This is a genomic window from Staphylococcus sp. 231237_7MaSpsaltlick (assembly GCF_043107035.1).
The window spans coordinates 115,344-173,014 of record NZ_JBICNX010000006.1 but is presented as its reverse complement, the minus strand read 5'-3'; the positions used below and the strand labels follow the sequence as shown (position 1 = coordinate 173,014).

The 57,671-nt window shown below is 34.6% G+C and carries 49 protein-coding genes and 1 pseudogene (2 of these 50 cut by a window edge); 32 read left to right on the top strand and 18 right to left on the bottom strand.

Features of this window, described 5'->3' with window-relative positions:
• The 13 genes from ACF91D_RS13600 to glcP all read left to right on the top strand — a co-directional run.
• On the top strand, positions 1 to 711 hold the 3' portion of the coding sequence (locus tag ACF91D_RS13600; RefSeq protein ID WP_107526532.1) for a ParB/RepB/Spo0J family partition protein. 129 nt of this gene lie to the left of the window's left edge; the window shows 711 of its 840 coding nt (coding positions 130-840); its start codon lies off the left edge, out of view; the stop codon is at positions 709 to 711.
• 502 nt (positions 712 to 1,213) lie between these two features.
• Complete coding sequence (locus ACF91D_RS13595) at positions 1,214 to 1,939, top strand: phosphoadenylyl-sulfate reductase (protein ID WP_107511883.1); 726 nt, start codon at positions 1,214 to 1,216, stop codon at positions 1,937 to 1,939.
• Between the two features lie 193 nt (positions 1,940 to 2,132).
• On the top strand, positions 2,133 to 3,956 hold the full coding sequence (locus ACF91D_RS13590; protein ID WP_042737670.1) for an assimilatory sulfite reductase (NADPH) flavoprotein subunit: 1,824 nt from the start codon (positions 2,133 to 2,135) through the stop codon (positions 3,954 to 3,956).
• 17 nt (positions 3,957 to 3,973) lie between these two features.
• On the top strand, positions 3,974 to 5,680 hold the full coding sequence (locus ACF91D_RS13585) for an NADPH-dependent assimilatory sulfite reductase hemoprotein subunit (protein ID WP_042737669.1): 1,707 nt from the start codon (positions 3,974 to 3,976) through the stop codon (positions 5,678 to 5,680).
• Positions 5,681 to 5,703: 23 nt separating this feature from the next.
• On the top strand, positions 5,704 to 6,477 hold the full coding sequence (gene cobA, locus ACF91D_RS13580; protein WP_042737668.1) for a uroporphyrinogen-III C-methyltransferase: 774 nt from the start codon (positions 5,704 to 5,706) through the stop codon (positions 6,475 to 6,477).
• A gap of 14 nt (positions 6,478 to 6,491) precedes the next feature.
• Positions 6,492 to 7,232 (top strand): sirohydrochlorin chelatase, encoded by a 741-nt coding sequence (locus ACF91D_RS13575; protein ID WP_107589751.1) that lies wholly within the window; start codon positions 6,492 to 6,494, stop codon positions 7,230 to 7,232.
• A gap of 30 nt (positions 7,233 to 7,262) precedes the next feature.
• Entirely contained in the window at positions 7,263 to 7,874 is a 612-nt protein-coding gene (locus ACF91D_RS13570; RefSeq protein WP_042737666.1) for an NAD(P)-binding protein, read from the top strand.
• A gap of 22 nt (positions 7,875 to 7,896) precedes the next feature.
• On the top strand, positions 7,897 to 8,808 hold the full coding sequence (locus ACF91D_RS13565; RefSeq protein WP_042737665.1) for a sulfite exporter TauE/SafE family protein: 912 nt from the start codon (positions 7,897 to 7,899) through the stop codon (positions 8,806 to 8,808).
• 22 nt (positions 8,809 to 8,830) lie between these two features.
• Entirely contained in the window at positions 8,831 to 10,009 is a 1,179-nt protein-coding gene (sat, locus tag ACF91D_RS13560) for a sulfate adenylyltransferase (protein ID WP_042737664.1), read from the top strand.
• Positions 10,010 to 10,028: 19 nt separating this feature from the next.
• Complete coding sequence (gene cysC / locus ACF91D_RS13555; RefSeq protein ID WP_042737663.1) at positions 10,029 to 10,637, top strand: adenylyl-sulfate kinase; 609 nt, start codon at positions 10,029 to 10,031, stop codon at positions 10,635 to 10,637.
• A gap of 417 nt (positions 10,638 to 11,054) precedes the next feature.
• The gene (gene add / locus ACF91D_RS13550; RefSeq protein WP_107589750.1) at positions 11,055 to 12,035 is read left to right on the top strand and encodes an adenosine deaminase; all 981 of its coding nucleotides are present in this window, start codon (positions 11,055 to 11,057) and stop codon (positions 12,033 to 12,035) included.
• Between the two features lie 379 nt (positions 12,036 to 12,414).
• A complete protein-coding gene (locus ACF91D_RS13545; protein WP_107526528.1) occupies positions 12,415 to 13,032 on the top strand; it encodes a phosphatase PAP2 family protein in 618 nt (205 codons plus the stop codon).
• A gap of 491 nt (positions 13,033 to 13,523) precedes the next feature.
• The gene (gene glcP / locus ACF91D_RS13540) at positions 13,524 to 14,876 is read left to right on the top strand and encodes a glucose transporter GlcP (RefSeq protein ID WP_042737659.1); all 1,353 of its coding nucleotides are present in this window, start codon (positions 13,524 to 13,526) and stop codon (positions 14,874 to 14,876) included.
• 357 nt (positions 14,877 to 15,233) lie between these two features.
• On the opposite strand, the gene ACF91D_RS13535 is transcribed toward glcP, so the two are convergent.
• Positions 15,234 to 16,631 carry an amino acid permease gene (locus tag ACF91D_RS13535; protein ID WP_392437185.1) on the bottom strand — a complete coding sequence of 466 codons (1,398 nt, stop codon included), beginning with the start codon at positions 16,629 to 16,631 and terminating at the stop codon, positions 15,234 to 15,236.
• A 387-nt stretch (positions 16,632 to 17,018) separates the two neighbouring features.
• Here ACF91D_RS13535 and ACF91D_RS13530 point away from each other — a divergent pair, with 387 nt between their 5' ends.
• Together ACF91D_RS13530 and ACF91D_RS13525 are read left to right on the top strand one after the other, a co-directional pair.
• Positions 17,019 to 18,578 (top strand): BCCT family transporter, encoded by a 1,560-nt coding sequence (locus ACF91D_RS13530; protein ID WP_107589749.1) that lies wholly within the window; start codon positions 17,019 to 17,021, stop codon positions 18,576 to 18,578.
• A gap of 96 nt (positions 18,579 to 18,674) precedes the next feature.
• Positions 18,675 to 20,048, top strand: a complete 1,374-nt coding sequence (locus ACF91D_RS13525) for an LLM class flavin-dependent oxidoreductase (protein WP_107589748.1) — start codon at positions 18,675 to 18,677, stop codon at positions 20,046 to 20,048.
• 459 nt (positions 20,049 to 20,507) lie between these two features.
• Here ACF91D_RS13525 and ACF91D_RS13520 read toward each other — a convergent pair whose 3' ends face one another.
• Genes ACF91D_RS13520 through bioD form a run of 4 tightly spaced genes read right to left on the bottom strand, consistent with a single transcriptional unit; the run spans position 20,508 to position 24,378 of the window.
• Positions 20,508 to 21,188, bottom strand: coding sequence for a 6-carboxyhexanoate--CoA ligase (locus ACF91D_RS13520; protein WP_107589747.1), 681 nt, complete (start codon positions 21,186 to 21,188; stop codon positions 20,508 to 20,510).
• Positions 21,189 to 21,191: 3 nt separating this feature from the next.
• Positions 21,192 to 22,358, bottom strand: coding sequence for an aminotransferase class I/II-fold pyridoxal phosphate-dependent enzyme (locus tag ACF91D_RS13515; RefSeq protein ID WP_182476698.1), 1,167 nt, complete (start codon positions 22,356 to 22,358; stop codon positions 21,192 to 21,194).
• A 6-nt stretch (positions 22,359 to 22,364) separates the two neighbouring features.
• Positions 22,365 to 23,714, bottom strand: coding sequence for an adenosylmethionine--8-amino-7-oxononanoate transaminase (bioA, locus tag ACF91D_RS13510; RefSeq protein WP_107589746.1), 1,350 nt, complete (start codon positions 23,712 to 23,714; stop codon positions 22,365 to 22,367).
• Positions 23,701 to 24,378 carry a dethiobiotin synthase gene (bioD, locus tag ACF91D_RS13505; protein ID WP_107511866.1) on the bottom strand — a complete coding sequence of 226 codons (678 nt, stop codon included), beginning with the start codon at positions 24,376 to 24,378 and terminating at the stop codon, positions 23,701 to 23,703. The genes bioA and bioD overlap by 14 nt, the downstream gene beginning before the upstream one ends.
• A gap of 197 nt (positions 24,379 to 24,575) precedes the next feature.
• Between bioD and ACF91D_RS13500 the strand changes: the two genes are divergently transcribed.
• Positions 24,576 to 25,352: a PhzF family phenazine biosynthesis protein gene (locus tag ACF91D_RS13500; RefSeq protein ID WP_107589745.1), complete on the top strand. Its 777-nt coding sequence runs from the start codon at positions 24,576 to 24,578 to the stop codon at positions 25,350 to 25,352.
• Positions 25,353 to 25,450: 98 nt separating this feature from the next.
• Here ACF91D_RS13500 and ACF91D_RS13495 read toward each other — a convergent pair whose 3' ends face one another.
• Positions 25,451 to 25,825 (bottom strand): winged helix-turn-helix transcriptional regulator, encoded by a 375-nt coding sequence (locus tag ACF91D_RS13495; protein ID WP_042737650.1) that lies wholly within the window; start codon positions 25,823 to 25,825, stop codon positions 25,451 to 25,453.
• Between the two features lie 120 nt (positions 25,826 to 25,945).
• On the opposite strand from ACF91D_RS13495, the gene ACF91D_RS13490 reads away from it, so the two are divergent.
• The gene (locus ACF91D_RS13490; protein WP_107526520.1) at positions 25,946 to 27,142 is read left to right on the top strand and encodes an MFS transporter; all 1,197 of its coding nucleotides are present in this window, start codon (positions 25,946 to 25,948) and stop codon (positions 27,140 to 27,142) included.
• A gap of 171 nt (positions 27,143 to 27,313) precedes the next feature.
• On the top strand, positions 27,314 to 28,507 hold the full coding sequence (locus ACF91D_RS13485; RefSeq protein WP_107526519.1) for an amidohydrolase: 1,194 nt from the start codon (positions 27,314 to 27,316) through the stop codon (positions 28,505 to 28,507).
• A gap of 110 nt (positions 28,508 to 28,617) precedes the next feature.
• Here the strand turns inward: ACF91D_RS13485 and ACF91D_RS13480 are convergent, their stop codons facing one another.
• Both ACF91D_RS13480 and ACF91D_RS13475 read right to left on the bottom strand, forming a co-directional pair.
• Positions 28,618 to 29,613, bottom strand: a complete 996-nt coding sequence (locus ACF91D_RS13480) for an NAD(P)-dependent oxidoreductase (RefSeq protein WP_107589743.1) — start codon at positions 29,611 to 29,613, stop codon at positions 28,618 to 28,620.
• A 28-nt stretch (positions 29,614 to 29,641) separates the two neighbouring features.
• Entirely contained in the window at positions 29,642 to 30,700 is a 1,059-nt protein-coding gene (locus ACF91D_RS13475) for an AEC family transporter (protein WP_042737646.1), read from the bottom strand.
• 324 nt (positions 30,701 to 31,024) lie between these two features.
• Between ACF91D_RS13475 and ACF91D_RS13470 the strand changes: the two are divergent.
• Positions 31,025 to 31,120 (top strand): annotated as a pseudogene (locus ACF91D_RS13470) (hypothetical protein); the annotation flags it as partial.
• Positions 31,121 to 31,331: 211 nt separating this feature from the next.
• Here the strand turns inward: ACF91D_RS13470 and ACF91D_RS13465 are convergent.
• Positions 31,332 to 32,735 (bottom strand): MDR family MFS transporter, encoded by a 1,404-nt coding sequence (locus tag ACF91D_RS13465; protein ID WP_042737642.1) that lies wholly within the window; start codon positions 32,733 to 32,735, stop codon positions 31,332 to 31,334.
• 308 nt (positions 32,736 to 33,043) lie between these two features.
• Between ACF91D_RS13465 and mbcS the strand changes: the two genes are divergently transcribed.
• Entirely contained in the window at positions 33,044 to 34,621 is a 1,578-nt protein-coding gene (mbcS, locus tag ACF91D_RS13460) for an acyl-CoA synthetase MbcS (RefSeq protein ID WP_107589742.1), read from the top strand.
• A gap of 62 nt (positions 34,622 to 34,683) precedes the next feature.
• Here the strand turns inward: mbcS and ACF91D_RS13455 are convergent, their stop codons facing one another.
• Genes ACF91D_RS13455 through ACF91D_RS13445 form a run of 3 tightly spaced genes read right to left on the bottom strand, consistent with a single transcriptional unit; the run spans position 34,684 to position 36,632 of the window.
• Entirely contained in the window at positions 34,684 to 35,439 is a 756-nt protein-coding gene (locus tag ACF91D_RS13455; RefSeq protein ID WP_107589741.1) for a hypothetical protein, read from the bottom strand.
• Positions 35,432 to 36,322, bottom strand: a complete 891-nt coding sequence (locus ACF91D_RS13450) for an ABC transporter ATP-binding protein (RefSeq protein WP_107527363.1) — start codon at positions 36,320 to 36,322, stop codon at positions 35,432 to 35,434. The genes ACF91D_RS13455 and ACF91D_RS13450 overlap by 8 nt, the downstream gene beginning before the upstream one ends.
• Positions 36,309 to 36,632, bottom strand: a complete 324-nt coding sequence (locus ACF91D_RS13445) for an Msa family membrane protein (protein ID WP_206748518.1) — start codon at positions 36,630 to 36,632, stop codon at positions 36,309 to 36,311. The genes ACF91D_RS13450 and ACF91D_RS13445 overlap by 14 nt, the downstream gene beginning before the upstream one ends.
• Positions 36,633 to 37,139: 507 nt before the next feature.
• Between ACF91D_RS13445 and ACF91D_RS13440 the strand changes: the two genes are divergently transcribed.
• Both ACF91D_RS13440 and ACF91D_RS13435 read left to right on the top strand, forming a co-directional pair.
• The gene (locus tag ACF91D_RS13440) at positions 37,140 to 38,288 is read left to right on the top strand and encodes an FtsW/RodA/SpoVE family cell cycle protein (RefSeq protein WP_107527364.1); all 1,149 of its coding nucleotides are present in this window, start codon (positions 37,140 to 37,142) and stop codon (positions 38,286 to 38,288) included.
• A 20-nt stretch (positions 38,289 to 38,308) separates the two neighbouring features.
• Positions 38,309 to 39,232: an LCP family protein gene (locus tag ACF91D_RS13435; protein ID WP_107511888.1), complete on the top strand. Its 924-nt coding sequence runs from the start codon at positions 38,309 to 38,311 to the stop codon at positions 39,230 to 39,232.
• A gap of 71 nt (positions 39,233 to 39,303) precedes the next feature.
• On the opposite strand, the gene ACF91D_RS13430 is transcribed toward ACF91D_RS13435, so the two are convergent.
• From ACF91D_RS13430 to ACF91D_RS13410, 5 genes are all read right to left on the bottom strand, one after another.
• Complete coding sequence (locus tag ACF91D_RS13430; protein ID WP_107589740.1) at positions 39,304 to 39,579, bottom strand: FmdB family zinc ribbon protein; 276 nt, start codon at positions 39,577 to 39,579, stop codon at positions 39,304 to 39,306.
• The gene (gene fmdA, locus ACF91D_RS13425) at positions 39,579 to 40,772 is read right to left on the bottom strand and encodes a formamidase (protein WP_107511889.1); all 1,194 of its coding nucleotides are present in this window, start codon (positions 40,770 to 40,772) and stop codon (positions 39,579 to 39,581) included. The genes ACF91D_RS13430 and fmdA overlap by 1 nt, the downstream gene beginning before the upstream one ends.
• Positions 40,773 to 41,099: 327 nt before the next feature.
• Complete coding sequence (gene melB / locus ACF91D_RS13420) at positions 41,100 to 42,470, bottom strand: melibiose:sodium transporter MelB (RefSeq protein ID WP_042737633.1); 1,371 nt, start codon at positions 42,468 to 42,470, stop codon at positions 41,100 to 41,102.
• 230 nt (positions 42,471 to 42,700) lie between these two features.
• Positions 42,701 to 43,999, bottom strand: coding sequence for an alpha-glucosidase/alpha-galactosidase (melA, locus tag ACF91D_RS13415; protein WP_107511891.1), 1,299 nt, complete (start codon positions 43,997 to 43,999; stop codon positions 42,701 to 42,703).
• A gap of 169 nt (positions 44,000 to 44,168) precedes the next feature.
• Positions 44,169 to 45,053, bottom strand: coding sequence for an AraC family transcriptional regulator (locus ACF91D_RS13410; protein WP_107511892.1), 885 nt, complete (start codon positions 45,051 to 45,053; stop codon positions 44,169 to 44,171).
• Positions 45,054 to 45,272: 219 nt separating this feature from the next.
• On the opposite strand from ACF91D_RS13410, the gene ACF91D_RS13405 reads away from it, so the two are divergent.
• The 8 genes from ACF91D_RS13405 to ychF all read left to right on the top strand — a co-directional run bounded on the left by ACF91D_RS13405 (position 45,273) and on the right by ychF (position 55,721).
• Positions 45,273 to 46,256 (top strand): choloylglycine hydrolase family protein, encoded by a 984-nt coding sequence (locus ACF91D_RS13405; RefSeq protein WP_107527368.1) that lies wholly within the window; start codon positions 45,273 to 45,275, stop codon positions 46,254 to 46,256.
• Between the two features lie 100 nt (positions 46,257 to 46,356).
• On the top strand, positions 46,357 to 47,454 hold the full coding sequence (locus ACF91D_RS13400) for a low temperature requirement protein A (RefSeq protein ID WP_107591318.1): 1,098 nt from the start codon (positions 46,357 to 46,359) through the stop codon (positions 47,452 to 47,454).
• Between the two features lie 434 nt (positions 47,455 to 47,888).
• Positions 47,889 to 49,436: an NADH dehydrogenase subunit 5 gene (locus ACF91D_RS13395; protein WP_107589739.1), complete on the top strand. Its 1,548-nt coding sequence runs from the start codon at positions 47,889 to 47,891 to the stop codon at positions 49,434 to 49,436.
• Positions 49,420 to 52,035, top strand: a complete 2,616-nt coding sequence (locus tag ACF91D_RS13390; protein ID WP_107589738.1) for a DUF2309 domain-containing protein — start codon at positions 49,420 to 49,422, stop codon at positions 52,033 to 52,035. Before ACF91D_RS13395 ends, ACF91D_RS13390 begins: the two co-directional genes overlap by 17 nt.
• A gap of 200 nt (positions 52,036 to 52,235) precedes the next feature.
• Positions 52,236 to 52,613: a Na-translocating system protein MpsC family protein gene (locus tag ACF91D_RS13385; protein ID WP_042737626.1), complete on the top strand. Its 378-nt coding sequence runs from the start codon at positions 52,236 to 52,238 to the stop codon at positions 52,611 to 52,613.
• Positions 52,614 to 53,501: 888 nt separating this feature from the next.
• Positions 53,502 to 54,386, top strand: a complete 885-nt coding sequence (locus tag ACF91D_RS13380) for a mechanosensitive ion channel family protein (protein WP_042737625.1) — start codon at positions 53,502 to 53,504, stop codon at positions 54,384 to 54,386.
• 21 nt (positions 54,387 to 54,407) lie between these two features.
• Positions 54,408 to 54,623, top strand: coding sequence for a DUF951 domain-containing protein (locus tag ACF91D_RS13375; RefSeq protein ID WP_042737624.1), 216 nt, complete (start codon positions 54,408 to 54,410; stop codon positions 54,621 to 54,623).
• The gene (gene ychF, locus ACF91D_RS13370) at positions 54,624 to 55,721 is read left to right on the top strand and encodes a redox-regulated ATPase YchF (RefSeq protein ID WP_042737623.1); all 1,098 of its coding nucleotides are present in this window, start codon (positions 54,624 to 54,626) and stop codon (positions 55,719 to 55,721) included.
• 292 nt (positions 55,722 to 56,013) lie between these two features.
• Here ychF and ACF91D_RS13365 read toward each other — a convergent pair whose 3' ends face one another.
• Positions 56,014 to 56,805 (bottom strand): GH25 family lysozyme, encoded by a 792-nt coding sequence (locus ACF91D_RS13365; protein WP_107589737.1) that lies wholly within the window; start codon positions 56,803 to 56,805, stop codon positions 56,014 to 56,016.
• Between the two features lie 410 nt (positions 56,806 to 57,215).
• Here ACF91D_RS13365 and rpsF point away from each other — a divergent pair, with 410 nt between their 5' ends.
• Positions 57,216 to 57,521, top strand: coding sequence for a 30S ribosomal protein S6 (rpsF, locus tag ACF91D_RS13360; protein ID WP_107511898.1), 306 nt, complete (start codon positions 57,216 to 57,218; stop codon positions 57,519 to 57,521).
• Positions 57,522 to 57,539: 18 nt separating this feature from the next.
• A protein-coding gene (gene ssb / locus ACF91D_RS13355; RefSeq protein WP_042737620.1) for a single-stranded DNA-binding protein crosses the window boundary here: on the top strand, positions 57,540 to 57,671 show its 5' end (the start). 384 nt of this gene lie beyond the right edge of the window; 132 of the gene's 516 nt are visible here — the first part of the coding sequence; the start codon lies at positions 57,540 to 57,542; its stop codon lies off the right edge, out of view.

The window sequence follows — 57,671 nt, the reverse complement described above, 5'->3', positions numbered from 1 at the left end:
GCTGGGTCGATTAAGAATCATGGCGTCTTGCAGCCTATTGTAGTTAGGAAGGCGATAACCGGTTATACAATTGTAGTTGGGGAAAGACGATTTCGTGCTTCTCAACGAGCGGGGATGTCTCATATACCTGCAATCGTTAAATCTTTAACTGATGAAGATATGATGGAACTTGCCATAATAGAAAATTTGCAACGAGAAGACTTAAATGCAATAGAAGAGGCAGAAAGTTATAAGAAATTAATGACTGATTTGAAATTAACACAACAACAAGTGGCAGCCCGTTTGAGTAAATCGCGCCCATATATTGCTAATATGCTACGTTTACTACACTTACCTAATGAAATAGCTCAAATGGTTAAAGCAGGAAAGCTTTCGGGTGCACATGGTAGAACGTTGTTAATCGTGAAAGAACCAACAAGGATGAAGCAAATTGCCAACCAAGCAATCAAAGAATCATGGAGTGTCCGTGAATTAGAATCCTATGTACAAACGTTAACGACTAATAATCAAATGGCTGAACCTACACAAAGTGACTCAATTACGAAACCGAAATTTATTCGACAACAAGAACGTCAATTACAGGAACAATATGGTGCCAAAGTAGCCATTTCTACGCGTAATAGAAAGGGACATATCACATTTGAATTTAAGTCAGAAGAAGAATTTAGAAACTTAATACGTCAATTAAATGATAAATACAATCTTGATTAATAATGTGATATACGCTGCCGTTTAATTCCAAATATGTAAAATTGGGCGCCCCTTAATCAATATGAGTGCGCTATAAGAAATTATCATTTATAAATACACTTTGAATGTTGCCGATATATCCCGACATCCAAAGTGTATTTTTGTGTTATCAATGTAAATAGAGTTGGTTTACAAATTAGAATCATTATAAAAAATAAAAATTTTCAAAAAACTAAAATCATTAATAAAGTCAATACTGACAAGGTTTGTAGGGATTTCAGATTATTGTAATTATCTTTTTAAAATAATTATAAAATCGGTTTATAAACGTTGATTTTAAAGGGTTTGCAGCGTTATTCTCAATTGAATTGAACGCTTGATTATACTGGTGAAATAGACTTGACATAAAAAATGACAGTGAGTAAAGTGATTAACATAAATTATTTTCGAATAATTCTAAATACGAAAATGTAGCGCGGAGTTTTACGGAGCACATTAAAGAAAAAAGGGGATGAACCCATTAATGTCAGTAGAAAAAATTACTTATGATAACTTTTATGATGACGCGTTTGACAATGTTGATATTACAGACGAGACAAAAGGTGCACGTGAAGTAATCTCTTGGGCTTATGAAACGTATGGTGACTCTATTATTTATTCATGTAGTTTTGGTGCAGAAGGCATGATTCTAATTGACTTGATCTATAGCGTGAAAAAAGATGCTGAGATTGTCTTTTTAGATACTGACCTCCATTTCCAAGAAACTTATGATTTGATAGACAGAGTTAAAGCACGTTATCCAGAACTCAATATAAAACTAAAGAAACCAGATTTAACATTAGAAGAGCAATCTGCGGAATATAAACCAGCATTATGGAAGAGTGACCCTAATATGTGTTGTTATATTCGCAAGATTAAACCTTTAGAAGAAGTATTATCAGGTGCGACAGCATGGGTTTCAGGTTTGCGTCGATCACAGGGACCTTCAAGAGCGAACACGAATTTTATCAACAAAGATGAACGCTTCCAATCTGTTAAGGTATGTCCTTTAATTCATTGGACTTGGGACGATGTATGGGATTACATCAAGAAATACGATTTACATTATAACGAATTGCATGATTTTAACTATCCTAGTATTGGTTGCATTCCTTGTACATCAGCTGTCAGTGGTTCAGGTGATTCAAGAGCAGGAAGATGGACGAATTCAACTAAGACTGAATGTGGTTTGCATACAACACGACCTTAACGACGATATACACATATTTTTTTACTTTTAAACCTTAGTAAACTAATCAGTTATATAATCAATCGAGTATTATATTGTGTGCATTTTGCACGCAATATAAGGTTGGTTATCCTGTAACTTAATCAAATGTGTATAAAATGAAAGTATTTTAAAACAAGAGAAATGAAAATAGACTATATGAGGTGAACTTGCTGTGAATTTATCTGTAACAAACAGTCCATTCAACGAAGAACAAGCAACACAACTGAATCAAATCATTCAAAACCTTACGCCTGAGCAACAGACATGGTTAAGTGGTTACTTGACTGCTAATCAACAAGCTGTAGCAAATGGTTCGGCACCAACGCCACAAGTGGCAGAATACGTCCTAAACAATGAACCCCAAGCAAACAGTGATCGACATATTACGATTTTATATGGTTCTGAGACTGGAAATGCACAAGGGTTAGGTGAAATCTTTGCGGATCGTTTAGTAGAACATAACTATACAGTTAAATTAAGTTCGATGGATGATTTTAAACCTAAAGATTTGAAAAAAGTAGAGGATTTATTTGTTATTTCATCTACTCATGGTGAAGGAGATCCACCTGATAATGCGTTAAGTTTCCATGAGTTTTTACATGGTAGAAAGGCACCGAAATTAGAAGGAGTTAGATTCTCTGTATTAGCTTTAGGTGATGAATCTTATGAATTCTTCTGCCAAACGGGTAAAGATTTCGATAAACGCTTAGAAGAATTAGGCGGCGAACGTATCATTGACCGTCAAGACTGTGATATAGACTATGATGATCTAGCTGAAAAATGGATGAACGCTAATATTGAAAAGCTTAATAGTAGTTCTGGTATTCAACAGCAGACGGTAACTTCTACAGAAACAGTAGCTTCTGCAAAAGAGAAACGCTATTCAAAAGCAAATCCATATCGCGCAGAAGTATTAGAAAATATCAATTTAAATGGTAGAGGCTCAAACAAAGAAGTAAGACATGTCGAGTTATTGCTTGATAATTATGGTGAAGAATACGAGCCAGGTGATTGTTTAGTAGTCATCCCAGAAAATGATCCGGAAATCGTAACACTATTGATTGATACCTTGAAATTTGATGAGACAGAAGAAATTGCAATTAATGAAGATGGCGATACACTACCATTGCGTAAAGCATTGACTGAACATTTTGAAATTACTAAATTGACGAAGCCATTATTACAAAAAGCAGCTGATCTGATTGGTAATACACAATTATCAGAAAAGGTGCAAGATGCAGATTGGGTACACACATACATAGATGGTAGAGATTTAGTCGATTTGTTTACTGATTTCCCATCTGAGACATTTAAAGCTGAGAATCTACATCAATTATTAAGAAAATTGCCACCAAGAGAATACTCTATTGCAAGTAGTTATAAAGCGAATCCAGATGAAGTACACATTACGGTTGGCGCAGTGAGATACCACGCACATGGTCGAGATCGTTCAGGCGTTTGTTCTGTACAACTCGCAGAAAGAGTTCAACCAGGTGATACGATTCCAATTTATTTGAAGAAGAATCCAAATTTCAAATTCCCAACAGATGAAACGCCTGTGATTATGATTGGGCCGGGAACGGGTGTTGCACCATTTAGAGCATACATGCAAGAACGTGAAGAATTAGGGTTAGAAAGTAAGACGTGGTTATTCTTTGGAGAACAACATTTTACAACGGACTTCCTATATCAAACTGAATGGCAAGAATGGCTTAAGGATGATGTATTAACTAAGTTAGATTTAGCATTCTCAAGAGACACAGATGAGAAAGTTTATGTTCAACATAGAATTGCGGAGCATAGTGCTACTTTCTATGAATGGTTAATGAATGGCGCTGCATTGTACGTTTGTGGAGATGAGAAACAAATGGCGAAGGATGTTCATCAAACTATTCGCTACGTATTAGAGCAAGAAGGCGGTATGTCAGAAACGGAAGCTGAAGCTTATCTAACGGAAATGAAAAAAGAAAAACGTTATCAACGTGACGTTTATTAAGAGAAAGGGATGATAGTATGGCTGATTCGAATTTAAACTTTTCAGAGAAACTTGATGAAATGGAACGAATCAAAACAGAAAGTAACTATCTTCGCGGTACGATTGAGGAAGGTTTAGCAGATAGAATTACAGGTGCAATAGCTGAAGAAGATACTAAACTTTTAAAATTCCATGGTAGTTACATGCAAGACGACAGAGATCTTCGAGATGAACGTCGTAAACAAAAATTAGAACCTGCTTATAGTTTCATGATTAGAGTTCGTGCGCCAGGCGGTGCGTCAACACCAGAGCAGTGGATTGCAATGGATGATATTGCAAATGAATATGCAAATCACACGATTAAATTGACAACACGCCAAGCATTCCAATTTCACGGTATCTTAAAGAGAAATCTCAAACAAACAATGTTTGATATAAACCAATCATTATTAGATACGTTAGCGGCATGTGGTGATGTTAACCGAAACGTTATGAGCAACCCGAACCCTTATCAATCAGATGTCCATGCAGAAGTTAACCAAATTGCTAGTGATATCAGTGCGCATCTATCACCAAGAACACAAGCCTATCATGAGATTTGGTTAGATGGTGAAAAAGTGATGGACACAAGTGTTGAGGAAGAACCACTTTACGGTAAAACATATTTACCACGTAAATTTAAAATTGGTATTGCTGTTCCACCATCAAACGATATCGACGTATACTCGCAAGATATTGGTTTAATTTCTATTATTGAAGATGGCAAGCTTGTTGGATTTAATGTCACAGTTGGTGGCGGTATGGGTATGACACATGGTAATACCAAAACATATCCACAACTTGGGCGTTTAATAGGTTATTTCCCTAAAGAACATGCTTTAGATGTTTGTGAAAAGATCTTAACGATTCAACGTGATTATGGTAATAGACAAGAACGTAAAAATGCGCGTTTCAAATATACAGTAGACCGTTACGGTGCTGATTGGGTACTTAGTGAGTTGAATAACCGTTTAGGTTGGAGTTTAGAATCACCTCGTGAATTCCACTTCGATCATAATGGTGACAGATATGGTTGGACTGAAGGTAGTGGCAAGTGGCATTTCACGTTATTTATACAAAATGGTCGTGTTAAAGATACAGAAGATTACAAATTGAAAACAGCGTTACGTAAAATCGCTGAAATTCATACAGGTGATTTCAGATTAACACCAAACCAAAACTTGGTAATTGCTAATGTAGACGCACAGAAAAAACCAGAAATTGAAGCTTTAATTGATGAGTATGGATTAACTGATGGTAAACATTACACAGGTTTACGACGCAATTCAATGGCATGTGTTGCTTTCCCAACTTGTGGTTTAGCAATGGCAGAGTCTGAGAGATACCTACCTTCTTTAATTACTAAAATTGAAGATTTATTGGATGAAGCAGGCTTGAGTGAAGAAGAAATTACAATTCGTATGACAGGTTGCCCAAATGGTTGTGCGAGACCAGCATTGGCAGAAATAGCCTTTATAGGTAAAGCGCCAGGTAAATACAATATGTATTTAGGAGCCAGCTTTACGGGCGATCGATTAAATAAAATGTATAAAGAAAATATTGGGGAAGCAGAAATATTAGAAAGTTTAAGACCAATATTATTGCAATATGCAAAAGAAAGAACTGAGGGAGAACATTTTGGAGACTTCGTTGTACGTGCAGGTATTGTTGACGCAGTAAATGATGGTCAAGTGTTCCACAGTTAAAAAATAGAGAAAGTGGTGACAGGATGGGCAAAGTATATTTAGTAGGCGCAGGTCCAGGAGATCCTGATTTGATAACAGTAAAAGGTTTAAAAGCAATAGAACAAGCGGATGTTATTTTATATGATCGTTTGGTAAATAAAGAACTATTAAATCATGCTTCACCTTTAGCCAAATTTATGTATTGTGGTAAAGATCCAAACCATCATTCATTGCCACAAGAAGATACTAATAAAATGTTAGTGAGTTTGGCCAAAAAAGGGCTTACTGTCACTCGCTTAAAAGGTGGAGACCCCTTTATTTTTGGTAGAGGGGGAGAAGAAGCAGAGGTATTAGCAGAGCAGCATATTCCATTTGAAGTTGTACCTGGTATAACTTCAGGAATAGCTGCCCCAGCTTATGCTGGTATACCTGTGACACACCGTGATTATAGTTCGTCTGTAGCGTTTGTTACAGGTGTTATCAATAAAGGTATTGATAAAGATGAATATTGGAAACATTTAGCATTAGGACCAGAAACATTATGTATTTATATGGGTGTGAAAAAATTACCGGAAATTTGTGAATTACTAACGACAAATGGTCGTTCAGTAGACACACCGGTCGCACTCGTACATCTAGGTACATCTGAACATCAAAAAACGGTTGTCGGTACATTGGACAATATTGTTGAGATAGCTAAAGATATTGAAAATCCAGCGATGATTGTTGTCGGTGAAGTAGTTCGTTTAAGAGATCAGATAAGTTGGTTTGAGACATTACCTGTGGATGAAGCAGTTGCTAAGTTGACTTATCAGTAATAGGAGGGGTTAGTGTGCGAGGTGTCTTATATGTCAGTCATGGCAGTAGAGTTGCTGAGGCTGTTGAAGAAGCGAAATCATTTATCGAAAAAGTAAAAGTACAAATAGATATCCCGCTACAGGAAATTTGCTTTTTAGAATTAACAAGCCCTAACTTATCTCAAGGATTTGAAAAGTTAGTTGCACAAGGTGCGACTCAAATTTCAATTGTACCGGTGTTATTGTTAAGTGCTGGGCATTACTTTAAAGATATTCCGGCAGAAATTGAAGAAAATCAGTTGAAATTTCCTAATGTAGAAGTGTCATATGGCCAACCTTTAGGGGTACAAAGACGATTAACGTCAGTGTTGAAAGAGCGAATTGCTGAGACAGGTATTAAACCTAATGATGATGCAAAAGTGTTGGTTATAGGAAGAGGTAGTTATAATCCACAGACACAAAAAGACATTACAGCTATACGAGATCAATTATATGATCTCACAGAATTGAACGATATTGATGTTTGTTATTTAGCAGCTTGTGGCCCTAAATTTGAGGAAGCACTGCAGCAAGCAGTTGAAGCTAAACATTCTCAAATATTTGTTGTGCCTTATCTATGGTTTACAGGCATATTGGAACAACACATTGATAGTACTGTGAATAGTTATGATGTAGATAGCGACATTATACTCTGTCATAGACTAGGGCATCATAAGTATTTACAGCATGCATTAAGAGATAGAGTGTTAGAAACATTTGAATTAGTGAATCAGTAGATAATGAAATGTATAGAGAGAAGTGAGGACATGCCTTTGATTCCACTTATGTTTGATATATCAGATAAACAAGTTGTAGTGATTGGTGGTGGCAAGGTGGCTGAACGTAGAGTGCAAACATTAGCACAATATACTAAGCATATACTTGTCATCAGTCCAACACTTACGGATGTATTGCAAAAGTTATTTGAAAATTCTGTGATTAAATGGTGTAAAAGAGAATTTCAAGTAGCAGATGTTCAAACAGCATCGTTGATTATAGTGGCAACAAATGATTCTGCTACAAATAAACAGGTGTTGGAGGCGAAACCCCATCATGCATTAGTAAATTATGCAGAAGATGTTACTGCTGGAGATATTGCATTTCCAAGTATACTGCAAAGAGGGAAATTGACGCTAAGTGTATCAACACAAGGTGCTAGTCCCGGACTCACTTCTCAAATACTACAAGAATTTCGTGATCGTTATGATGAACACTATGAAGCCTATGTGGATTTTTTATATGAGTGTAGACAACGTATTAAACAGAGCCAATTAACAGCATCTGAAAGAAAGCAATTTCTTAAGGACATTCTGTCTTCAGACTATTTAAACAAACATAAACAATATGAAGTTAGAACATGGTTAGATTCAATAACCTAATAAATCGAAAGGGGTACGACGCATGCATAAATTATTTATCTTTGCACTTGCTGGTTTTCTTGCACAATTGATAGATGGGTCATTAGGAATGGGCTTCGGTGCATCCTCATCATCTATATTATTAACATTTGGTGTGGCGCCAGCTATTGCTTCCGCAACGATTCATTTTTCAGAGATTGCGACAACAGCAGCATCCGGTACATCACACTTGAAATTCGAGAACGTGCATAAACCTACATTAATTAAGTTGGCGATTCCAGGTGCAATTACTGCATTTATAGGCGCCGCATTCCTAAGTAATATTCATAGCGACTTAATTAAACCGTTTATCGCCGTGTTCTTACTAAGTATGGGGTTATACATCTTATACCAGTTTCTATTTAAAAGAAATCAACAGCTTTCTGACGAAATAAATCCCGACAAAGGCAGTCGTTTTTCTATGATACCACAAGGCTTAGTAGCAGGCTTTCTAGATGCAGTAGGCGGTGGTGGCTGGGGTCCGGTCAATACGCCATTATTACTAGCTTCGAAAAAATTAGAACCGCGCTATGCAATCGGTACGGTATCTGCAAGTGAATTTTTTGTAACTATTTCAGCATCGTTAGGTTTTATTATATTCCTTGGTTGGGATCAAATTAATTGGGCACTTGTAATTTCATTAAGTGTCGGTGGTATGTTAGCAGCACCTATCGCAGCATGGTTTGTCAAAATTCTACCTATGAATATATTGGCAGTTTGTGTTAGTGGATTAATTATCTTTACAAATAGTAGTTCGCTATTAAGTGTATTTAACCCAGGAACGACAGTAGCATTGACTATAAAAATAGCATTAATTGTCGTTTGGATAGGATTGGTTATTTTTGCATTATCACAAAATAAAAAATTACCTTTTTCAGTATCTAAAAAAAAGGCCAACGTAAATGAACTAGATTAATAATTAAAGGGAGTGTATGACAATGACAGTAACAAATAAACCTGTAAATAATACAATACAACCACATGGTGGCACATTAATTAATAGACAAGTAGAAGGTGCAGAAAGAGAGCAATTAATTCAAGAAGCGCAAAATTTTCCTGCTATAACACTAAATCCGTGGAGTTTATCTGATTTAGAACTTATTTCGATTGGTGGTTTCAGTCCGTTAGAAGGCTTTATGGGCGAGGCAGATTATACAGAAGTAGTCGAGAATGTGCATTTAAGTAATGGATTGGTATGGAGTATTCCTATTACATTACCAGTGGATGAAGCTCAAGCAAACGAATTAAATATTGGAGATAGAGTTGCTTTATATGGTGAGGATAATCATCTTTATGGTGTGTTAGATTTAGAAGAAAAATACACTTATGATAAAGAAAAAGAAGCGAAATTAGTATATGGTACAACAGATGTTGACCACCCAGGTGTGAAAAAAGTCTACGAAAAAGGCAGCGTATACTTAGCCGGTCCAGTTCATTTAGTGGATAGACCAAAGCATGACGAATTTGTAGATTTTCATCTAGATCCTGTTGAAACAAGACAATTATTTAGTGACTTAGGATGGAAGACGGTTGTTGGTTTTCAGACTAGAAATCCAGTGCATAGAGCACATGAATATATTCAAAAAGCAGCGCTAGAATCAGTTGATGGTTTACTATTAAATCCTTTAGTGGGAGAGACTAAATCTGACGATATACCTGCGGCAGTTAGAATGGAAAGTTATCAGGCGATATTAAAACATTATTATCCTGCTGACCGCACGCGTTTAGTTATCTATCCAGCTGCAATGAGATATGCAGGACCACGAGAAGCAATTTTACATGCGACAGTACGTAAAAACTATGGCTGTACACACTTTATTGTCGGTCGTGATCATGCTGGAGTCGGTGATTACTATGGCACATATGAAGCGCAAGAACTTATCTCGCAATATGAAGCTGAGTTAGGGATTCACATCTTAAAATTTGAACATGCTTTTTACTGTAAAAAATGTGAAAACATGGCAACTGCAAAAACATGCCCACACGATGCATCTGATCACTTACATTTAAGTGGAACAAAAGTAAGAGAAAAATTGAGAAATGGCGAATCATTACCTAAAGAATTCTCAAGACCGGAAGTAGCTGAAGTATTAATTAGAGGTTTACAAGAGAAATAACAGTCAAAGGAGTTTAGTGATGAGTACATCTAAAAATATTACATGGCACGATTCAGAAGTGAAAAAAGTAGAAAGACAACATCGAAATAAACACAAAAGTGTAGTGATTTGGTTTACAGGTTTATCCGGGTCTGGTAAATCTACAGTTTCTGTGGCACTTGAACAAGAACTGTTTAAACAACAAGTACAAACTTATCGTTTAGACGGTGACAATATTCGTCATGGTTTAAATAATAATCTAGGCTTTAGTCCGGAAGATCGTAAGGAAAATATTCGCCGTATTGGTGAAGTTGGCAAACTTATGGTAGATGCAGGATTAGTTACAGTGACGGCATTTATTTCTCCATACAGAGAAGATAGAGATGCTGTACGTGACTTGCTAGAAGATGATGAATTTATTGAAGTTTACACAAAATGTAGTTTAGATGAGTGTGAAGCGAGAGACCCGAAAGGCCTTTATCAAAAAGCACGAAATGGTGAAATTCAAGGCTTTACTGGTATCAATGCACCGTATGAAGAACCGATTGATCCTGAAATTGTTATTGATACGGAACAAAATAGTGTTGAGGAATCTGTACGTTATATCATTTCTTATTTAAAATCACATGCTTATATTAAAAATAAATAAATGTGATGATAATAAGAAATCAATGTATGACATAAAAAATGATTTGAATCGTGAATGGAGCGTTGACTGATATGGCAATGTTAAATCTTGTCGCAGTTATTTTTCTTGTGATTTTGGTTGTCAGTGCGATAGTGGGTATAGTCCTTGTGAATAAAGGACAACACCGTAAACACTTTTTAAAAGAGTTAAAGATAAGCGTCGTATTATGCATAAGCGCATTGGTGGCACTTTGTGTGCTAATTGCGACTACGCAAGCTTTAGGATGAGGTTAAATTTGCACAAAATTATAATGAATTATCATTTGTATAGAAATAATTTATTCAAAATGTTATAGTATATCAATAAATTTTGAATAAGTTATACCATTTGTGATAAATGATTATAGATGATGACTTTCAAGTAAGGAAGGTTATGACGATGAAAAAGTGCATTCAAGACATTTCTAAAGTAGAATTGCATTGCCATTTAGATGGGTCGGTAAGTAGTGACTTGATTAAACAATTAGCTGCTGAACAGCAAATACCACTAATCGAAGACAATTTGATAGTTAGTGAAGCTTGTGAAAGTCTAGATGAGTATCTGCAATGTTTTGATGAAATACTAAAAGTATTGCAAACGACAGATAGCTTGAAACGAGCAGTAGTTGATGTTGTAAACCAAGCTGATCGTGACAATGTAAAATATATAGAGATTCGCTTTGCACCAATGTTACATATGGAAAAAGGACTTGGGTTGCCAGAGATATTTGAAGCGGTAGAAGCAGGTGTAGAGACGGCTGTTGCCTCGACGGGTATCAAAGTGAATCTGTTGGTTTGTGCGATGCGCCAGCAAGACGCAACAGTAAATACAGCGCTATTTGATTATTTACAACAACGAAATAGTCAATTTGTCTGTGGGATTGACTTTGCAGGGCCAGAAGCACCATTTCCACCAAATACAATTGAAACACAGATTGAATACGGTGTGAATAAAGGCTTTAATTTAACTTTACATGCAGGTGAATGTGGTTGTATGCATAATGTGATGGAATCGATTAGATTAGGCGCAAAACGTATTGGCCATGGTGTAGCAATAAATCAAGATGAGGTAGCATTACAAGAAGTAAAAGCGCAAAATATTCTTTTAGAAATGTGTCCCAAAAGTAATATTCAAACCAAAGCGATACAAGACTTAAGTGACTTGAATTTGCCTTACTTATTACAAGAGGAAATCCCATTCTTGATCAATACAGATAATCGTACCGTGACGCAGACGAGTTTAAATGAAGAATACCAATTATTGTTGGAGCATCATTTGATTACGTTAGATCAAATCGAAACAATTAATCAAAACGCAATTAATTTCGCCTTTTTACCTGAAAATGAACGTCAACATATAAAAAGTAAATTAATGAGCTAATCGTACGTAAGTTAATCTGATATAAATGCCCCCTTGTTTCGCTGTTGTAGCGTAAAGAAGGGGGCGTTTTATATACAGCAGGCAGAATAATAATACAAAAAGACAAAGATTTGACAGTGTATAAATTTTGTATGTATATGCGTTTTATGCATAGATATGCACTTTTTATTTAGGTAGTCCTAAAGTACGATTGAGGTTGTAGTAATATTCTGTTTTACTAGAATTTAAGTGCAATATTATATAAGCTGTTTTATCTTATGAATCATATTCATGTTATCTAAAGATAAGCAGTGTACTGTTTCATTTTAACGTTTGCTATGCAAAGGTGTAGCGTATCTCTAAAATGACAACTTAAGAGTAGGAAAGGAATTAGAAATACATGCAAAATTATTGGAAGATACTACCGCCTAGCTTATGTTTATTAGTATTAATGATTTGTATTCATCTCAATTTAACGAATAATTTAGATGGATTTGTGTATCGCTGGTTACATCACACATTCACTAGTGATGTTGTGGAACGTTATTTACACATTATTTCGGATGTTTTTTCACCATTAAATTGTTTGATACTCATATTATTGATTTTAGCTGTGTTGTTTTTTGTAAATAAATTTAAATTTTGGTGGTATGGATTTTGGTGCTTCTGTGTCTTGTTAATTGGCACATTCTTAAAAAATATCATCCAACGTCCGAGACCGAGCGTTTCGATAGATGGCTATAGCTTTCCAAGTATGCACGTGTTAAGTGTTTGCTTGTTAGTGACATTGGTTCTATTGTTGAAACGTAATAGCATTTTATATGTCATCGGCACAGTTCTTATTATCTCAATCATGATTTCTAGAATTTATTTACAAGCGCATTATTTTACGGATACGATTGGCAGTTTGTTTGTATTATGGGCGATGATCCAAGCTTTACAAATTGCGCGTCAGAGCGATGAACGTTTTAACCAGTCATTTCTAAATAAATCAGCACAAGCACATAACATTTATTAGCTCATAGTAATAACATATAAGAACTGCGTATTGTTTCTGAGACACCTGAGAGGGTAGGATGAGTGTCGATACCGAGTCTCGCCCCAGCCGCCTAGGTAAACGAATAATAACAATACGCAGTATTGATATCAATAACAAGCCCATCAAAGATTAAAAATCTTTGATGGGCTTAATGCTGGGTATTTATGGTTCAGATTCTTTATTTTTACAAGCATTCATATTATTTGAGTGTGTTTTCGTGATACATCTTTAACGCAGTCTTTGGCTGTCAATGCTTCTTCAAATTCTTCAGAAGGCTAATCTAAATTTAATTGTTAGATATTTTTTAATAGTAACTCATGCAAATAGGAACAATTACATTAAACTATATTAGTTACTAATGTATATATAGTTAAAAATCGAATTAAAATGAAAGAAAAGTAAATTTCTATTTGAAACGCTTTCAAAATAAGATTATAATTAAATAATAAATTTGAAGGGGTTGTAATAAAGTGAAAGTAAATAAAAGTTTAATATTTATTTTGGGAGCGCTAGGTGGCTTGTTATACGGTTATGATAACGGTGTCATATCTGGGGCGTTATTATTTATACATGATGATATTCCATTGAATAGCTTTACTGAGGGGCTCGTTGTAGCATCTATGTTAGTGGGTGCAATTATTGGTGCAGGGAGCAGTGGACCGCTATCAGATAAAATTGGTAGACGACGACTGGTGTTAATGATTGCTATCGTTTATATTGTTGGTTCTTTAATTATGGCATTTACGCCTAATATGCCTATCTTAGTATTGGGTAGATTAATTATTGGTTTGGCTGTTGGTGGTTCAATGGCAACAGTACCTGTATATCTATCGGAGATGGCGCCAACGGAATACCGTGGTTCATTAGGCTCATTAAACCAGTTAATGATTACGATTGGTATATTAGCAGCTTATCTCGTTAATTTTGCTTTTTCAGATATGGAAGGGTGGAGATGGATGCTTGGTTTAGCTGTAGTGCCTTCTGTCATCTTATTGGTAGGAATTGCATTTATGCCAGAGAGTCCGAGATGGTTATTGGAACATCGTAGCGAACAAGCAGCGCGTGATGTGATGAAGATTACGTTTAATGATGAAGAAGAAATCAATACAGAAATCAAAGAGATGAGAGAAATTTCAGCAGTATCTGAGTCAACATGGGCAATTTTAAAATCGCCATGGCTTAGACCAACGTTAATTATTGGTTGTGTATTTGCACTATTTCAACAAATTGTCGGTATCAATGCGATTATCTTCTATGCACCTACAATATTTAGTAAGGCAGGATTAGGTGAAGCAACGTCTATTCTAGGAACTGTCGGTATTGGTACAGTCAATGTGATTGTGACGATTATAGCTGTATTTATCGCTGATAAAATTGACCGTAAGAAATTATTAGTTACAGGTAATATAGGAATGATTGCTTCATTATTAATAATGGCCATCTTAATATGGACGATTGGGATTGAATCGTCTGCAATTATCATTATTATTTGTTTATCACTGTTTATCGTATTCTTTGGATTAACTTGGGGACCTATTCTTTGGGTTATGTTACCAGAAATGTTCCCAATGCGAGCGCGAGGTGCAGCGACAGGTATGGCTGCTTTAGTGCTTAACTTTGGTACATTATTAGTTGCACAACTTTTCCCAGTATTAAATGGAGCATTAAGTACAGAATGGGTATTCTTGATTTTTGCAATTATTGGTGTGTTAGCAATGATCTTTGTAATTAAATACTTACCGGAAACACGTGGACGTAGTTTAGAAGAAATTGAATATGATTTACGTAAAAAGACTTCAGGAGCTAATCCTTCAGAAATTTGATAAATAAGGTATTTGTTCCATAGTTGTTTTTGATAGTTTTAGAGAGCCTATAGGCTTAATTCTAGAAATATAGCACTCAGATCAATTGAATTCAATCATCTGAGTGCTTCTTTGTATTCAAATATATGGTATTGTTGGCTCGCTTTCCTAGGGGCCAGCTTCAGCCTGTAGTCTTCCGCTTGTCCTGTTCCCTCAGGAGTCTCGCCAAAATACTGTGCAAAAGTAATGATAATTGTATTAAAATACCCAAAAATAAGGCACCTCGTTCATTTAGTTTAGTAAATGAACGAGGTGCCTTATGTATAAAGGTTATACCATGACTCTGTTTATATTGAGTGTAGATGTTATTTTTAAATGCTATTTATCTGTTAAAGCTGTTTCTTTATTTAAGTTTTCTTGGTTGCTTTGTTCTTTTTTACGTTTAATTTTCAGGTACATTAGTGCTGTTGCGAGTAGCCATATAGGCAAGAAGTATACAGCGCGTCTAGTATCATCAGAAAAGAATAATAATACGAATACAAAAAAGAAAAATGCAAGTACGGCATAACCCGATAAAAAGCCGCCTTTTAATTTAAAAACATTCTGTTTATGTTCTTCTTTATGCGTATAAGCGTACTTTATATAAGAAACAATAATGAGAATCCATACGAGTAAATACAACACTGTCGAAATCGTTGTAATATAAATGAACAGTTGTATCGTATTTGGGAAAATATAGTTTAACATCACTGCAACAAGCAATATTGATGTTGAAATAAACATTGCAATATGAGGTACGCCGTGTTTATTTGTCTTACCCATAATTGCAGGTGCTTGTTTATCTTGGGCTAATCCGAATAACATTCTACTATCAGAAAAGATACCACTGTTTGTAGCAGATGCAGCAGCAGTTAATACTACAAAGTTAATCGCACTTGCTGCAAATGGTATACCGATGAGTGCAAATACTTGTACGAATGGACTTTTATCAGCTGAAATATGGTCCCAAAGTGTAATAGACATGATAACAATCAGAGATCCAATATAAAATAATAAGATTCTAATAGGCACGCTATTGACGGCACGTGGTATAGAGACGTTAGGATTCTTCGTTTCTCCAGCTGTAACCCCAATTAATTCAATACCAATGAATGAATAAACCGCCATTTGGAATGACATCAAGAAACCGTATGCGCCATGTGTAAAGACACCGTTGTCATATAAGTTCGTAAAGCTTGCAGTTGAATGGTTTGTTTTAAATCCTAAGATAATAAAAGCTAATCCGACGACGATTAATACAATAATCGTAATTATTTTAATCATAGAGAACCAAAATTCGATTTCTCCAAATAAATTAGAGCCTAAAGAGTTGAAAGCCATTAATAACAGCACAATAAATAAAATAGTAAGCCAGTTTGGTATATTAGAAGACCAATAACTGACATAGGAACCCATAGCAGTTAAATCTGACATACTTGAAGTGATCCAACTCATCCAGTAAGTCCAACCAATTAGGAAACCAGCGTATGGACCTAACTGATCATTGGCAATATCTACGAATGATTTATATCTTGAATTGCTCAGTAATAATTCTCCCAGTCCCCGCATAAACATGAATAGAACTACACCGATTATTAAATATGTAAAAATAATAGATGATCCAGTTAATGATATAGTCTGACCTGATCCTAAGAATAGACCGGTGCCGATTGCACCACCAATTGCAATTAACTGAATGTGTCTATTACTTAAACCCCTTTGAAGGTGATCTGACATTAACATGACTCCTTTGTGTTCAAAGACGTAAGTAATTATCATCTATAATATTTCAAAAATAACTTTATTGCAAATTTTAACTAATTAAATAATATAATTTTAATTTATTATCAATTAATAATAATTAAAAGCTAATAAAGATTATTATTATGTAGAGATAGGTGCTGAGAAAGCTTGAAATGTGGGTGTGTGCCGCTAATTATCAATGGGGAATCATATCTTGTTAATTATATAAAAAGCATAAATTCGATTGACAGCCTATTGAGAGTAGTGTATCGTACATTAAAACATAGTAAACCAATCGGAATAAAAGGGTAGATTTATTATGTTGTTATATAGCTGAACTTAGTAATTTAGATTTAGGTTTAAAAGGCCGAAGGAGGTATTATGAAAGTAAAATATAACATTGTTTTTCTTAGCTCTATTACGATATGTGCGGCATTTATTTTATATGGAGCAATTTTTACGAAACAATTTGAAACGTTTACCACTGCTTTGACTCAATATATTGCGGTTCAATTTAGTTGGTATTATCTTATTTTGGTCGTTATTTTTCTAGCGTTGTGTTTATATTTATTATTTTCAAAATATAGGGAGATTAAATTGGGCAAGGCAGATGAACAACCAGAATTTTCGTTAGTATCTTGGTTTTCAATGTTATTTTGTGCAGGTATGGGCATGGGTTTAGTATTTTGGACGACTTCTGAACCAATCAGTGATGCGTTTATTCTTTCTCCAGAACACAAAGAAGGTTCCAAAGGGGCTATAGCATCTGCGTTACAATACTCATTTTTTCATTGGGGTATACATGCCTGGGCAGTTTATTGCATCGTGGCGCTCGTATTTGCGTACTTTAGTTTCTATAAAGGTTACCCTGGATTAGTTAGTGCGATGTTAAGACCGTTGTTAGGTGAGGGGCGTATACAACGTTATGTCGGTAATGTGAGTGATATATTGGCAGTCATTGCAACAGTTACAGGTGTGGCAGCAACATTAGGCTTTGGTACTGCACAAATCAATGATGGGCTAAATTTTCTCTTTGATGTACCGTCTAACCTCTTTGTCCAGACCTTTATTATCATTATGGCTACAGTGATTTTCACTATTTCGGCTTGGTCTGGCATTAGTAAAGGTATAAAACATTTGAGCAATATCAATATGATTCTTGCTGTTGTTATCTTGATTGCTGTATTTATCGTTGGACCTACCTTATACATACTTAATATGTTTACCAATACATTAGGAAATTATATGGCGGATTTCTTGAAAATGAGTTTAACTTTACCACTAGATTCACAGGATAAACGATTTTCTTGGATGAAAAATTGGACGTTGTTTTATTGGGCGTGGTGGATTGCCTGGTCGCCATTTGTTGGTATATTTATCGCACGTATTTCAAGAGGGCGTACGATTAAAGAATTTATATTAGGTGTGTTGTTTGTGCCTGCATTGATATGCTTTGTATTTTTTGCAGTATTTGGAGGTGCCTCACTATACTTACAATCCAATCATATTGCTAAAATATCATCATTTAATACTGAAACAGCAACATTTGCAGTGTTAGAACACTTTCCATTTGGATTTACGTTAAGTATTTTGACGATTATTGTGGTAGCAATCTTTTTTATTACTTCAGCAGATTCAGCCACATATGTATTAGGTATGTTGACATCAAGAGGTTCGCTTAATCCAACGGGATTCATGAAGGTGAGTTGGGGTGTCATATTGGCATTATTTGCAATTATTATGTTCTATACTGGTGGGATGCAATCAATACAAAATCTCATGATTATTACAGCGTTGCCATTTTCACTCATTATAATACTTATGATTATTTCATTTTTTAAAGTACTTAGGACAGATCATTCTACTCAACGCAGTACCACGATTGAAACACATCATTCTGAGCAGAAGCTGGATATTGCACAAGAAGTTGAAACTGAATGATTGGGGCTAGGAGAGATGAAGTACGACATCAAAAGACTGAATATTCAAATAATAAAATGTTATTTAAAAATTAAAGTATAAAAGGGGCGGTACATGATGACTAACAAAAAAATACATTTTAATGCTTTTGTACAAAATTCACCATCGCCATATTCATCTGGTTTATGGAAGCATGAAAAAGATCATGGCACAAAGCACAATCGCTTGGATTTTTGGATTAATTTGGCTCAAACATTAGAGAAAGGTAAATTTGATTCTGTCTTTATTGCAGATGTATTAGGTACGTATAATACTTATAATAATTCATTTGATACGTCAGCGAAATACGCCGTACAATTACCATCTCATGAGCCGACAGTATTGGTATCTGCAATGGCAGCGGCCACTAAGCATATTGGTTTCGTACCCACAATTTCTACCACATATAGTCAACCTTATAGTTTGACGCGTCAGCTATCTACTTTAGATCATCTAACACAGGGGCGGATAGGATGGAATGTTGTGACATCTTATTTGAAAAGTGAAGCGGTGAACTTGGGTTTGCCTGAGCGTTTATCAAAGGATGAACGATACAATCGTGCAGATGAATTTTTAGAGGTAGCATATAAATTGTGGGAAGAGAGTTGGGAAGATGGAGCAGTGGTTCAAGATGCTGCAACAGATACGTATGCTAATCCGCAAAAAGTGCATACAGTAAAGTTTCATGGTCAATACTTTGATATTGATGGCCCTCATCTTGTTGAGCCTTCTGTTCAACGTACACCGGTGTTATTTCAAGCTGGTGCCTCAACAAGGGGGAAGCATTTTGCTGCAAAACATGCAGAAGCTGTATTTTCGAAGCACAACTCATTGGAAGATTTGAAACGATTTGTAGCTGAAATGGAAGAAAAAGCTGAAATATATGGTAGAGAGCGAGGTGATATTAGAGTCTTTCCGATGGTGTTACCAATTGTGGGTAAGACGGAAGCGGAGGCCTATGAAAAGCTTAAGACGTTAGAGTCGTATGTGAGTCATGAAGGTGTCGCTACGTTATTAAGTGGGCATACAGGTATCGATCTCTCACATATTGATCCTGATGATTATGTAGAAGATATTCAAACAGATGCGATTCAAGTTGACTTAGATTATTATGCTAAGGACACCACACGAAAATGGACGTTTAAAGAAGCATTGAAACATCATTGTATTGGTAATGGTGCAGCTATATTTATAGGAACGAAGGAACAAGTGGCTGATCAATTTGAGACATGGGCCATAGAAGGTGGTGCAGCGGGATTTAATATTACTCAAGCATATAATCCTGGTACGTTTGAAGAGTTAATCGATGAAGTTATTCCCATTTTACAGGAGCGGGGACTATATAGAACGGAATATGAAGGGACTACATTGCGTGAAAATTTATATGGCAAAGGACAGCAACATATTAAATATTCACATCCTGCACAAAGAAACAAGAAGATCCCAAATTAAAGCTGAATGATTTCTAAGATTGAATAAAAGCGCAAAAGGCGTCTGGGACATAAATACCCAGCATTGAGCCCATCAAAGATCAAAAATCTTTGATGGGCTTGTTATTGATATCAATCTGCGTATTATTATCACTCGCTTACCAAGGGTCTGGGTCGAGTCTCGGTCTCGACACGCATCATACTCCCTCAAGTGTCGCGCATATAATACACAGCTCTTATATGTTATTACTACAAAAACTAAGACGCTTTATAATGAATTAATTGAGACAGAAATTATCCTTAAGATAAAACAAGAAATGAAAAATGAGTTAAGTAATGAAGATTTAAGTAAAATTACAAATCATTTATCAGTAAAAATTAGCGACTTTATTTTAGTCTGAAAGGCTAATGTCCCAAACGGCTTTGTCTATTCAAACACAATGTAAGTTCTGTATCAGATAAAGTGATAAAAGTTAGATTATTAAGCTTTGGTATCAATTACTTTTTTAGGTAAAATCTCTAAATAATTACGGTATGCTTCTAAGTTTATTGTATTGTCGACGAAGATGATTCTACCACCATTTCTAGAACCTTTTTGCTTTATATTTTTAATACGCTGGTAGCCAGTTGATGTGCTAGCAAAGTAACCTGTCGTATATGTTAAATCGTCGGAGACACAAAGTTCTGCAATAACACCTGGAAATTGATTAATACAAGATGCAATTGTGATAGCATCTTGTACGCGATCGTTATAATTATGTTGTGTTTCAAACATAAAACGCGTTACACGGATGCCACGTAGGCCAGTATCATCAAGACGTTGCCCATTATGAACTGATAAGATGATTGCACCACTGTAATTGTTAGAGTCTTCAATATAAGACCATGCTTTTTGCAAAATTTCTGGGTTAATATGAACTTGTGAAGCTAGATTTGTAATAGTGTCATTGTTGTCGTATATAGGTAAACTTTGAATAGTTGTTAAAGGACGTGTTACTTTTTCAATTTTTAAATTAAGGAAATCAATAGCGCCATTTTCGTGATAAAAGCCCTTGTTAAAAAAACGAAGGAGTACATCGGCAATCGCAGGTTCATCACAAATCGTTTCGGCACCACTAATATGTTTACTTTGTTGGCTTGAACGCATCTTAATGCTGTACATGATTTAATCTCCTTTGGTTAGATTATGGCATAGTTGTAATAATAGCTTGATGTCATCTTCATTATGAAAATAAGATAATGAAATCCGTAGCATAGGTCTATCAACAGTTGGATAACGGAAATAACTGACCAATATACCTTCTGTCAATAACTGTTCATAAATGGTTTCTGCGTCTTTATAACTGTCAAATTCAATGTACTTTATAGGTGAAAGTGTATGACAATTCTGCGTATTCATTTTATCTTTGGCTAAACGATTGAAATATTGACTCAAGTGAACTAATTTAGTTGCTCTGTATGATTGGGCGCATAAGTAATGTAAGTTACGCTCAATTTGGTATAGGTTAAATATCGGAAGTGCACTTGAATAAATGAGGGGTCTTGCTAAATTTACAAGGAGTTGTTTAACTGTGTTAGAACACAGAATAATACCACCTTGTGTACCTAGTGCTTTAGATAAACTGGCTGTTAAAATATCAATACCCTCTAATGTGTCGTAAAGATTTAAGCCTAGACCGTGTGCGTGATCTACCACAATATATGTGTTAGGGTGACGTTTTTTTAGTGTTATGATTTGTTGCAAGTCAGCCATAGTTCCGTGCGTCGAAAAGATGCTATCAGTAACAATGAGCTTTGTAGTGGTCGGATGCAGACTGAGCTGTTGATCTAACGCATTATAGTCCAAATGAGGATAAATGCGCTTGGATAAGCCGCTTAATTTAATGCCATCGATAATGCTGGCATGATTTCTAGCATCTGAAAATACTATGCCACCCTGATCTTTGAATATATTGAATATAGCTAAATTAGCATCATAACCACTATTTGTAATCAAAGCATCTTCAAACGGATAATGTGAACAGAATAGCCGTTCAATATTTTGGTAAAGTTGTGAATTGCCACTTACTAATCTAGAACTTGCATAGTTTATGCCATAGTACGACAAATAATCATTGAGTTGATTGATGTTGATTGGTAATTGTGCCAATCCTAGATAGTCGTTTGAGGTGAAATTGATATAGGTTTTTGCATTGATTGTGATGTGTTTTTTGGATACGTACTCGACATTGTTTAAGTGCCTAAAGGTTTTGTATTGCTTTAATGTGTTTAGTTGTGATTCAAAATAAATTCTACTCACCTTCTTTGTAAACAATTGTGTAATGATAACCATAACCATTTAATCAAGAATTGTGGTTAATGCTTTGGTAAAGATGCGTACCATTTTTTTAATTTCCTTTTTAGACATAGTGAGAATAGGAACAAAAGTAATGACATGTTCTAAGTTTCGAATCATCAGACCACATGCCTTACACTCAGCAATTATGCTTTCCACTTCCTCTATAGATAAAGGTTGTCTTGTTGCTTTGTCAGCTACTAATTCAACGCCATACATTAATCCTCTGCCACGAATGTCTCCCACATGTGGATGGTTTGCAATTTTATGCAAGTGATTATGCAATATTTTTGAAGTCTGTTGAACGTGCTGTATAATATGATGCTGTTTATACAATTTGATGTTTTCTAAAGCGACTGCACAAACAAGTTGATTTCCCGTGTATGTATGACCATGGAAGAAGGTATTAACACCGTGCGCATCACTTAAGAACGCATTATATATTCGTTGAGAGGTAAGCGTTGCTGCTAATGGTAAATAACCGCCAGTAATAGCTTTACCTAAACACATAATATCTGGTTCAACTTGTTCATGCTCACAAGCAAACATTGTTCCGGTTCTACCAAAGCCAACTGCGACTTCATCACAAATTAGTAATACATTATATTGTTTACATAACTGTTCTACGGCTTTGAGAAATCCATGAGGATGCACGAAAAGGCCAGTAGCACCTTGAATAAGTGGTTCGATAACAAAACCAACAATTTCATCAGCTTGTTGTTGCAGTATAGCTTCTATTTCTTCGAGAATAGCTTTGGTCATTGTTTCTTCCGTTTCGTAAGTACTTTGATACAATGATGGACTGGTTATTTGAATATTTTCAAAAATTAAATCCTCAAATATTTGGTGGAAAGTATCGATACCGCCAACACTAACTGCTCCCAATGTATCGCCATGGTAGCCATTATGTAATGTTAAGAACTTTCGCTTTTTGGCATATTGTATGGCATCTAAATTTTTCCAATATTGGTATGCCATTTTAATTGCGATTTCAACGGCAGCGCTACCTGTATCTGAATAGAACACTTTCTGTAAAGATTGGGGTGTAATGTCAACGAGTTGCTCGGCCAATTCAATTGATGGAATGTTTGAGGAACCCAATAAAGTAGAATGTGCAATTTGTTTTAGTTGTCGTTGTAGGGCACGGTTGAGTTGCTTATTATTGTGTCCATGAACATTTACCCACAGTGAGGCATAACCATCTAAATATTTATTACCATTTGTATCGTATAGATAACTGCCACGACCTTTCTTTATAATAATTGGCTTTGATTCTCTGTAAACACCCATCTGAGTAAAGGGATGCCATACATAATTCAAATCTTTAGCTACAAGTTGTTCATTGTTCATCATTGATCGCTCCTTCTAATATTGCTAATAATTGTTTTGAAGATTCCAGATTCTGCTTATGACTTTCACAAGTGAATACAGCTTTAGAAAGTAATTTTTCAAGTGTATGTTTATTGTCTTGTTCAATTGCTGTATTACTAAAGTGGTTCATGATTATGACGTTAGTGGGTAGTGAACACTGTTCTAAATAAGATTGATGGACAATTACATCACTAATGGCACCAAGTTTTGAAGGTACTACGCTAACGATGAAATCTGCGGTGTCGCGTATTAAATCACTGGTCATATAACAGTAATCATTATTTTCGTAAATGGGCACAGCGATTCCTCCGGCCCCCTCAATCAAAATATAGTCATACCGCTGTTCTAAATAGGCTAATTTAGTGACTATACTATCTCGACTGAAGCGTTGATTTGGCTCTAGCTTGAAGGCAAGGTGTGGGGATACAGGATCTCTGAATGTATAAAGCGATGTCTCTTCATATCCAAGGCCGCATACATTTTTATAGACCTCTAAATCTGGATAACATCCTAATCCAATTTCTTCAGTCTGAAAGGGTTTGAAAATTACTACTGACTTGCCTGCATTTTGTAATAAATTAAATAGTTGCGTTGTGATATAAGTTTTACCTATATCTGTATTTGTTCCTGTAATAAAAATATTCATGTTGTACCTCTTTTTAATTTGTGTCTTATGGGTATCATAAAACGATTTCGCCCTAAATGTAAACTTAAAAATAAAATTAGTTTACATTTAAAAATATTGAAACTTGATAAACCGTTCAGTTTACGGTAAATCTAAGTGATGCTTTATTTTTTTAATGAGTTGTTCTAAAATAGTGAATCATTCAAAGGAGGGTGTGTATGAGACAATATATAGTAGATGCATTTAGTGATAGTATATTTGGTGGAAATCCTGCTGCCGTATGTATAGTAGAGGAAAGTTTAAGTGACGAACTTATGTTAGCAATTACTAAAGAGAATAATTTATCAGAAACAGCATTTGCAGTTAGAAAGGGCGATAAATATCATTTGAGATGGTTCACACCCGGTGGAGAAATTGATTTATGTGGACATGCTACCTTAGCTACAGCCTATGTATTAATGAATTATTATGATGATTCATTATCTACAGTAACGTTTACAACGATGAGTGGTGATTTGATAGTAAATAGAAATGATGAACTATATGAGATGAGCTTTCCTCCGTATGATTTAAAAAGCGTAAATCAATTAGACGAAATTGAAGCGGCAATAGGTGTGAGACCTCGTGAAGTGTTTAAGGGCAGAGACCTGCTATGTGTACTAGATGATGAAAAGTCTGTTATTGACTTAAAACCAGATTTAAAGAAAGTAGCTGAATTAGATGGATTGTTACTACAAGTAACAGCTGAAGGTACTGATTATGATTGTGTATCTAGAAGCTTTGCACCTAAGCTAAATGTGGACGAAGACCCAGTTTGTGGTTCAGGTCATTGTCATATTATTCCTTATTGGTCTGAAAAATTAAATAAAGAAACGATTAACGCTTATCAAGCATCGGCACGTGGTGGGAGTATTTATGCTACATATAAAGATGGGGTATTGACATTAGCAGGCAAAGCGACATTGTTTGCAATCAGTGAACTATATATTGATTAAATGATTCATATCAGAAGTTTAATTGTAATAGAAAAAGCAGCAATTTTCGTTGAGGAAATTGCTGCTTTTTATTATTGAGGTGTAAACAATAACAAAGGTTAGCTAGGGATGTTGACGAAATCTTGACGCTCTAATTTTACCGATTCTCCACGATTGTACATTTTTTCTGCATGTAGTTCTCCCCAATAGCAAAGTGATGATAATATCTTGCCAAGTGTTTCGCCGTATTCAGAAAGTTCATATTCAACCTTTGGTGGTACTTGATCATATACAATACGATTGATAATACCATCGTTTTCTAATTCACGTAGCTGTTGTGTTAACATTTTTTGAGTGATTGAAGGAATGGCACGTTTTAATGCAGACGTACGCATGAGACCATTATTTTGCAAGTGACATAAAATGACAGGTTTCCATTTACCACCGATGACATCGATTGTAGCTTCTACACCGATATTGTAATTTTTACTCATAATTTGACCTCCTTATAGGTACTTTTAAGTACCTATAGCACTTTAAAGTGCGTACTTCCTCTTTTATATTGTGTAGTTTATATTAACACATATAATAAAAAAGAAGGAGTCAAATATATTATGAAAAACAATAAATTTGCTATTTTTGCATTAGCAATGTCAGCCTTTGCGATTGGCATGACAGAGTTTATTAGTGTGGGGTTATTACCACTAATTAAAGATTCATTTAACACAAGTATATCTATGGCAGGATTAACAGTTTCATTATATGCGATAGGAGTTACAGTAGGGGCACCAGTACTTACGCCATTAACGAATAAAATGAAACGTAAGCACTTATTACTGGGTATTATGTTGATATTTATTGTAGCCAATGCTTTAGCTGCAGTATCTGTAACATTTAGTATGCTGTTAGCAATGCGTATACTTTCAGCATTAATGCATGGTGTATTTATGTCTATTGCGACTGCAATCGCTAGTGATTTAGTAACACCGGATAAACGTTCAAGTGCAATTGCAATGATGTTTACTGGATTGACAGTTGCTACGATTACAGGAGTACCATTAGGGACTTGGATAGGCCAACAATTTGGTTGGGAAATGTCTTTTGTGGCTATTGCGATAATAGGATTAATTAGCTTCATTGGTAACTGGTTAGTAGTACCAAATGATTTAAATGAATATGATCAAGCGCCAATGGTAGAGCAGTTGAAAGTATTTAAGAATAAATCGTTAATGATGATTTATTTAATTACAGCATTAGGTTATGGTGGTACATTTGTTGTTTATACTTACCTTACAACAATCTTGACGGATGTCATGCACTATAGTGATAATGCGGTAGTCATTCTATTAATTATTTATGGTGTAATGGTAGCTATTGGTAACACATTAGGTGGAAAGTTAACCAACCATCAACCTACAAAGGTATTGGTTGCTATATTTACTATTCAAGCAATGGTATTATTGTTTGTCGGTATTACAGTAACGCATCAATTCATCGGTACAATTGCAGTGTTATTGATGGGATTGTTTGCCTTTATGAATGTACCTGGATTACAACTTATTGTCGTATTATTTGCAGAAAGAAAGCACAAAGCGACGGTTAATTTTGCATCAAGTTTAAATATCGCATCATTTAATATTGGTATTACCTTAGGTTCGGTAATTGGTGGATTTGTATTAAATCATTTCTCATTAACTATGACGCCGTATTTTGGATTTATTATGGTCATACTTGCTAGCGTAATGATGTATGTTACTTATAAGAAAGAAACAGCTACACAATCAACACTTGCCCAAGCTTGTACTGAATAAAGTGTTATATGTTTATTTTTTATAAGAAATGCACATTATAGAAGTAGTAATTTTATTTTAAAAAAGTCAATTCACATCAATCAATTTATATTCTTTGAATTAGTGTTGAAAACATCTTAAAATTGTATTCGGACATATAATTTTAAAAATAATTGAGAGAAGTGAATGTTTATGAATTTAAAAGATACACTGTTTGAGAAGTTAGAGAAAAAAGAAAGTGAAATGATAAAGCATAGACGTCATTTACATCAACATCCAGAGTTGTCTTTCCAAGAAGAGCAAACAGCTCAATATATTAAAGATTTTTATAAAGGGAAGGACGTTACAGTAACGCAACCCGTAACAGAAAGTCATGCGGTCATCGTTGAAATCAAGGGGAGTAAACCTGGAAAAACGATTGGTCTACGTGCTGACTTTGATGCATTACCAATCAAAGAAGAAGCAGAAGTTGAATTTAAGTCATTAAATGAAGGTGTGATGCATGCATGTGGTCATGATGCGCACACTGCATATTTACTAGGCTTAGCAGATGCATTACTTGAAATCAAAGATGAGCTTTCTGGAACAATAAAAATTATTCATCAACATGCTGAGGAAAAGCCGCCGGGTGGAGCGCAACAAATTGTAGCATCTGGTGCTTTAAAAGATGTTGATGAAATTTACGGTATCCATGTAGCGCCAATTATTGGTCCAAATGTAATAGCATACAATAAAGGCAATGCTTTCTCTGGTAGTTCCACATTCACATTAAAAATTAAAGGGCTTGGTGGTCATGCTGCAAGCCCGCATAAAACACATGATGCTTTAGTTGCTGGAACAAACTTTGTAAATACAATTCAAACGATTGTATCAAGAAGAATTGATCCATTAGAAATGGGTGTTATAACTATTGGTGCATTTGAAGCACCAGGTGGAGCGAATATCATTCAAGATACTGTGACGATTAAAGGGACTGCACGTTATCTAAATGATGAATTAGAACAATTTATGTACGAAGAAATTGATAAAGTGGCCCAAAGTGTAGCGGTAGGATTCGATGTCACTTATGACTTAGATTATCAATTTGGTTATCCTGTACTTTACAATCATCCGGAGCATACACAAAGTGTGGCTGATATTTTAGACAAGAGTAAAGGTGACTATTATGAACATTTAGTTGAAATTCCACCTGTTACCGGTTCAGAAGATTTTGCTTATTATCTGAAGGAAATTCCAGGTACGTTTTATATTGTAGGATGTAAACCTGAAGCAGTGGAAACACCTTATATGAATCATCATCCTAAATTTGAAGTGAATGAAGATGCATTGATTGTAGCTGCAAAATCATTAGGAGAAATAGCGATTCAACGTTTATCAGAAAAATAATATATAAGACCATAGACAAAGCTATATCATAAAGATAGTAAAACCCTCACTATATCTGTTTAAGACAAGAATAGTGAGGTTTTTTTGAATATTATTATTTAATTGGGTGTCTATAATAAGTTGGATGATGTACCTGTTGTGAGTATTTCATTAAAGTTTTTAAAGCTTGTTTCTACCATATTTGCAACAGCTTCATCTGTATTTGAGCCAATATGTGGTGTGATTAATACTCTTGGATACATGTTAATTAAGGATTGAATATCTGTGTCAGGTAATGGTCCCCATGCATCAAACTGTTTGAAGAATACATCTTGTTCATGCGGTAACACGTCTGTAGCGAAACCGGCGATGACATTATGCTCTAAAGCGGTAACGATGTCGTGATTATTTTGTAATTCGCCTCGTGCCGTATTAATTAAGATGGCGTCGTTTTTCATTTTAGTTAAAAATGCACGATCAATCATGCCATCATTTTCACCTGGGATATGTGGTACATGAATACTAACGATATCGCTTTGGCTAAGTAATTCGTCCAAAGAGACATAATCTAAAGTGTCAGTACATAAATCATTAGGATATAAATCATAACCAATTACCTTTGCGCCTAATCCTTTGAATAATTGTGCTTCAGTATAACCAATCTTACCTGTACCTATAATACCCACTGTACAGTTTCGTATTTCCTTACTAAACATCTTACTATCTACTCTAAAGTCAAACTGTTGTGTTCTATTTGTTGTAAAAGGAATATTACGTAATAAGTTGAGTGCTAATGTTAAAGAGAGTTCGGCAATAGCATTTGGTGAATAGCTAGGCACATTTGCCACTTTGATACCAAGCGATGCTGCGGCTTCCAAGTCGATATGTGAAGTGCCGACAGTTCGAGTGAACACATATTCAATACCTTGTGCCTTCATATATTTTAAATTGGTCATTGTAGCATGACAATTTGCGCGTAATAATACGGCATGATGCCCATCAACCAACGTGATATTATCTGCGGTAAGCAATGATTCTACGAGCGTTAATTCGAAATCATAAGTATTAAATTGGTGGAAAATTTCGACCTCATGAGGTCTTACTCCAAAACAAATAATTTTAAACATAAGATAACCTACTTTCTAAGATGTTGTGTTAAAAAATGCCTAGATTACCAATAATTTTTAATATGACTAGCCAACTTGGGATAATAAATACGGCTACAATGGTCGAGAGTAATGATGCATTGGATGCTAAGACAGCTTCTTTATCAAAGTTGATTGCATAAGCTACTGCCACAGTTGCAGATGGTGTTGCCATCATTACAATCATTGTAGTGACAGCATTCATATCAAATATCAAAATGCCAGTTAATGTAGTTATAATAAAAATGACTAAGTTGATTAATGGCACCATCACTGTTTTCACACCGGCATAATACCAAGTCGTAGTATTTTTAGCAGCATCTTTAAAATTGATTTCTGCTAAAGTTGCACCAATAGATAACCATGCTAATGGTGAAGCAAGTTTAGATAAAAACATGATTGGTGCATAAAGCCAAGGTAAAGTCTGATCAATACGCAATATTGAAACTGAAATCTCGTTACCCTTTTGACTATGCAAGACTGTAATGTGTGGTGTTAAATCTTGAATGAGCCAAATAAATAAACCTAAAAATGTAGCAATAACAATTGGATTTAAAAACATAGTCTTGAGGTTTTTTATTTCCATTTTTAGTCCGCTCATCTTGATATATGCATAGGAATATAAGAAAATACGATAACCAATATTAAATATATTTGCATAGATAACACCAATTGGACCTAACATTGCACTTATAATAGGGATACCAAAAAATGTCGTAGAGCTAAATATAGAAAGTATTTCTAAAGTAGTCTTCTTATCTCCTTTATATTTAGCATAAAAGGGCTTGATTAAAATAATCAAAACAATATACATTAAGATGCCCCAAATTAAAACATTAATTCCTTGAGCTAAATGTTTTTGGTTCAAGTCAGTCATAAAGGCAGAAAATGCTAATGCTGGCAATGCAACAGTCAACACTACTTTAGATAAAATTTTAGCTGCTTGATTATTGAAGATATTTTTCTTTCTACAAAAATAACCTAGTAAAATGATTAAAACAGTTGAGGCTATTGCACTTAAAAATCCTTTGTCGGTAAATGTATTTACAACAATATTTACAATGTCCACATTTAAACCTCCATATATTATATTTTATTTATATATTATAAAATGTAATTCGGTGTTTAGGTGTTATGCATTTTGTATATTTTGTGAATTAAATCACAGTATTATTGATTTATATTGCGCTATTATTAATAATTTCAAAATAAACGGTTGTAGAAGCAAGCTTGAACGGTGTATTTCAATAAAAGGAAAATATAAAGTGCAAGAAAAGTAGCCTTACTTCATGAATGGATTGGCGGACGTATGCCACTAATTGGTATTGAATCTGTATATACAGCGGGTGAGGCTTTAGAAGCAATAAATTCACCTAATGTTGATTTGATTGCTATTGGTAGAGAAACTTATAAAGAGGCAATTAAAAATTATCAACAAGTTAAAAATATTTATATTGATACGAGTGATGCATTGAAAGGATTATATTAGCTCATATATACATGTGCTGGAGAGAAATGCAGTTATTAATGAAATAAAAAACACAGGTTGAGCCACTCATCGTGGTTCAACCTGTGTTTTTAATATGTGTGATTCACGAAGGGTTAAAATGTGAATCAACTTTGAAAAAGAATGACGCTTTACCATTATTTATTTAATGTAACAAACTATATTCAGAAGATCAGTCATATATATTCATAACTTAAATCGTTCTGCGTGTTGGCTTTGTCTTATCTGTAAGTTTGAATGATAATAGCAATGCCACTACTGAAATTGCAGCAGCAACAGTGAATGTTACATTAACACCATGAATAATGCCTGTGATGCCTGATTTAGGTATAGCTGTGACAGACATTAATGTAACAAATACAGCTGTACCAATAGCACCAGCCATCTGTCTAAAGGTATTATTCATTGCCGTACCATGAGCAATCAAGTTATTAGGTAATTGATTGATTGCTAATGTAGTCATTGGCATCATAACCATAGAAATGGATAACATTCTTAAGGCGTTACCAATTGCTAAATAAGTAAAGCTTGTATGTGCTGTTAATAGTGTGAATGGAATAGTTGAACCAACTAAGACAATTAAGCCTAGACGTGCGAGCCATTTTCCACCAAATCTATCAAACAGGTAACCTGTTACTGGGTTCATAATTCCCATTAAAATAGCACCAGGCAATAGTACTAAACCTGATTCTAAAGCTGAAAATTGTAACATGTTTTGCATGTATAACGGCAAAATAATATTAGTAGCAATTAATACACCAAAGACAAACATACTTAATACAGTACCTAATGTATAGATGCCATAATTAAACACTCTAAATTCGAGCATTGGTTCTTTGAGTTTTAGTTGTCTACGAATAAAGATGACTAATGCAATAATTCCGATGATGAGTGGTAATAAAAATTGGATACTTGCCCAACCTGCTTCTCCGACAGAACTGAAACTATAAAGCAATCCGCCAAAGCCTAAGGTCGACAATATTACTGAAGCGATATCTAATTTTGGATGTGTAGTTTCTGTTACATTCTTTAATAGGAAATAAGATGTGATGATAATAATAATGGCTATTGGAAGTACCACATAGAAGACACTTCTCCAAGATAGATGTTCTACTAATACACCTGATAATGTAGGTCCAATCGCTGGTGCGAATGCGATAACTAAACCAAATAATCCCATGGCAGTACCGCGCTTTTCAACTGGGAAGAGTAAAAATAAAATAGTCTGCATTAATGGCATCATAATACCTGCGCCAGCAGCTTGTAATACACGGCCAATAAGTAGTGTTGTAAATTCAGGCCCCACGGCACAAAGTAGTGTACCGGCAGCAAATATAATCATAGCGGTTAAAAATAATTGTCGCGAGGTGAATCTTTCGATTAAAAATGCTGTAATAGGTATCATAATACCATTTACTAACATAAATATGGATTGTAACCATTGCACCGTGCTTTCAGATACTTGTAAGTCTTTCATTATTGGAGGTAACGCGGTACCAAGTAAAGTTTGGTTAAGTATCGTGATGAATGCACCTGATAGCAGTACGATGAACAACGGAATTCGCTTTTCGACATGAAACGTTCCTGCTTCTGTCACTAAGATCACTTCTTTCTTTTAAAAATTAACATTATAATATTATATCACTGTTATATTGAATAACAAAGTTATCTGTTTCGGTATGAGTGTAATAAAATTGTCAGAAGTTTATAAATTTATAAATAATGTTAATGAAAAATATTATGTTAAAATTCTGAAATTAAATCGTATCCTTTTACTTATGGGTGATTTAAAATTAAAATTATGAGGAAGAGTAATAAATAATTTAATGTCGTTTATAACGTAGAAAGTAATTTGTCAGGAATTTTTGATAATTCTTATTGCGTTAGATTTAAGGAGAGTAGGCAATGGATAAAAATGATTTAATCGCACCAGAACAGTACAATATTGTAAGTGAGATAGAACAATACGCAGTAGATCAGTCGAAGAAAGCGATTATTTTTGAAGATGCATCCGGAGAAAAGCAAGAGCGCACGTATTATGAACTAATCAATAAGGCAAACCAAGTAGGTAACGTATTTACAAGTCACGGATTAGAAAAAGGTGACAAGATACTTGTGATGATGCCGCGTTGTATAGAAACTTACGAAATTTATTTAGCAGCACTTAAATTAGGAATAACAATCATTCCTAGTTCTGAAATGTTACGTACGAAAGACTTACAATATCGTATTACGCATGGTGAAGTTAAAGCAGTAGTCGTAATGGCAGAACGTATAGCTGAATTTAATGATATCGATATATATGAGCAACTTACTAAATTCATCGTTGGCGGTCAAGAAACGGATTGGATTTCACTAGATAACGAGAAAGAAAGTGCAAGTACTAAATTAGAGATGGCAGAAACAACACGTGATGATGTCGCATTGCTATCCTATACGTCTGGTACTACCGGTAATCCTAAGGCAGTAGTCCATTCACATGGTTGGGGTTACGCACACATGCAGATGGCGCCAAAGCATTGGTTAAGTATTTCGGAAGAAGATGTTGTTTGGGCAACTGCTGCACCAGGTTGGCAAAAGTGGGTCTGGAGCCCATTTTTATCTATTATGGGCTCAGGTGCTATAGCATTTGTTTATAATGGTAAATTTAACGCGAAAAAATACTTACAATTATTACAAGATTATCAAATCAATGTATTATGCTGTACACCAACAGAATACAGATTAATGGCTAAATTACCAAACCTTACAGATTATAATTTAGAACACTTGCACAGTGCAGTATCAGCTGGGGAGCCACTAAATAAAGAAGTCGTCGATAAGTTCCAAGAAAACTTTAAACTTAAAGTTCGAGATGGTTATGGACAGACAGAAAGTACCTTGTTAATTGGTTTCTTAAAGGATACAGAAGCTAGACCAGGTTCAATGGGGAAAGCGATTCCTGGTAGTCATGCTACTGTCGTAGATGATGACGGTAACTTAGCGGCAGTTGGAGAAATTGGTAATATTGCTGTGCCCGTAGACTTACCGGCACTTTTCAAAGGTTATTATAAGGATCCCGAACGTACGCAAGAACCGGTAGTAGGTGATTACTTTATTACAGGAGATTTAGCTAAAATAGATGAAGATGGTTATTTCTGGTTCGAAGGTAGAAGAGACGACATAATTATAAGTTCAGGTTATACAATCGGACCATTCGAAGTAGAAGATTCATTGACTAAACATCCATCAGTCAAAGAATGTGCTGTTGTCGCTAGTCCGCATGAAATAAGAGGTAATATTGTAAAAGCATTTGTAATACTTCAAGATGGTGTAACAGGTGATGAAGATACAGTAAAAGCATTACAAAACTTTGTTAAACAAGATGTAGCCCCATATAAATATCCGAGAGCGATTGAGTTTGTTGAAGATTTACCAAAAACAAATTCAGGTAAAATACGTCGTGTAGAATTACGTGAAGCGGAAAAGGAAAAATATTTATAATAAAAAGCTGCGTGTCGATTAAATAAATATCGGCACGCAGCTTTTTTGATTATAGATTCTAATTAGTATTCTAATTTTTTATAACTAATGATTGAAATGATATAGAAAATTGCAATATATAAAATAAATAAGAGGGATATCTCTGTTAAGATTTCTGCAAAGTTTGAGTTCGTTAATGACTTTAAATAACCATTAGGGAAAATATACTTAACTCCTTTAAATAATGGTGTTATGGAAGTGATAATAATGAATCCAATAGCGCCAAAGATTGTGTAACCATTAGGAAAATGAATAGATAATATTACACTTAGAAATATGCATATTATTTGGACATATAACGTGCCTAGGAACTCAACGACAATGTAGTTCCATGAATCGTCAGACAATGGCAAGAAATGATGTGAAGCAAGATCCGTATGTGTGATTTGTGTATAGTAAATCGTGACTGAACTTAAAAATAAAATTAAAACAAACATTAAATAAAGTAAAAGTAAGGCACATAATTTACTATTTAACAAACGTCCTTTAGGTAAATCTTTGTAGAAATATAGTTGTCCTTTTTCTTTTTCAGTATAAAAATTCAAACTAACCACGTAAATTAAAATAATCATCGAAATAATTGTACTATCTTGAAGGGAGAAGACCATCGAGAAGAATTCAAGACAACCTAAGGTATGTTTTTCCCCTGAGATATTCATAAAATTTGGATTTAAATACATAATAAGAAATAACGCTAAAGGTAATAAACCAAAAGCTAGGTATAACCATGTCGCTTTTATTTTTAGTAAGTTTTGGAATATTGCGGTGAATTTAATCATTTTTATCACTTCCTACTTTAAATCTATCTTGGATGGAGTCTTTTTTCTCTTTAATACTAATTATTCTATAATCCTTTGTTAAATCCGATATGAGTTCATTAAATTCAGGTGATTCTGCAGGGATTTCAATTATATTAGCCTGTTTGGTTTTATGGATTATTGAATCATATTTTATAGCAATAGCGGAATCAAGATTAAGTGGTTTATCTATTTCGATGACAGTAACAACTTCATGATCGCTATTAAAGTCTTCCTTTAATTGTCCATTATCTATAAATAAGTATCGATGACAAATTGCTTCTAATTCACTTAATTGATGACTTGAAATGATGATTGCCGAATCCTTTTTCTCAGCCCACGTTTTTAAAGTATGAATCAAATTAGCTACACCATTTGGATCTAAACCGACAAATGGTTCATCAAGGATTAATATTTTAGGGTCTGTAATAAGACAAAGTGCCAAAGACAAACGTTGTTTCATTCCAAAGGAATAATTACGAGGATTTTTATTACGCTTATCCCATAAACCGACAAATTTTAATATTTCCTCGATATTTGCTTCATGCTTTTTTTCACCGTTAAGTTTGATAAAATACTTTAAATGCTCAATAGCAGTTAAATGATTAAATAGAGTTCCTTCAATCATAAAACCGAAATCCTTTAAAGAATTGTGCTTCTTATAGATATTAATATCATTTAAGTAGACCTGTCCTGAAGTTGGTCTAATGGCCTTAGCTATTAATTTCATTAAAGTTGTCTTACCTGCACCGTTCTTGCCAATAAGTCCAACAATTTCTCCTTGAGATATTTCAAACGATACGTCTTTTAATGAATAATAATCGTTGTTTTTAAATTTTTTTGATAATTTTTCAACGCGTAACACGATGCTTTACCTTCTTTCTAACTATGATGTTAATCGAACAAATGATGATGAAATTGAGTAAAAAAATAAAAATGAGCTGACTTAAACTTGCTAAATTGGGATTAATATCAAGTTGCATTTCGCCATAGTATTTAGTGTTATTTTTTAGAAAATCAGGAAATGTGTCTCTAGTTGTAAAATAAAGGCTAAACATTAAATAACAAACAGTAGTAGTTAAAGCAGCGAGACAACTAGATCCTAATTTATATTTTTGATGTGTAAAAATGACCAGCAGGTTGTTTAGTATCAAAGGTAATAGATAAACGAGCAATACAAATCAAAATAAAGTCAAATGAGTATTGAAAAATGTCGCTACTCCGTAAATGATGATATTTGTTAATGTTAAAAAAATGAGCAGTTTAGACATAAATCCTCCTTTAAATAAGAAATTCTATAGGCTATTTTAAACCTTATGCAATAAAATTTCCATTTTATATAAAAATAATAACATCAATATCGTTTTTAATAAAATATAAATATCAAGTACCTCGGTAATGAAATAAAGATTTTATGAATGTTAGTGCTAATTTTATCAATGATTTTGCTTTTGGGTGCCTCAAGATAAGCAATTATGATGTCTTGTAGCGTAGTATTATGAGCTAGTTGCCTTTATATCAATTAAATGTGTCTAAAATAATAATTTTTAATAGTCAAAAAAAATAATTAGGTAAGCCTAAAGTATGATTGTGTGTGAATACTATGTGTGGTTAACTAGAGTTCTTAAGTTTATGGGGGTGTATAACGATGAAAAAATATTTTTGAATCGCTAAAAAGGAAGATGAAACATTTAGATGTTAGTTTAATTATTTGTTATGTGTTGCTAGGAGTTGTTGGTGTCATCATGGTCTACAGTGCCAGTATGGTTTCAGCTTCTAAAGGTTCATTAACAAATGGAGTTCCAGTAGCTGCAAATTACTTTATGAAAAGGCAGTTTTTATTTTTTATTATGGGATTTTTAGTCATCCTATTTATTAGTATGTTTATAAATATCAATGCTATTAAAAATGTAGAAATACAAAAATTTATCGTATTAAGTACATTGGCGTTATTGCTACTGACAATTTTAGTTGGTAAAGAGGTTAATGGTTCAAAGAACTGGATAAGTTTAGGGATTTTTAGTATTCAATCTTCAGAATTTTTAAAACTCGCTTCTATTTTCTATCTTTCTTATATTATTGATAAATTTCTTGCATTAAAGAAAGACTACAAATTAAGACATTTAATACCACCACTGGGCGTATTAGGGCTAGGTTTATTACTGGTACTTATGCAGGGGGATTTAGGCGGTACGTTACTGACAGTAGCTATTATTGGTTCCATATTACTGTATTCAGAGATAAAAAATAAAATAAAGTTGCAAATCTTGAGTTTTACAGCAATACCTATGTTGTTATACATATGCTACACATTGATTTTTGACTCTAAAAATCTTTATAGATTAAAAAGAATTCAAGTAGTCTTAGATCCTTTTAAATATGAGAATGGCGACGGTTATCAATTAACAAGTGCATTGACTTCAATTGCCAATGGTGGACTGTTTGGTAAGGGGTTAGGTAATGGTATTTTAAAGCGAGGTTATTTACCAGAACCGCATACTGATTTTATTTTTACAGTTATTTCCGAGGAAACAGGTTTGATAGGTGTACTATTTGTCTTGGCTATTTATGGATTTATTTTATTTAAAGGACTGGTTTACGCGAATAGAACGGAAAATCATTTCTATAAACTGATATGTGTTGGCGTCGTTAGTTATCTGTTTATGCAAGTGTTCATTAATTTAGCTGGTATATCAGGACTAATTCCATTAACGGGGGTAACATTGCCCATGTTGAGTTATGGAGGTTCATCTATTATGAGTGTCAGTTTGGCATTAGGTGCAATGATTGCAGTTATACGTAAAATTAAACAAGAACAAATCACCAAGTAGTAGTGAAAAGGAGGTAGGAGATGAAACTCTCTAAAAAAGGTAAAATTGTTGGCGTATTACTTGTCATTTTCATATTGATTGTTGCATTTTTAATATTTAAAGTAGTGCACTTAAATCATGCGATTCATGATTCCAAGGACCATACGCAGTCATTGACAAATGGTCAAAAGAAAGTTGCAAATAAGCAGCCGATTTCTGTTGCTATATTTGGTGTGGATTCAGATGCAAAAAGAGCTAAAGCCAATTTAGGACAACGAACAGATACCATTTTAATTGCATCGATTAATCCAGAGAAAGGTAAGACGAAACTCATTTCAATTCCAAGGGATACACGTGCTGAGATTTCTGGTTTTGATAGAACTGAAAAGATTGCGCATGCATATGCTTACGGTGGACCAAAAACAGCAATCAAGACGATTGAGGATAACTTCAATATTCCTATTGATGGTTATGTTACCGTCGATATGGATGGATTTGAAAAGCTTATTGATATCTTTGGTGGTGTTGACGTTAAAAGTAATGCGACATTTGAGTATAATGGCTCGCAGTTTAAACAAGGTGAGTCGATGCACTTAAATAGTAAAAAGGCACTGGATTATGTGCGAAGTAGAAAAGAAGATGGCGCAGGTGGTGATGAAGGTCGAACAGAACGTCAAAGACAAGTCATAGCCGCATTATCTGAAAAAATGTCTGAGACACATAATCTTTTTAAACTTAATAAGATACTGCAAGTGAGTGAACAAAATGTTAAGACAAGCTTTGATCTTAAATCCTTGAAGACATTATATTCCAAATATAAAGGTGCAGGTAATGCTATCGATAAGTTATCGATTTCAGGTCAAAACCTCATAGAAAGTGATGGGATTTGGTACTTTATACCAGACGTTACTGATAAAGAAGAGAAAATGAAAGTATACAAGCATAATTTACAAAGTAGTGAATAATTAGATATCAATAAAAAATTCGCGCTAACAATGACAAAGCGATAGTCAATATGTCATTGTTAGCGCGTTTGTTAATGTCCGGCCATCCATGGTCGGGCATTTGTTTGTGATCGTGGTGTTGATGAGGTATTAACTTTAAGTTTACCTCCAGAAATGAGCCTAGGTTGTTGCCCTGATTCGATTCTCTTTTTTACCTTTGGGTTCATATTATAAGTTTGAAATGAAGTGAATACACGTTTGGCTGTATTGCCACAAGTAGGGCAAGTGGCAATGTCGTGATTATCATGAATTGATTGTTTAATTGTGAATTCATGGCACTGTACACAGTTATAAGTGTAATTTGGCATTATTCATCTGGCTCCAATGAAGGTAAGATATCCCCTTTAAATATTTCCCGAGGAATAGCTATCGTACAGCAAGCATTTGGCACATCAACAATACCAGCAACAGTTCCTTGGACTGGAGCAGAACCAAGTAGCATGTAGGCTTGTTCGCCTGTGAACCCACGTGTTTTTAAGAATTCAATTGCATTTAAACAAGCGTTACGATATGCAGTGTTTGCATCTAGGTAAGTCTGCTTTCCACTAAACTCATTTACTGAGATACCTTCAAACACAATGTAATCTGTATAATTAGGCATAACTGGACCAGGTTTAAATGCTGGATTTTTCTTAATATTATATGTTTCCATACCATTTTTAATTACGTTTACACGCAACTCTATCCATCCAGGCATTTCGATACCACCACAAAAGGTAATTTCGCCATCGCCTTGTGAGAAGTGTAAGTCACCAACAGATAATTTAGCACCATCTACAAAGACTGGAAAATATATACGTGAGCCTTTAGATAAATTTTTAATATCACAGTTTCCTCCATTTTCTCTAGGAGGTACTGTACGTGCGCCTTCTTGAGCTACACGGTCAAAGTCTTTCCCCTTTAGCGTGCCTAACACTGCCGCATCTGTTTCAGGTAAGTTGGCTAATACGGGTTCTCTATTTGGATCTGTATTAACTAATTCACGTTCACGGCGGTTCCATTCGTTTAACATATCTTGAGAAGGGGCAACCCCAATTAATCCTGGATGTATGATACCTGCGAATTCAACACCTGGTACATGACGACTTGTTGCATAAATACCATTAAAATCCCAAATAGATTTTTGAGCATTTGGGTAATGATCAACAAGGAAGCTACCGCCATTTGTTTTATCGAAAATACCATTGAATCCCCATGCATGTTCTTCGAATATACCGATATCTAAGATATCAACAACAAGTAAGTCTCCTGGCTTTACACCGTTGACATGGACAGGCCCGCTCAGTACATGAACACGATTTAAATTGACTTGCTTAATATCACTCGCATCGTCATTGTTTGAAATTTGTCCATCTGTCCAATCTAAACATTCCATTCTAAATGATTCACCTGGATCAACAGAAAATGCTGCAGGTATGTCTGGATGCCATCTGTTGTGACCTGGATGATCTTGTTGGTCCATTTTCTTACTTAAATCAATATTGAATAATTTCTTTGGCATAAGCATTATTCCCCCTATATCATTTAAATAGTAAATGTGACTGAATATTCTGTTAATGAAATAATAACACAAAAAATGTAAATGTATTATATGTTAAATGGAAAACGGCAAGTTAATTTTATTAATTTATCGTGTTGTTCTGAGATGATAATAGGATAAGTAATAATTGTAGTTAAGTGGATATAACTGTATTGTAACGTGGAGAAGTATACATGAATCAATAAACATAATATTTATAGAAATATAAAAAGCAATATATCCTAACGTAATGTCGTGTCAGTATATATTGCTAATACTTAAATTGAGCTAAGGATGTGAATTCGTATATTATCCTTTTTGACTTTTTCGATTGTTGAGTACGTTAACAATATCTTTAATGTACGTACCTTTTAAATGATAACTCCATTTATATATAGCAAAGCTTGCGGTTACACAGATGATTGGTAGTACCACCATGATGACGCGTAGGCCATTTTTAGTTAATTCACTTTGCTCTTGGCCAGGTTGATATCCTAATAATGTAAGACTCCATCCTGTTGCTAGACCAGAGAAGGCCATTGCAGTCTTCATTAAAAAGGTTTGGGTAGAAGTGATTACACTTTCGTTTCTTTGACCAAATTTCATTTCACTATAGTCGATAACATCTGCTATAGAAACGGTGATGATACCCATGATAAGGCCAGAGCCAATTTTAATAAGTGAAGTACCTAAAATAACAGGAATAAAGGCCTTTGGTGCTACGTAACCAGCGACTAATATTACCAGTAAACCTAAGATAATACTAATTGTTGCGATTGGATATACACGCTCTCGAGAGAGCCATTTGGCAATTTTAGGAAATAAGAATAAAGCAATAATTTCCATAAAGCCCATCCCGTTGTAAAGCGAGAATAAGAACTTAGATTCAGTGACATAACTAAAGTAATAAATCATTACATTACCAATTAATTGTCCACATAGGAAAAAGGTTAATATCATGCCAATATATGCCAATAATTCTTTGTTAGTAAAGAGAATGCGCCATATATCCTTAAATCTTAATGTAATACCAGTGTCGATATTTGTTGGAGCTTCGTGAACGTTCTTAACTGTAATACCAATTGTAATGTTAAAGATGATAATAGTGATTACTGCAACAATTAGAAAGCCTGTTGACTGATCCCCATTTCCAAACAAATTATCTAAGAATATAACAATAGTTAAACCTAATGCTCCTAAAATTAAATTAGCTAAACTTGCAAAAATACGTGGTAGAACAGAAACTTCTTCTCGTTCAGTAGGGTTATTTGTAAGGTTGGGTAACCATGACCAATAAGGTACATCCATCATAGTATAAGTCATCCCCCATACAATATACATGATTGAAACAAATACATAGAGCGCCGTACCTTCTAAGTGAAAGTTAGTGAATATTAATACTGTAATCACAGAATTGACCAGCGTCCCAATAACTAACCATGGCCTGAACTTTCCCCATTTAGTTTTAGTTTTATCTACGATCATTCCCATGATTGGGTCATTGATAGCATCCCATATCCGTGCTACAAAATATAATGTACCGACGAAACTTGCTGCAACGCCTAAGATATCGGTGAGGTAATACATGAGATATATACCGATAAGATTGACGACTAAATCTTTACCAAATGCCCCGAAACCGAATGAATATTTTTCTTTACGTGTTAATTGCTTTTGCAATAATACCACCCCTTGATAAAGCAATAAATGTAAGCGCTTTTACAACATGATATAAAAAAATACGCTTAGCTTATTTCAATGCTTTGCTATTGACTACAACTTAAAAAATGCATACTACATTTACCATTACTAATGTGCAATGGTATGTTAATCCTGTTTAATAAAAACCAGTCCAACCTCAAGTTTTATTGAGAGTTGGTATCTGGTTTGAAATAAAATTGAATAAAAATTTATTTAAATTCAGGTAGCCAATCGCCATGGGCTTCAATTAAATCATCACACAGTGCAATAATATCGTCGATTGAAAGTTCTGAAGCTGTATGTGGATCTAATAGTGCAGCTTGATAAATCTTATCTTTACTTTGAGTTAAAGCTGCTTCGATGGTTAATAATTGTGTATTAATATTGGTACGATTCAACGCCGCCAATTGTTCCGGCAGTGCTCCGACATATGTTGGCGCAATACCACTTGCATCAACTAAACATGGAACTTCTACTACGGCATTTTCAGGGAGATTGCTAATCAAACCACCAGTGTTTAATACATTACCACCAATCTTAAATGGCTGATCTGTCTCCATTGCTTCAATAATATAAGAACCATATTCATGTGAGCGTTCGTGAGTTAAATTCTGATCGTTTACAATATCATCGCGCATTTGTTTCCATTCTTCGATTTGATTTACACATCGACGTGGATATTCGTCTAATGGGATATTATATTTCTCGATGAGCTCAGGATATTGATCTTTAATAAAGTAGGGGTGATACTCCGCATTATGTTCTGAAGATTCAGTAACATAATAACCAAATTTATCTAGCAATTCGAAGCGAACCATATCATCATGTGTTGTTTGTTGCTTCGCTTTAGCTCTTTTTTTAATTTCAGGGTAAATATCTTTGCCATCTTGAGTAATTTCAAGTAACCAAGCCATATGATTTATGCCAGCAATCTTCCACTGGATATTATCCTGAGACATTTCTAATGATTCGAGTAAATGACTTGCACATACTTGGACACTATGACATAGGCCAACTGTTTTGATACCTTCTTGTAACATCACGTTTGTGAGTACTGCCATTGGATTTGTATAGTTTAAGAACCAGGCATCCGGACAAACTTCTTTCATATCACGTGCGAAATCTTGCATTACTGGAATGGTTCTTAAGTTTCGGAAAATACCTCCAATACCTAATGTATCTGCAATTGTTTGACGTAAGCCATATTTTTTAGGTATTTCAAAATCGGTGATTGTTGCTGGGTCATATCCACCAACTTGAATTGCATTTATGACATATTTTGCTCCTGATAAAGCGGCTTTTCTATCATGGTAAGCAGTCACTTTTACTGTTGAGTTTAAATTCTTTTTTAAATTGTTCAACATGAGTTCAGAATCACGTAAACGCTCTTCATCAATATCAAATAGTGCAAATTCAAAGTCTTGTAAAGCATCTACTGTCATACAATCTCCTAAGACATTCTTTGCGAAAACAGTACTTCCAGCGCCTAAAAACGTTATTTTACTCATATATTTTCCTCCTAAAGTAACACAATAATTTTTGTAAATATTATTCGAAAATTCTGATAAATAAGTCGATAAAATATTTTAAGTTTGCTATAGCTTAGTTATAGCTTAGTTACTTTAGAGGTAATATACAATCGTAAATAAATTTGAAAAGGGTAATATATTGCTGTTATTAGTCGATGAATATTTTGTCGACGGACATAATGGATGTGTCACGTCTATAACGATTCGGTGATACACCAACGATTTTTTTGAATACTTTACTAAAATAATTACTTGATGTATAGCCGACTTCTAGAGCTATTGTTTCAATATTAAAGTCATTGGCAGACAATAACACTAAAGCTTGTTTAATACGCGTCTTAGATAGATAGTTGATGGGTGTATCTTTGACTGATTTTTTAAATTGGCGTGTGAAATGGTACTTTGATAATTGAGATACTGACACAATATCGTCTAATGTAATATCTTGCTTATAATTATTTTCGATAAAATGTATGGCTTTAGCAATGGCTAACGGGTATTGATTGACTTGTTGTTGGCCATATTCAAAGTATTCAAGACACTTCATCATAAATGTATAGGCACAAGCTGATGCATCATAACCATGCTTAATACCTAATGTTTCTATACGTTCTAACGTTTCAATAATATGGCAGATTGGTTCTGAGTGTATGGGTAATTTGAAAATATGACCATAGCTACTGATAATTTGTTGGAATAAACGCCCAATTTCTTCACCATAAATTGTAAAATAAAGAAATTCCCACTGCTTAGAGTGTGTAGGTAGAAAATAACAGTGATCACTCGGGACATGTACAAAGAAAGCATCACCAGTCTCTAGGTATCTAGTTTCATTGTCCAAAGTTATAGCACCTTCGCCATTTATCGTGTATTGAAATATGTAAATATCTTCTTCCCCTCTATGTAAACCATGCCAACGATAATCATGAGTTTGTCTGAGTTCATAACCTGTCGCATTTAGCCCGGCAACTTTACTTTGAAAATCACCTTTAAATCTGAATCCATATGAGTTGTGTTTAATTTCTTTTTCCAAATTAAATACTACCTCCATTCATTTGATTTTTATTCTATCATTGTTTTATAACGAAATAGTATTGATATATGTAAGCGATATTAAAATTTTAGAAAATAAGGGTTGATAAAATATTATTATTTTAAATAAATGAATTGTGATTCTTTCCCTTTGAATATGTGATAAAATGCGTGGTAACTGTAGTGAATATTCAGTTTATTTTGAATTGGAGGGTTGAGGATGTGTACAGGTTTTTCAATATTATCACCTCAAAATATTAATTATTTAGCAAGAACTATGGATTTTGATTTTGAATTTAATGGTATACCGATAGCGGTACCTTCTCAATATACTTGGACGTTTGATATTGCTGGGACGAAACAAATGAACTATGGCTTCATTGGTACAGGTGTCATGGTAGGTCGTTATAGTTTTGGTGACGGTGTAAATGAACATGGTTTAGCGATTTCGACTCATTATTTTACAGGTGAATCAAGTTATGCAACTGAGCCACGTGAAGGTTATTTTAATATAGGACCAGAAGAATTTATCGTATGGGCATTAGGTAACAATCAATCGTTAACTGACTTGAAACATAATCTACATAAGATTAATATCGTAGCAGTTGAGAATAAAGCGCTCAATAACATTCCGCCATTGCATTTTATAATTACGGATCAATCAGGTGTTACGGTTTCTGTTGAACCTCATGATGGATTGTTGATTATGAAGGATAATCCAGTACATGTATTAACGAATAATCCTAAATTAGAATGGCACTTAGAAAATTTAAGAAATTATGTTCATTTAACGCCTGAACATGGCAGAGAAAAGCAGTTTGGTGAATTGCAATTTGCTACATTAGGTGTCGAGGGTGGAACATATGGTTTGCCGGGGGGCTTTACGTCTGCAGAGCGTTTTGTTCGTGCTGCATATTTACGACACCATTTAGAAATGGACTCTGAAGATACATTACAAAATGTTAATAGTTGCTTTAAGGTATTGAACAATGTGAGTATACCTAGGGGTGCAGTGATAGACGGTGAGATGGCACATTACACACAATATCAATGTGTATTACAATGCCATGAACCGACGTATTTTATTAAACCGTATCATAGTAGTGAGGTCTTTGAGGTGAAGTTAACAGAAGCTTTACTCAATAAAGAAGAAATTACGTACTTTTCTATTGATCATCCTTTTAAAACACAGCGTTTAAATTAAATTGATCAGTAGCAATGTTATTTACCTATTATATGAAAGGTATATCGATAAATTATAAGAACAAATGAAAGATTGCGCATGAAGTTTGGGGGGAGTATTGGTGAAAAAGAAAGAAGTGAGTATGTCGGAATTGTTTTTCGACTTAGTGTTTGTGTTTGTATTATCTACGATCAATCAAACAATCGAACACATTTCAGAAGACTTGGCTTCATTAGAAAGCCTGGGTAAGAACTTTACAATGTTTTTAATCTTCTTTGCGATATGGGTATATCGTACATTGCTAGTAAATAGGTTCTTTGAGCAAAAATGGTATCAATATTTATTTGTATTTATTGATATGTTCTTGGTGTTATTGTTGTCGAAAGCTACGAATGCGGACTTTCAACAAACGTTTAAGCCGTTTGTAACGATGTCAATTTTGATATTCTTGAGTATAGCTATACAATACATCCTTAATTATAAGTTGAATAAGCAAGTAGTCACGTTACAACTCGTTAAGGTGTATGTTTCAGGCTTGTTATTAATGATAATTGTATCGTTGATTTCGTTAGCGTTACCAGCAGGAATTAACTTTTGGATTTACTTTATCGGTATAGTGATTATGGCTATTTTCCCAGTACTATTCTTAAAGGTTTCCAAAGAGAATCCGCTATTTTTCTCACATTTCTCAGAACGTTTAAGTTTATTTATGATTTTATTATTTGGGGAAGGTATCGTACAAATAGTAAATAATGTCGAGATTGCACATATCAATGTATTAGACGTGGTTTACTTTGTGTTAGTTGTAAGTCTGTTTATGATTTATACCTTACATTATAAGAAGAGTTTGAATTATGAGAGAGATGATGCAACAGGCTTTGCTAGTGCCTATTTACATTTAGCGTTAATCTTTACGTTAGACTTTATCTTTTTAATTATGAACAAGGTACTAGCAAATCACGAAATTAGTACAGTGGAATTATATATTTATACACTGGCTTTTGGTATTTTCCTACTAGCAATTTATATAGATACACAGTTACACAACTCAGTCATTGATCAACGTGCTTTATTTATAACTATTATCTTAATCGCCACGATAATTGGACTAATTATTACTAATATTTATTTAGTTACTATCGTAGAAATTATTGGCATTCTCCTGTTGTGCTTTATATTTTATTCAGGTAAAAGTGATGACGAAATAGGAATTAAATAAATTTATAATATAGTTTGATTTGAACATTCTATATATTAATTATAAATGCAAATTCTTGACAATCACGAATAATCAGTATATCGTGGTATTATTGAATTAAAAATAACAAGTTGTTGAGAACTGTGTGACGTAGAAGATTGACACCTTAGCATTATGCTAATAACTTAAATTGGTTTGGTGAAAAGGTGAACAATAAGCTAGTTTAGGCAGAGATTGTGCGACTTATTAATGAACTTTTAAATTATAAACTTTAACTATATATGAGGTAGCAAAGCGAAGCATTACATTTATCCACATGTAATGAGTCGTATTGAAGCCGACAATGTTAATGAATCAATGATGATTTATTATATATTGTCGGCTTTTATTTATACTTAAATATTTTTGAAACAAGCGTATATAGCAAGTTAATAAACTGTAAAGGAGGAATCGCCATGCTGGCATCGATAGATGTTTCTATATATTTTATTGTATTTTTTGTAGCTTTAGCTGTTGCTGTAGTAAGTGGCTTGTTCTTTTTATCGAATAAATTGCCGCTAGCCTATGTGCGTATCCATATTTGGATCGTTTCACTACCAGTTATTGTTGCATTTGTAGGGTTGTTAGGTGCTGAGAAGAATATTGAACTAGGTGTTTGGTACTCAGATGTCTTGGCATGGTTGATGACCTTCTTTGTATTAGGTATTGGATTGATAATACAACGTTATTGTATTCGTTATCTCTCAGGAGATTTGAATTATAGAAAGTATTTTACTCTATTTACGTTAATGACTAGTTTTGCTGCGAGTGCCTGGTTGACGGCAGACTTACGTATTATGGTTGTTTGTTGGGGACTTACACTGATATGTTTAACGTTATTAATAAGTTTGACGAAAGCATGGGGTGTTACACGTGAGGCGGCTAAAGTATCTGGCAAATTATTCTTAGTGAGCTGGATTGCATTAGCAATAGCAGTATTGTGGATGGGTACTTTAACTGGTGAATGGCATTATATTAATATCTTCACGCAAGAGCATGTGAGTCAAATCGCAGTGTGGCAAAGATTTATTATTAATATTTTAATCGTTGTTGCGGTCATCATTCCTGCTGCTCAATGGCCTTTCCAAAGATGGTTAATTGAATCTGTGGCGGCACCTACACCTGTTTCAGCAATTATGCATGCTGGAATAGTGAATGCGGGTGGTATTATGTTAACGCGCTTTTCTCCACTATTTAACGGTGATTTAGCAACTGTCGTATTGTTATGCTTTGCGAGTGCATCTGTATTGATTGGTGCCGGTATTAGTTTAGTACATGTTGATTACAAACGATTATTAGTTGGTTCGACAATTGGTCAGATGGGCTTTATGTTGATTCAATGTGCACTTGGTGCATATATTCCAGCGATTATTCATTTAATGCTTCATGGTTTGTTTAAAGCAACATTGTTCTTGAGATCTGGCTCAGCAGTCAGACATTTTAATGTTCCAAGTCGAGCGAATGAACGTATGTCTTACTTGTGGATTCTAGTAGGGCGTTTGCTGGCGTTGTTAATTGGATTGAGTTTTTGGTTGAGTGAACCTGGGCAAGGTTATAGATTAGTGAGTGGTCTAATTTTAGCATGGTCGTTATCTGTTTCGTGGGCACAGCTAGTTGCATTTGGTGAAGGTAAATTCGGACGTATAATGGGCCTATTAGTCTTACTTACTGTTGGTATTGTTTATTATTTAGTACATCATTACTTAAATGAAGCATTACATACAATTGCCTTCCAAAGTTCGCAACCACCAATGTTTATTGTTGTTATTGTAGCGCTAATCTTATTATTTGGTAGTGCGATGAGTACTTGGGTGGCTCGTCACCGTAATTCTACTGCCTTTGCAATGCTGTATATGTGGCTAGTGAGAATTGGAGACGCTAAAATAACTACGGTTGAACGTCATCCAAATTATTTGAAACAGTATTTATCGAAAGGAGGACACTCAAATGGGGAAAATGGATAAAACAACGATGTATCATAATATAGATAATAACGACTTAAATCAACTCATAGCAAACGCGCAAAAAGTCATTGTACCTTTGTCACCCATTTCAGTGTTTGCTGCCCGTAGTCCTTGGGCCAACCTAGAAGATAAAAATTTCGATGATGTGGCGCAATGGTTAAGGGAAGTGCGAGAAGTCGATATGTATCCAGCAGTTTCAACGATATTAGAGGCAAAGGACAACGGTGAAATTGCTCAAGATAAAGTAGATGAAGGCTTAGAACAATGGTTACAACAAACTACAGCTCCATGTGCATCTGAAACTTTAGCCCACTTTGTAAAGCAAGTGATGACGTTGAAATCCTTGCAGAATACTAATGACAAAGCACAATATGCACAAGCAAAGCAATTTGCAACATCATTAGCGCGGTCAACAAGTGGTCATAAATCAAAACATGCTCGCTTAATCAGTGCCTCAGTAACAGATGACCAAGGCACAAAAATAAGTGACTATGTTGATTATCATGTTATGAAATGGTGTAAGTTGTATGTTGATGATGCACAAGCTGGCTGGACAATGCCTGACAGAGAACGCGGTTTTTTTGCATCATGGTATCGATTGGTTCAACATGATCCAGCATTGACTAAGCAAGAGCGACAACGTATTAAAACATTGCCAAATGATTCGGAACTACTCTTAAATACTGCACTTCAGCGTTTAGGTATTGATGAGGGAGAGATTCAATCTTATCTGGAACAACACTTATTAGCCTTGCCTGGTTGGGCAGGTATGATGCTATGGCAAGAAGAAAATGACGAACACGAAGATCATTTAATACGTACGTATCTAGCTATTCGATTAGCACTAGAATGGTGTTTAGTAGACCCTTATTTACCTATTAAAGCTGAACCACGTGTTGATATATCACAGTGGACGGAAGCTATTTTACAATGGTTAGAATGGGGAGGGTATAGTGTTGAAGCATGGAGTCAGTTAACTTCAGAAAGTCAATTAGCACATGTTCATTTTGCCTTACATTTTAACCATCAAGTGAGTAGGAAGATTTGGTTAGAAGCGTGGGAAGAGACGTATCAGCAACAGATGAAAGATCATTTAGAGCAGACCGCTACGAAAGTACAAGATGAAACAATAACACCAACAGCACAGTTGGCCTTCTGTATAGATGTGCGTTCTGAACCATTTCGTCGTCAGATTGAAAAGGCAGGTCACTTTGAAACGATTGGGATTGCAGGATTCTTTGGCTTGCCGATTGCTAAAAGTGAATTAGGCAAAAAGCATAGCCACCCATCATTGCCTGTTATGAATCAACCACAACATAAGATTAAAGAATATACAGCTGAACGTGAGCCTACTGCTTTTCAACAACGTAAGCATGTCCTTCAGTCTGTGACTTATACTTTTAAGAAAATGAAACAAAACGCATTGCCAAGTTTATTGCTGCCGGAATTAAGTGGTCCATGGCTTACATTACAAACAATTACGCGTAGTTTTATTCCACGACGAACTGGAAATTTGATTAGAAAGTTTTACGGAAGATGGTTGCAAAAACCTCAAGATACAACATTAACCTTAGATTATCAACATGAGCATGAAGATCACTTGCCAATTGGTTTTACAGATGAAGAAAAGATTGCATATGCTAAGCAAGCATTAACATTGATGAATTTAACGAAGCGCTTTGCGCCATTGGTCGTATTCTGTGGTCATGGTAGTCACAGTGCAAACAATCCGTATGCAGCTTCGTTAGATTGTGGTGCTTGTGGTGGCGCTGCCAGTGGATTTAATGCCAAGGTGTTAGCACAGTTATGCAATTTGCCAGAAGTACGAGCTGGATTAGCTAATGCAGACATAGTTATTCCTTCGACAACAGTGTTTGCCTCAGCGGAACACCATACATCTGTTGATGAGTTAGCATGGGTATATCTTCCGGAATTACCAGAAGCGGCTCAAGATGCATATGAAGCATTAACAGCTAGTATGCCTGAGATTAGTCGTCGTGCTAACCAACAACGTTTGTCACAGTTACCAAACAATCACATAACTAAAAAAGATCCAATTAAAGAAGTACACCGATTAGCAAATGACTGGAGTGAAATTAGACCAGAATGGGGTCTAGCTAAAAATGCGTCATTTATTATTGGTGAGAGAAGTTTAACTAAGGATATAAACTTAGAGGGTCGTGCATTTCTGCATAATTATAATTGGAAAGATGATGAGGACGGTAGTATACTTGCAAATATTATTTCGGGACCTGCAACGGTCGCTCAATGGATAAATTTACAGTATTATGCTTCCACTGTAGCGCCACATTATTATGGTAGTGGAAATAAAATCACTCAAACAGTTACTGCTGGAATCGGTGTAATGCAAGGTAACGCGAGTGATTTGCTTACAGGTTTGCCTTGGCAATCAGTAATGTCAGCCGATAATAAGATGTATCATTCTCCTATTCGGTTGTTAATCGTCGTTCAAGCACCACAACACGTGATTGTGAACCTTCTAGATGCGTTACCTGATTTCCGTCAAAAAGTAAATAATGGTTGGGTAAGATTAGCTAGTATTGATCACTTTGGTGACTGGAAAGAATGGTCTAATTAAATATAATGAAATAAGTAATAGATATAATAGGCAACAGATTAACATGTAAGGTCGACTACTTGACCGTGACAATATAGGTATGATTTTTGAATGTAAATTATGCTATTATAGAAAAAATAGATCAAAAATGATACTGTTATTTTGGTAAGTTCGATTCTAGTTTAACCTCTTAAACTTGTTCTACAGGAGATGTATAGGTAATGAAGACGAAGAAGGGCACATACGAGTCTGAAATTAGTAAAGCCATCACACAATGGGAGAAGGATTTTCTTGGACGTGGCTCACTTTCAGTAAAGACAGATATTTTGCGAGATATGATCATCGTGAGTTTACAAGGCGTACTTACCCAAGCGGAATACAAAGTGTGTGAGACCAATGAAGGCTTGCTAACGATTAAGAAGACGCGCTCTAAATTAGTAGAGTCCGGAATAGACGCTTTAAATGAAATTGTGTTGTCTATAACTGGTGAATCAGTAAAAGGATTTCACACAGATTTAAGTTCCCGTACCGGTGAACGCGTTATGATATTTAAATTGTATAATGATTTGGAAAAGCAGTTAATTGAACAACATAAATAACTATTTAAGGTTGTTGTAGCTGTTTTGTAGATAATATAGAACAGATTAAAAAGATCAATCTGAGGTAACACTTCGGTTGGTCTTTTTAATTATTTCATTGATTGTGTTCATTGCGCATTATATGGAAAGTCGTTAAGAGCATTTAGATTTGGAACTGTGGCGATTTAACGATTGGAATTATGCTTGCATGGTGGAAGGACACATAAGAAATGCACTTACCGATGTAAGGGTCAGTAAGTGCGATATACTTTTAGAAATTTGGAAGATTTTTTAGCTTAATTGATTTTGTCATCATATAAATAATGTTTGGGTGTTAAAGAATTATAATTTTATCTAATGGTGACAGTAACTTTAAGATGAAATTTACAAGGTCATACTACTGTATTTTGAAAAGTTATCACACGAGGAAATATGTGAAAGCTTAGTAATTAGCTCGGGAGAAATTTGAACCGGCTATTTAAGTAAAGTGTCACCTCCTTTATCAGAATATTATAATAATTTGTATATCTTTTGGTAAAATTTCCCTAGTTGTACCAATTCAATGCCGAATCGTTATTATTTATATGTTATTTAACTTTAATTGTATATAATTTTTTATTGTTGATATATAATGGATGTCATTCAAAAATCCGTATTTTATCTTAATAACATAATAGGAATGACTTGTTTTAGCGCTTTGATTTGTAGTAAAATTACTGCTTGGGTGTTAAAGAATCATAATTTTTATTATGGTTCTTTTTCTTATGTCTAGCTTTAATATATTAAGTGAAGATATTGAAAAATGCTGACTATTAAAGTTGAAATTAAATCCGAGGTAGGATTTGTTTTATAATAATATTCAGTATAATAATTAAAAGTATATAGTGAGGTAATAAGGAGGACGGACGTATGACTCAACTCAAAAATATTCTGTATTCATTAATAGAACCTCTAACTAAGCCAGAAACGTACCAAAGTTTACTGTCTAATTTAATTATGATTGTTGTGTATGTTGTAGTGGCATGGATTGTCTTACGTTTTATTAATAAGGGTATTGAGCAATTCTTTAAAATTCAAAATAAAGGTAAAAAAGCGAATAAAAAACGTTCCAATACATTAATTTCACTGATTCAAAATGTGGTTTCCTATGTGGTATGGTTTATCGTATTGACGACAATTTTAAGTAAGTTTGGGATTAGTGTTGAAGGCATTATTGCAAGTGCTGGTGTAGTTGGTCTTGCAGTGGGCTTTGGTGCACAAACAGTAGTTAAAGATATTATTACAGGTTTCTTTATTATTTTTGAAAATCAATTTGATGTAGGGGACTATGTTAAAATTAATAGCGCAGGAACTACCGTTGCAGAAGGCACAGTTAAAGCGATAGGTCTCAGATCTACACGTATCAATACAATTAGTGGCGAGCTTACTACATTGCCAAATGGTAGTATGGGAGAAATAACAAATTACTCAGTGACAAACGGAGAATCTATAGTTGAAATTCCTGTTTCTGTTGAAGAAGATATCGACAGAGTCGAGGAAGTATTGACGAAGCATTTTGAAGCAATGAGATCTAAATACTATTTATTTGTATCAAATCCTAAGGTAGTAGGTATTAACTCAATAACTCGAGATGAAATTGTCTTAAGTATTTCTGCAGAAACAGTTCCGGGAGAAGGATTTTCCGGGGCGCGAATATTAAGAAAAGAAATTCATAAATTATTTAAAGACAATGGTATTAAAGTGCCTCAACCAGTTATGGTACAATATGATTCGAATCAACAAAATAAAGCATAGAAAGTTCGGAGGTGTGACATCATGACATCAGATTACGGTTTGAATGATATTGTAGAGATGAAGAAGCAACATGCATGTGGGACGAATCGTTTCAAGATTATTCGTGTTGGTGCAGACATCCGAATAAAATGTGAAAATTGTCAGCGAAGTATTTTGATTCCTAGACAAACGTTTAATAAAAAAATGAAGAAAATACTAGTATCCAATCAAGATACTGAAAATAAGGAGAATGAATAAATGGCTTTAACAGCAGGTATTGTTGGGCTACCCAACGTAGGTAAATCAACGCTATTTAACGCAATAACAAAAGCAGGTGCGCTTGCAGCGAATTATCCTTTCGCGACAATCGATCCCAATGTAGGAATCGTAGAAGTGCCAGATAGTCGACTTAATGTCTTAGAAGAAATGGTTCAACCGAAGAAGACAATCCCGACAACATTTGAATTTACAGATATTGCTGGAATCGTTAAAGGCGCTTCAAAGGGTGAAGGTTTAGGTAATAAATTCTTGTCACATATCCGTGAAGTTGATGCGATATGTCAGGTTGTACGTGCCTTTGATGATGACAACGTGACGCATGTTTCTGGTAAAGTAAATCCAATTGATGACATTGAAGTTATTAACATGGAATTAGTTCTTGCAGACTTAGAATCTGTTGAGAAGCGTTTGCCAAAAATTGAAAAGATGGCAAGACAAAAGGATAAAGATGCTGAAAATGAAGTGCGTATTTTATCAAGAATTAAAGAAGCTTTAGCAGATGGTAAGCCAGTTAGAAGTTTAGAGTTTACAGAAGAAGATCAAAGATATGTTAAACATGCACAATTGTTAACATCTAAAGAAATGTTATACATTGCCAACGTTGGAGAAGATGAAATTGGTGATGAAGATAATGAAAAAGTGAAAACAATTCGTGAATATGCACAACAAGAAGATTCTGAAGTTATCGTTATCAGTGCTAAAATTGAAGAAGAAATTGCAACATTGGACGATGAGGATAGAGAGATGTTCTTAGAAGATTTAGGCATTGAAGAACCGGGTCTAGATCGCTTGATTCGCACAACTTATGATTTACTAGGTTTAGCGACATACTTTACGGCAGGTGTGCAAGAAGTTAGAGCATGGACATTTATTAAAGGTATGACAGCACCACAATGTGCAGGCATCATCCATACTGACTTTGAGCGTGGATTTATTCGTGCTGAAGTTACAGGCTACGATGACTACGTTGAATACAATGGAGAAAGCGGCGCTAAAGAAGCTGGTAAGCAACGCCTTGAAGGTAAAGAATATATCATGAAAGACGGAGACGTCGTGCACTTTAGATTTAATGTTTAAACTAGCGTAGTAGATATTTAAATATAAATCAATTTGAGTTATAGAGGCCATATTCAAAATAACAGGAATAATCCAGAGCATTATCAATATATGGATTATTCCTTTTTACTTTAATTTAGCTTATGCTTTTGAAAGTACATGGTTGTCTTAATATGAACTTCAGCATAGTGTAAAACTGTAATTTCATGAAACAAGAAAACGTCAATTCCTATCTTAATTATAAAAATGATAGAAATTGACGTTTATTTTAATGCTTTAACAATCTAGGTGTATTTGTAAATACTATATTCATTTAAGATGTAAACCAGTTGCTGCTAACATTTGGACCTAAATAATTCGCATCTACTTTTTGGTTAAGTTCTTGTGAATTATAACCGTCTGTATATTGCCACAGTACGTGTGGTGAAGTAGGCTGTGCCTCATTATAATTGGCAATCCATACGCCATCATAATTATTAGCAGATTGTGTAGCATGTTGTTTCATAAAGTTTTCATATGAATAAAATAAGACTTTCTTGTTTCCGGCAAGACCCTTCATTTCGTCATACCATGCATTAGTACTTTGATCCGTTGTGCCAGATGTTACAGAATTTTGTTCAAAATCATTGATGTAAAATTTAGCTTTTGGTGCGCGATTGTATAGTGTTTGGGCTTCATAACGGGCGTCGTCAGGATTTTCATACATGCTGTAAGAATAGACCCCGAAGTCCAAATTGTATTTATCTAATATAGCTGAATTATGGCTTAGAGAAGCATCGATTTTTTCAGAACCATATTGGGCACGAATGATTATGAAATCATAGTTTTCTTTCAGTGATTTGACTTGTTGCTCTGTTAAATCACCTTGCCATTCTGAAATATCAAGTACTCTTTCACCATTTGTAGCAGCTTCAGGTTGCACTTGTTTAGTTTGTTGCTCTTTGGATTGTGCATCTGGATGTTTCGAAACATATTTTTGATAACCATATCCCATCGTACCTTGCTCACTCGTATTTGCTTCGGCAGCATTAGTAGAGTGGATAGTTAAAGTAGATGCCAAAATAACAGTGGTTGTGATTAAACCTTTTTTGATTGTAGAAACCATAGTCTTCTCCTTTAATGTGCTTAAAATTACTTAAAAATAATCTAAGTGCATAGGGGTAAACAACAAATTATGTAGCGTAGTTGATATGCTAATAGAATTAGTTTTATTTAGCAACCTTATGTCGAAAAACATTAAAACTTTATAAAAAACAAATTTCAATTGTATAATTTGTTCTTGTTATTATTGTGTTGCAACATAATATTGTGATTCTAGAACGTGGATTTATGTGATTTTCGATAAATTGTTTCATATGAAACATCGAAATTTGAAATATATATTTGACGTACTGATTATCATTGTAAAAAGTAATACCGTGTGCTATAATTCTTGACTGTGAGTAATGAAAATTATTCCTTGCTTATCATATAGTATGATGAGCCGTATAGACCACAAGGAGGTGCAATTATAAAATGAGAACATATGAAGTTATGTATATCGTTCGTCCAAACATTGAAGAAGATGCTAAGAAAGCTGTCGTTGAACGTTTCAACGGAATTTTAGCAACTAACGGATCAGAGGTTTTAGAAACTAAAGATTGGGGCAAACGTCGTTTAGCTTATGAAATCAATGATTTCACAGAAGGTTACTACAATATCGTACGTATCCAAACTGAAAATAACGAAGCTACTGATGAATTCCAACGTTTAGCTAAAATCAATGATGACATCATCCGTTTTATCGTTATTCGTGAAGACGAAGATAAAACAAGAAAATAATTAATGGGGGTCGCTTAAATGATAAATAGAGTTGTTTTAGTCGGTCGTTTAACTAAAGATCCAGAATATAGAACAACACCCTCAGGCGTGAGTGTTGCGACTTTTACCCTAGCGGTAAATCGTACGTTTACAAATGCGCAAGGGGAACGC

Bases quoted from the DNA above. Each gene is read 5' to 3' on its own strand.
- ACF91D_RS13395 (WP_107589739.1), top strand. From the start codon at position 47,889: ATGCTGGCATCGATAGATGTTTCTATATATTTTATTGTATTTTTTGTA.
- add (WP_107589750.1), top strand. From the start codon at position 11,055: ATGAAAAAGTGCATTCAAGACATTTCTAAAGTAGAATTGCATTGCCAT.
- ACF91D_RS13570 (WP_042737666.1), top strand. From the start codon at position 7,263: ATGCCTTTGATTCCACTTATGTTTGATATATCAGATAAACAAGTTGTA.
- ACF91D_RS13585 (WP_042737669.1), top strand. From the start codon at position 3,974: ATGGCTGATTCGAATTTAAACTTTTCAGAGAAACTTGATGAAATGGAA.
- ACF91D_RS13440 (WP_107527364.1), top strand. From the start codon at position 37,140: ATGAAACATTTAGATGTTAGTTTAATTATTTGTTATGTGTTGCTAGGA.
- sat (WP_042737664.1), top strand. From the start codon at position 8,831: ATGACAGTAACAAATAAACCTGTAAATAATACAATACAACCACATGGT.
- ychF (WP_042737623.1), top strand. From the start codon at position 54,624: ATGGCTTTAACAGCAGGTATTGTTGGGCTACCCAACGTAGGTAAATCA.
- ACF91D_RS13480 (WP_107589743.1), bottom strand. From the start codon at position 29,613: ATGTTTAAAATTATTTGTTTTGGAGTAAGACCTCATGAGGTCGAAATT.
- cobA (WP_042737668.1), top strand. From the start codon at position 5,704: ATGGGCAAAGTATATTTAGTAGGCGCAGGTCCAGGAGATCCTGATTTG.
- ACF91D_RS13535 (WP_392437185.1), bottom strand. From the start codon at position 16,631: ATGTCAGATCACCTTCAAAGGGGTTTAAGTAATAGACACATTCAGTTA.
- ACF91D_RS13545 (WP_107526528.1), top strand. From the start codon at position 12,415: ATGCAAAATTATTGGAAGATACTACCGCCTAGCTTATGTTTATTAGTA.
- ACF91D_RS13375 (WP_042737624.1), top strand. From the start codon at position 54,408: ATGACATCAGATTACGGTTTGAATGATATTGTAGAGATGAAGAAGCAA.
- ACF91D_RS13380 (WP_042737625.1), top strand. From the start codon at position 53,502: ATGACTCAACTCAAAAATATTCTGTATTCATTAATAGAACCTCTAACT.
- fmdA (WP_107511889.1), bottom strand. From the start codon at position 40,772: ATGCCAAAGAAATTATTCAATATTGATTTAAGTAAGAAAATGGACCAA.
- ACF91D_RS13455 (WP_107589741.1), bottom strand. From the start codon at position 35,439: ATGATTAAATTCACCGCAATATTCCAAAACTTACTAAAAATAAAAGCG.
- ACF91D_RS13485 (WP_107526519.1), top strand. From the start codon at position 27,314: ATGAATTTAAAAGATACACTGTTTGAGAAGTTAGAGAAAAAAGAAAGT.
- ACF91D_RS13430 (WP_107589740.1), bottom strand. From the start codon at position 39,579: ATGCCAAATTACACTTATAACTGTGTACAGTGCCATGAATTCACAATT.
- ACF91D_RS13490 (WP_107526520.1), top strand. From the start codon at position 25,946: ATGAAAAACAATAAATTTGCTATTTTTGCATTAGCAATGTCAGCCTTT.
- ACF91D_RS13595 (WP_107511883.1), top strand. From the start codon at position 1,214: ATGTCAGTAGAAAAAATTACTTATGATAACTTTTATGATGACGCGTTT.
- bioD (WP_107511866.1), bottom strand. From the start codon at position 24,378: ATGAATATTTTTATTACAGGAACAAATACAGATATAGGTAAAACTTAT.
- bioA (WP_107589746.1), bottom strand. From the start codon at position 23,714: ATGATGAACAATGAACAACTTGTAGCTAAAGATTTGAATTATGTATGG.
- ACF91D_RS13525 (WP_107589748.1), top strand. From the start codon at position 18,675: ATGACTAACAAAAAAATACATTTTAATGCTTTTGTACAAAATTCACCA.
- ACF91D_RS13500 (WP_107589745.1), top strand. From the start codon at position 24,576: ATGAGACAATATATAGTAGATGCATTTAGTGATAGTATATTTGGTGGA.
- ACF91D_RS13365 (WP_107589737.1), bottom strand. From the start codon at position 56,805: ATGGTTTCTACAATCAAAAAAGGTTTAATCACAACCACTGTTATTTTG.
- rpsF (WP_107511898.1), top strand. From the start codon at position 57,216: ATGAGAACATATGAAGTTATGTATATCGTTCGTCCAAACATTGAAGAA.
- ACF91D_RS13385 (WP_042737626.1), top strand. From the start codon at position 52,236: ATGAAGACGAAGAAGGGCACATACGAGTCTGAAATTAGTAAAGCCATC.
- ACF91D_RS13565 (WP_042737665.1), top strand. From the start codon at position 7,897: ATGCATAAATTATTTATCTTTGCACTTGCTGGTTTTCTTGCACAATTG.
- ACF91D_RS13495 (WP_042737650.1), bottom strand. From the start codon at position 25,825: ATGAGTAAAAATTACAATATCGGTGTAGAAGCTACAATCGATGTCATC.
- ACF91D_RS13435 (WP_107511888.1), top strand. From the start codon at position 38,309: ATGAAACTCTCTAAAAAAGGTAAAATTGTTGGCGTATTACTTGTCATT.
- ACF91D_RS13530 (WP_107589749.1), top strand. From the start codon at position 17,019: ATGAAAGTAAAATATAACATTGTTTTTCTTAGCTCTATTACGATATGT.
- mbcS (WP_107589742.1), top strand. From the start codon at position 33,044: ATGGATAAAAATGATTTAATCGCACCAGAACAGTACAATATTGTAAGT.
- cysC (WP_042737663.1), top strand. From the start codon at position 10,029: ATGAGTACATCTAAAAATATTACATGGCACGATTCAGAAGTGAAAAAA.
- ACF91D_RS13405 (WP_107527368.1), top strand. From the start codon at position 45,273: ATGTGTACAGGTTTTTCAATATTATCACCTCAAAATATTAATTATTTA.
- ACF91D_RS13520 (WP_107589747.1), bottom strand. From the start codon at position 21,188: ATGTACAGCATTAAGATGCGTTCAAGCCAACAAAGTAAACATATTAGT.
- melA (WP_107511891.1), bottom strand. From the start codon at position 43,999: ATGAGTAAAATAACGTTTTTAGGCGCTGGAAGTACTGTTTTCGCAAAG.
- ACF91D_RS13515 (WP_182476698.1), bottom strand. From the start codon at position 22,358: ATGGTTATCATTACACAATTGTTTACAAAGAAGGTGAGTAGAATTTAT.
- ACF91D_RS13390 (WP_107589738.1), top strand. From the start codon at position 49,420: ATGGGGAAAATGGATAAAACAACGATGTATCATAATATAGATAATAAC.